The 57,671-nt window shown below is 70.7% G+C and carries 44 protein-coding genes, 3 rRNA genes and 1 pseudogene (2 of these 48 only partly in view); 12 read left to right on the top strand and 36 right to left on the bottom strand.

Annotated features, from left to right (window positions below; genetic code table 11):
• The 8 genes from murJ to ACQEV1_RS24650 form a co-directional block, all read right to left on the bottom strand.
• Positions 1-911 carry the 5' portion of a murein biosynthesis integral membrane protein MurJ gene (gene murJ, locus ACQEV1_RS24685; RefSeq protein ID WP_433396395.1) on the bottom strand. It extends 694 nt beyond the left edge of the window, so the window shows 911 of its 1,605 coding nt (coding positions 1-911); its start codon is at positions 909-911; its stop codon lies beyond the left edge, outside the window.
• Between the two features lie 11 nt (positions 912-922).
• Positions 923-1,765, bottom strand: a complete 843-nt coding sequence (locus ACQEV1_RS24680; RefSeq protein ID WP_285636570.1) for a hypothetical protein — start codon at positions 1,763-1,765, stop codon at positions 923-925.
• Positions 1,766-1,772: 7 nt separating this feature from the next.
• On the bottom strand, positions 1,773-2,732 hold the full coding sequence (locus tag ACQEV1_RS24675) for a copper transporter (RefSeq protein ID WP_285636568.1): 960 nt from the start codon (positions 2,730-2,732) through the stop codon (positions 1,773-1,775).
• Positions 2,729-3,958 (bottom strand): putative cytokinetic ring protein SteA, encoded by a 1,230-nt coding sequence (gene steA, locus ACQEV1_RS24670; RefSeq protein ID WP_285584055.1) that lies wholly within the window; start codon positions 3,956-3,958, stop codon positions 2,729-2,731. The genes ACQEV1_RS24675 and steA overlap by 4 nt, the downstream gene beginning before the upstream one ends.
• A 142-nt stretch (positions 3,959-4,100) precedes the next feature.
• Entirely contained in the window at positions 4,101-5,798 is a 1,698-nt protein-coding gene (gene recN, locus ACQEV1_RS24665; RefSeq protein WP_285584054.1) for a DNA repair protein RecN, read from the bottom strand.
• 401 nt (positions 5,799-6,199) lie between these two features.
• Positions 6,200-7,096: an NAD kinase gene (locus tag ACQEV1_RS24660; protein WP_285636565.1), complete on the bottom strand. Its 897-nt coding sequence runs from the start codon at positions 7,094-7,096 to the stop codon at positions 6,200-6,202.
• Positions 7,097-7,321: 225 nt separating this feature from the next.
• On the bottom strand, positions 7,322-8,122 hold the full coding sequence (locus ACQEV1_RS24655; protein ID WP_433396391.1) for a TlyA family RNA methyltransferase: 801 nt from the start codon (positions 8,120-8,122) through the stop codon (positions 7,322-7,324).
• A gap of 421 nt (positions 8,123-8,543) precedes the next feature.
• Positions 8,544-8,711 carry a hypothetical protein gene (locus ACQEV1_RS24650; RefSeq protein WP_285584048.1) on the bottom strand — a complete coding sequence of 56 codons (168 nt, stop codon included), beginning with the start codon at positions 8,709-8,711 and terminating at the stop codon, positions 8,544-8,546.
• Between the two features lie 122 nt (positions 8,712-8,833).
• Between ACQEV1_RS24650 and ACQEV1_RS24645 the strand changes: the two genes are divergently transcribed.
• Positions 8,834-9,175, top strand: coding sequence for an SCP2 sterol-binding domain-containing protein (locus ACQEV1_RS24645; protein ID WP_285636559.1), 342 nt, complete (start codon positions 8,834-8,836; stop codon positions 9,173-9,175).
• On the opposite strand, the gene ACQEV1_RS24640 is transcribed toward ACQEV1_RS24645, so the two are convergent.
• Both ACQEV1_RS24640 and ACQEV1_RS24635 read right to left on the bottom strand, forming a co-directional pair.
• Positions 9,172-10,152 carry an HAD-IIA family hydrolase gene (locus ACQEV1_RS24640; RefSeq protein WP_285584046.1) on the bottom strand — a complete coding sequence of 327 codons (981 nt, stop codon included), beginning with the start codon at positions 10,150-10,152 and terminating at the stop codon, positions 9,172-9,174. The two genes, ACQEV1_RS24645 and ACQEV1_RS24640, sit on opposite strands and share 4 nt — an antisense overlap.
• Positions 10,153-11,189: 1,037 nt before the next feature.
• Positions 11,190-11,597 carry a tetratricopeptide repeat protein gene (locus tag ACQEV1_RS24635; RefSeq protein ID WP_285584044.1) on the bottom strand — a complete coding sequence of 136 codons (408 nt, stop codon included), beginning with the start codon at positions 11,595-11,597 and terminating at the stop codon, positions 11,190-11,192.
• Positions 11,598-11,653: 56 nt separating this feature from the next.
• On the opposite strand from ACQEV1_RS24635, the gene ACQEV1_RS24630 reads away from it, so the two are divergent.
• Both ACQEV1_RS24630 and ACQEV1_RS24625 read left to right on the top strand, forming a co-directional pair.
• Positions 11,654-12,913, top strand: coding sequence for a DUF1015 family protein (locus ACQEV1_RS24630; protein ID WP_433396387.1), 1,260 nt, complete (start codon positions 11,654-11,656; stop codon positions 12,911-12,913).
• Between the two features lie 1,042 nt (positions 12,914-13,955).
• The gene (locus tag ACQEV1_RS24625; RefSeq protein WP_433396385.1) at positions 13,956-15,197 is read left to right on the top strand and encodes an IS256 family transposase; all 1,242 of its coding nucleotides are present in this window, start codon (positions 13,956-13,958) and stop codon (positions 15,195-15,197) included.
• Positions 15,198-15,902: 705 nt separating this feature from the next.
• On the opposite strand, the gene ACQEV1_RS24620 is transcribed toward ACQEV1_RS24625, so the two are convergent.
• On the bottom strand, positions 15,903-16,247 hold the full coding sequence (locus tag ACQEV1_RS24620; protein WP_285636550.1) for a single-stranded DNA-binding protein: 345 nt from the start codon (positions 16,245-16,247) through the stop codon (positions 15,903-15,905).
• A 121-nt stretch (positions 16,248-16,368) separates the two neighbouring features.
• Between ACQEV1_RS24620 and ACQEV1_RS24615 the strand changes: the two genes are divergently transcribed.
• Positions 16,369-17,307: an MBL fold metallo-hydrolase gene (locus tag ACQEV1_RS24615; RefSeq protein WP_433396383.1), complete on the top strand. Its 939-nt coding sequence runs from the start codon at positions 16,369-16,371 to the stop codon at positions 17,305-17,307.
• A 34-nt stretch (positions 17,308-17,341) separates the two neighbouring features.
• Here the strand turns inward: ACQEV1_RS24615 and ACQEV1_RS24610 are convergent, their stop codons facing one another.
• The 18 genes and pseudogenes from ACQEV1_RS24610 to ACQEV1_RS24525 all read right to left on the bottom strand — a co-directional run bounded on the left by ACQEV1_RS24610 (position 17,342) and on the right by ACQEV1_RS24525 (position 43,109).
• On the bottom strand, positions 17,342-18,013 hold the full coding sequence (locus tag ACQEV1_RS24610) for a hypothetical protein (protein WP_433396381.1): 672 nt from the start codon (positions 18,011-18,013) through the stop codon (positions 17,342-17,344).
• A gap of 834 nt (positions 18,014-18,847) precedes the next feature.
• A 5S ribosomal RNA gene (gene rrf, locus ACQEV1_RS24605) occupies positions 18,848-18,964 on the bottom strand.
• 87 nt (positions 18,965-19,051) lie between these two features.
• Positions 19,052-22,189 (bottom strand): 23S ribosomal RNA (locus ACQEV1_RS24600).
• A 448-nt stretch (positions 22,190-22,637) separates the two neighbouring features.
• A 16S ribosomal RNA gene (locus ACQEV1_RS24595) occupies positions 22,638-24,152 on the bottom strand.
• The 16S, 23S and 5S rRNA genes sit together here, the layout of an rRNA operon.
• 1,738 nt (positions 24,153-25,890) lie before the next feature.
• Positions 25,891-27,153, bottom strand: a complete 1,263-nt coding sequence (tyrS, locus tag ACQEV1_RS24590) for a tyrosine--tRNA ligase (protein WP_433396379.1) — start codon at positions 27,151-27,153, stop codon at positions 25,891-25,893.
• 69 nt (positions 27,154-27,222) lie between these two features.
• Positions 27,223-27,846 carry a DNA-3-methyladenine glycosylase gene (locus ACQEV1_RS24585; RefSeq protein WP_285618922.1) on the bottom strand — a complete coding sequence of 208 codons (624 nt, stop codon included), beginning with the start codon at positions 27,844-27,846 and terminating at the stop codon, positions 27,223-27,225.
• Positions 27,846-29,276 carry an argininosuccinate lyase gene (gene argH, locus ACQEV1_RS24580; protein ID WP_285618923.1) on the bottom strand — a complete coding sequence of 477 codons (1,431 nt, stop codon included), beginning with the start codon at positions 29,274-29,276 and terminating at the stop codon, positions 27,846-27,848. Before argH ends, ACQEV1_RS24585 begins: the two co-directional genes overlap by 1 nt.
• Positions 29,277-29,547: 271 nt before the next feature.
• Positions 29,548-30,048, bottom strand: a pseudogene (locus ACQEV1_RS24575) (arginine repressor); the annotation flags it as partial.
• 109 nt (positions 30,049-30,157) lie between these two features.
• Positions 30,158-31,330 (bottom strand): acetylornithine transaminase, encoded by a 1,173-nt coding sequence (locus tag ACQEV1_RS24570; protein WP_433396376.1) that lies wholly within the window; start codon positions 31,328-31,330, stop codon positions 30,158-30,160.
• Positions 31,327-32,232 carry an acetylglutamate kinase gene (gene argB / locus ACQEV1_RS24565; protein ID WP_285618927.1) on the bottom strand — a complete coding sequence of 302 codons (906 nt, stop codon included), beginning with the start codon at positions 32,230-32,232 and terminating at the stop codon, positions 31,327-31,329. The genes ACQEV1_RS24570 and argB overlap by 4 nt, the downstream gene beginning before the upstream one ends.
• Positions 32,229-33,383, bottom strand: a complete 1,155-nt coding sequence (gene argJ / locus ACQEV1_RS24560; protein WP_285581465.1) for a bifunctional glutamate N-acetyltransferase/amino-acid acetyltransferase ArgJ — start codon at positions 33,381-33,383, stop codon at positions 32,229-32,231. Before argJ ends, argB begins: the two co-directional genes overlap by 4 nt.
• Positions 33,380-34,408, bottom strand: coding sequence for an N-acetyl-gamma-glutamyl-phosphate reductase (gene argC, locus ACQEV1_RS24555; RefSeq protein WP_285618930.1), 1,029 nt, complete (start codon positions 34,406-34,408; stop codon positions 33,380-33,382). The genes argJ and argC overlap by 4 nt, the downstream gene beginning before the upstream one ends.
• A 182-nt stretch (positions 34,409-34,590) precedes the next feature.
• Positions 34,591-36,069 carry a serine/threonine-protein kinase gene (locus tag ACQEV1_RS24550; RefSeq protein ID WP_433396373.1) on the bottom strand — a complete coding sequence of 493 codons (1,479 nt, stop codon included), beginning with the start codon at positions 36,067-36,069 and terminating at the stop codon, positions 34,591-34,593.
• Positions 36,066-37,613, bottom strand: a complete 1,548-nt coding sequence (locus ACQEV1_RS24545) for a serine/threonine-protein kinase (protein WP_433396371.1) — start codon at positions 37,611-37,613, stop codon at positions 36,066-36,068. Before ACQEV1_RS24545 ends, ACQEV1_RS24550 begins: the two co-directional genes overlap by 4 nt.
• Before the next feature lie 100 nt (positions 37,614-37,713).
• On the bottom strand, positions 37,714-40,218 hold the full coding sequence (gene pheT, locus ACQEV1_RS24540; RefSeq protein WP_433396370.1) for a phenylalanine--tRNA ligase subunit beta: 2,505 nt from the start codon (positions 40,216-40,218) through the stop codon (positions 37,714-37,716).
• On the bottom strand, positions 40,218-41,327 hold the full coding sequence (gene pheS, locus ACQEV1_RS24535; RefSeq protein WP_285581458.1) for a phenylalanine--tRNA ligase subunit alpha: 1,110 nt from the start codon (positions 41,325-41,327) through the stop codon (positions 40,218-40,220). Before pheS ends, pheT begins: the two co-directional genes overlap by 1 nt.
• 110 nt (positions 41,328-41,437) lie before the next feature.
• Complete coding sequence (locus ACQEV1_RS24530; protein ID WP_285618938.1) at positions 41,438-42,514, bottom strand: sensor histidine kinase; 1,077 nt, start codon at positions 42,512-42,514, stop codon at positions 41,438-41,440.
• Between the two features lie 262 nt (positions 42,515-42,776).
• Positions 42,777-43,109, bottom strand: a complete 333-nt coding sequence (locus ACQEV1_RS24525) for an STAS domain-containing protein (RefSeq protein WP_433396367.1) — start codon at positions 43,107-43,109, stop codon at positions 42,777-42,779.
• Between the two features lie 425 nt (positions 43,110-43,534).
• On the opposite strand from ACQEV1_RS24525, the gene ACQEV1_RS24520 reads away from it, so the two are divergent.
• From ACQEV1_RS24520 to ACQEV1_RS24485, 8 genes are all read left to right on the top strand, one after another.
• On the top strand, positions 43,535-44,194 hold the full coding sequence (locus tag ACQEV1_RS24520; protein WP_433396365.1) for a GntR family transcriptional regulator: 660 nt from the start codon (positions 43,535-43,537) through the stop codon (positions 44,192-44,194).
• Between the two features lie 315 nt (positions 44,195-44,509).
• The gene (locus ACQEV1_RS24515; protein ID WP_433396363.1) at positions 44,510-46,120 is read left to right on the top strand and encodes an ABC transporter substrate-binding protein; all 1,611 of its coding nucleotides are present in this window, start codon (positions 44,510-44,512) and stop codon (positions 46,118-46,120) included.
• Between the two features lie 2 nt (positions 46,121-46,122).
• Positions 46,123-47,082 (top strand): ABC transporter permease, encoded by a 960-nt coding sequence (locus ACQEV1_RS24510; RefSeq protein ID WP_285581451.1) that lies wholly within the window; start codon positions 46,123-46,125, stop codon positions 47,080-47,082.
• Positions 47,075-47,962 (top strand): ABC transporter permease, encoded by an 888-nt coding sequence (locus tag ACQEV1_RS24505; RefSeq protein WP_433396360.1) that lies wholly within the window; start codon positions 47,075-47,077, stop codon positions 47,960-47,962. The genes ACQEV1_RS24510 and ACQEV1_RS24505 overlap by 8 nt, the downstream gene beginning before the upstream one ends.
• Entirely contained in the window at positions 47,959-48,978 is a 1,020-nt protein-coding gene (locus ACQEV1_RS24500; protein WP_433396358.1) for an ABC transporter ATP-binding protein, read from the top strand. The genes ACQEV1_RS24505 and ACQEV1_RS24500 overlap by 4 nt, the downstream gene beginning before the upstream one ends.
• Positions 48,975-49,970 (top strand): ABC transporter ATP-binding protein, encoded by a 996-nt coding sequence (locus tag ACQEV1_RS24495; RefSeq protein WP_433396356.1) that lies wholly within the window; start codon positions 48,975-48,977, stop codon positions 49,968-49,970. The genes ACQEV1_RS24500 and ACQEV1_RS24495 overlap by 4 nt, the downstream gene beginning before the upstream one ends.
• Positions 49,971-50,010: 40 nt before the next feature.
• Entirely contained in the window at positions 50,011-51,756 is a 1,746-nt protein-coding gene (locus ACQEV1_RS24490; protein WP_433405962.1) for a gamma-glutamyltransferase family protein, read from the top strand.
• 3 nt (positions 51,757-51,759) lie between these two features.
• Positions 51,760-52,515, top strand: coding sequence for a sulfite exporter TauE/SafE family protein (locus ACQEV1_RS24485; protein ID WP_433396354.1), 756 nt, complete (start codon positions 51,760-51,762; stop codon positions 52,513-52,515).
• Positions 52,516-52,550: 35 nt separating this feature from the next.
• Here ACQEV1_RS24485 and ACQEV1_RS24480 read toward each other — a convergent pair whose 3' ends face one another.
• The 7 genes from ACQEV1_RS24480 to mltG form a co-directional block, all read right to left on the bottom strand.
• Positions 52,551-53,375 carry a TrmH family RNA methyltransferase gene (locus ACQEV1_RS24480; RefSeq protein ID WP_433396352.1) on the bottom strand — a complete coding sequence of 275 codons (825 nt, stop codon included), beginning with the start codon at positions 53,373-53,375 and terminating at the stop codon, positions 52,551-52,553.
• A 23-nt stretch (positions 53,376-53,398) separates the two neighbouring features.
• Positions 53,399-53,773, bottom strand: coding sequence for a 50S ribosomal protein L20 (gene rplT, locus ACQEV1_RS24475; protein WP_285618952.1), 375 nt, complete (start codon positions 53,771-53,773; stop codon positions 53,399-53,401).
• Between the two features lie 116 nt (positions 53,774-53,889).
• Positions 53,890-54,084, bottom strand: coding sequence for a 50S ribosomal protein L35 (rpmI, locus tag ACQEV1_RS24470; RefSeq protein ID WP_285581439.1), 195 nt, complete (start codon positions 54,082-54,084; stop codon positions 53,890-53,892).
• A gap of 151 nt (positions 54,085-54,235) precedes the next feature.
• Positions 54,236-54,811, bottom strand: coding sequence for a translation initiation factor IF-3 (gene infC, locus ACQEV1_RS24465; protein WP_285581477.1), 576 nt, complete (start codon positions 54,809-54,811; stop codon positions 54,236-54,238).
• A gap of 277 nt (positions 54,812-55,088) precedes the next feature.
• Complete coding sequence (locus tag ACQEV1_RS24460) at positions 55,089-55,934, bottom strand: putative RNA methyltransferase (RefSeq protein WP_433396350.1); 846 nt, start codon at positions 55,932-55,934, stop codon at positions 55,089-55,091.
• A gap of 3 nt (positions 55,935-55,937) precedes the next feature.
• Positions 55,938-56,744, bottom strand: coding sequence for a shikimate dehydrogenase (locus ACQEV1_RS24455; protein WP_433396349.1), 807 nt, complete (start codon positions 56,742-56,744; stop codon positions 55,938-55,940).
• Positions 56,741-57,671 carry the 3' portion of an endolytic transglycosylase MltG gene (mltG, locus tag ACQEV1_RS24450; protein WP_433396347.1) on the bottom strand. Its footprint extends 245 nt past the window's final position, so only the last 931 of its 1,176 coding nucleotides appear in the window; its start codon lies beyond the right edge, outside the window; its stop codon occupies positions 56,741-56,743. The genes ACQEV1_RS24455 and mltG overlap by 4 nt, the downstream gene beginning before the upstream one ends.

The following is a 57,671-nucleotide window of genomic DNA, read 5'->3' as shown; positions in this document are numbered from 1 at the left end:
AGCACCGCCCAGGGCAGCAGGAACAGCGCCCAGGCGTACTGGTAGTCGGCCAGCGCGCCGACGGTGCCGTGCCCGCTCAGCACCACGACGGCGACCGCGGACAGCTGCTGGGCCGCGACCGTGGCCAGACCGGCGATGGCCAGCCGGCGTACCCGCACGGCCGTGCCCTCCGGGAACCGCAGCGTGGGCCGGAATCGCAGCCGGAGGCGCACGGCGGCGACGCCCGCGGTGACGACCAGGACGACCACCCCGGCGGTCGTGCCGAGCGAGAGCATCAGCTCGGCCGAGCGCGGCAGGGTCGACAGGTCCTGCTGGTGGCCCCGGCCGAGCGGCACGTACGCGAGGTAGGCGCCCATGACGACGAGGCTCGACACGAGCGGCGCCAGGGCGGGCGCGGCGAACCGGCGGTGCGCCTGGAGCACGCCGTACAGCACGACGGTGAAGCCGTACAGCATGATCTGCGGCGCGAAGACGGCGAGCATGTGGGTGCCGACGGTCACGACTCCCGCGCGGGAGCACTGGTCGAGGTTCCCCCGTACGAGGGCGCCCATGATCGGGTGCGCGAGCAGCACGCCGATGGCGGACAGCGGGACCAGCGCGACCGCCGTCCACGTGAGCAGCGCCGAGGTGGTGCGGCTGACGTGCTCCCGGTCGCCGCGTTCGGCCGCTCCGGCCAGGACGGGGACGACCATGCCGGCCAGCGCGCCGCCCGCGACGATCTCGAAGGCGATGTTCGGGACCTGGTTGGCGGTGTAGTACGCCTGGCCGAGGCACGACGTCTTCACCGTCTGGGAGAACACGACGATGCGTCCGAACCCGGCGATGCGGGCGAGGATGGTGATGACGCCGATGAGAACGGCGGCCCCGGCGAGCCCCTGACCGGCGCGGCCGGCCGTGGACTCCTCCGTCACGTCCGAAGCCGTCACTCCGTACCCGTCGGACGTGCCTCCGCCACGACGGGACGGCGGCCGAGCTGGTCGAGACGGCGCAGCGCCGGCGTCGCCTGGATCACCTTGGTGAAGCTGACGAACTCGCTGGCGGCGTTCAGCGCCACCACTCCGGTGAGGATGCCGAGGCGTACGGGACGAGGCAGGTGGGCGGCGGACAGCCCCAGCAGGGCGCCGAGCGCGTTGGCTCCGGCGTCGCCGAGCATGGCGCGTTCGCCGAGGTCTTCGGGCAGCAGCGCGAGGGCGGCGCCGAACGGGGCGGCGGTGACGGCCGAACCGCTCAGCGTGCCGGGCAGCGCGGCGAGCGCGCCGACCTTGATCGCGCGGCCGGGCCGCAGGTCGAACAGGTTGAGCAGGTTGGCGCCGCCCGCGACGAGCGCGCCGTTGATCAGCAGGTCGGCGGGGGTGCTCCGGCGCCCGGTGCCCGCGAGGGCGGCGGCGGCCAGCCCCGCGACGCCGATGCCGAGGATCTTCACCGCGCCGGTCGTCACCTCACCGCGCGCCAGCGCCGTGAGGTGACCCTTGAAGCCGCGAGAGTCGCCGGATCCGGCCAGGTCGTCGTACGCGCCGAGAGCGCCCGCGGTGGTACCCGCGAACACCGCGGCCACCCGCATGCGGGCCGGCACCCCGGGGGCGACGGCCACCGCCGTCACCGCTCCGGCGACGAACGCCGGGCCCTCCAGCAACGTCACGGGCTCACCGCGGTGGTTGGTGCGCAGCCAGAGTTTCTCCTCGCGCGGAGGGCGCCGGGTCAGCAGGGTGTACGCCACCCGCGCGGCCGCCGCACCGAGTACGGTCCCGGCCACTGCCTTACGCATCCTGGTCTCACTTCTTCTCGGGCACCGTGGGTACGGGGGTGGGCATCGGGCCGTCCACGCCCGAACCGATGCCGTAGTCGCCGAACTTGCCCTGCCGGGCGGAGTTGAGCGCGAACACCGTCGTCAGGCGGCCGGCCGAGGCGTCGCCGGTGTCGACGGTGGAGACGTGGTCCTGCGCCTTGCTCTCGTCGCGGATCGCCTTGATCATGCCGCCGTCGGACGCGGCGTCGGCGTTGCCGGTCGCCACGGTGCCGTTGGCGTACTTGGACAGGGCCAGTGGGAGGGCGACGAGGGCCTTGTTCTCGGCGTCGGCGTTCTTGTCCTTGCTGGCCGCGGCGGGCGCGATCACGATGGCGAGTGTGGCACGGGTCGCGGGCTGCCCGCTGTAATTCAGGAAACCCGCCGTCTTGAATCCGGAAAGGACCTGCCCGGCGGCGGGGTCCTCCTGACCGGTGCTGGAGGCCTGCCGGGTGGCGAGCACCGCGGCCAGCTCCAGGGCCACCCGGTCGTACGGCGAGGCGTCCTGGGGGAAGTCGACGGTGGCCGGTTTCAGCTGGTCGGTCAGCTCGGTGAGCGTGGTCAGCTGGTTGGCGTCGAGGTACTTCTCCTGGAGGGTGACGTATCCGCTGATCCGCGCGCCCGCCTTGCCGATGAGGTCGGCGGTCTTGGCCCGCACCTGGTCGTCGGCGCCCGGCGCCTCGATGAAGACGACGCTCTCGCCCTTGAGGCGTCCGTCGACGATCTGCGGCGCGACGTTGTCCATGACCTGGTCGTCGTAGCCGTTCAGCTGGTCGGTGTTGCGGTTGAGCGTCCGCAGGTTCTGGTTGTCCTTCTCGAGTTGGCCCGACCGGTCCTTCAGCTGGTCGACGAGCGGTCCGCGCAGCGTCGAGGCGCCGACCACGAGGCCGAGCGCCAGCGCCAGGAAGATCGCGATGATGGAGACGAGGTGGTATCGGAAATCGATCACGTGAACAATCCGGTCAGCCAGTAGACGAACTGATGCCATTTGTCGGCGACGACGGGCGCGAACGCATCACCGGCGGGCGAGGAGACGATCGCCACGATCATGGCGACGAGCGTCGCCGCCACCAGCAACAGGAGCGAGGATCCCTTGATGCGGCTGCGGTAGAGCCGGCTCACTCCCTTGGCGTCGACGAGCTTGCTCCCCACCCGAAGGCGGGTCAGGAACGTGCTGGACATGCCCGCACGTCCTTTGTCGAGGAACTCCACGAGCGTCGCGTGAGTTCCCACGGCCACGATGAGCGTGGCGCCCCGGTCGTCGGCGAGCAGCATCGCGATGTCCTCGCTGGTGCCCGCCGCGGGGAAGACGACGGCCTGCCGGTCGAGATCGTGCACCCGTTTGAGACCGGGTGCGCGACCGTCGCGGTAGGCGTGCACGATCAGCTCCGCGCCGCAGGTCAGCGCCTCGTCGGACACGGAGTCCATGTCACCGACGATCATGTCGGGACGGTAACCGGCCTCGATCAGCGCGTCGGCCCCGCCGTCGACGCCGATCAGCACCGGCCGGTATTCACGGATGTACGGCCGCAGCGTCGCGATGTCCTCGCGGTAGTGGTAACCGCGCACGACGATCAGCACGTGCCGGCCATCGAGGTCGGTCGTGACGTCCGGCACGCCGACGCCGTCGAGCAGCAGGTCACGCTCGCGCTTGAGGAACTCCATCGTGTTGGCGGCGAACGCCTCGAGCTGGGCGGGAAGCTCCGCCTTCGCCTCGGTCATCGCCGCCTCGACCGTCTCCTCGGTCTGCCGGATGCCCTTGGCCACGACCTGGTCGTCGGCGATCAGCGCCCCGCCGTCGACGCGTACGCGGTCGCCCTCGCGGACCTTGCTGAACACGTCGGGACCGACGTCGTCGATCAGCGGGATGCCGGCCTCGACGAGGATCTGCGGCCCGAGGTTCGGGTAGCGGCCCGAGATGCTGCGCGCCACATTGATCACTGCCGCCACATCGCAGGCCGCGAGCGCCTCGGCGCTGACGCGGTCGAGATCGACGTGGTCGATGATGGCGATGTCACCGGGCTCGAGCCGCTTGGTCAGCTTCTTGGTCTTGCCGTCGAGGCGCGCCACGCCGGTCGTACCCGACTCGGCGTCTCCGCGCTCACGGCGCAGCCCGCGAAACCGCGGCACGTGCAGGCGCGCGGTCGGTTTGATCCTCGGGGAGACGTCATTCATCGTGATGCCATCCTGCCAGAGCGCGGACGGTGACACTTGTAACGACGATCGTAAAGGCGTGTTCGTTCTTTACCGTGCGCGTCGCTCGGCGGCCGGACGTGGGAGCCGTCAGGCTCCATGAGCATATGTGATCCCGGACGGCTCAGCGCTCGGCCGCGGCGATGGTCAGCAGCTCCTCCGCGTGCGCGCGGCCCAGCTCGGAGTCCTCCAGGCCCGCCAGCATGCGGGACAGCTCGCGCACCCGGCCGTCGTCGTCGAGGGCGGTCACGCCGCTGCGGACGACCCTGCCGTCGTTGGACTTCTCCACCACCAGATGCTGGTCGGCGAAGGCCGCCACCTGCGGAAGGTGGGTGACCACGATCACCTGCGCCGACTTGGCCAGCCGCGCGAGCCGCCGACCGATCTCCACGGCCGCCTTGCCGCCGACACCGGCGTCCACCTCGTCGAAGACGAACGTCGGCACCGGGTCGGCGCCGGCGAACACCACCTCGATGGCCAGCATGACCCGCGAGAGCTCACCGCCGGAGGCGCCCTTGTGCAGCGGCAGCGGCGGCGCGCCCGGGTGCGCGGCGAGCCGCAGCTCGACCTCGTCGACGCCGTGCGGCCCGAACTCCTCCTGCGGGGTCACCGACACGACCACCCGCGCGTGCGGCATGGCCAGCGCGGTCAGCTCCGCGGTCACCGCCTCCGAAAGGCGCTCGGCCGCCTCCGTACGGGCCTCGGTCAGCTCCGCGGACAGCTCGGTCAGCTGGCGGGTCAGATCCTCGTGCTCGGCGCGCAGCTCCTCGATGCGGTCGTCGTCGGAGTCGAGCTCGGCCAGCCGCGCCGCGGAGCTCTCGGACCACGCGAGCACGGCGGCGATGTCCTCGCCGTACTTGCGGGTGAGGCCCGCCAGGGCGGCCCGGCGCTCCTGGACGCTCGCCAGCAGCGCCGGATCGGCCTCGATCGACTCGGCATAACCGGCGAGCTCGGCCGCGACGTCGGAGACGAGGTAGACGGCCTCGGATAGCCGGTCGGCCTGACCGGCCAGTGCCTCGTCGTGGGACCGTACCGCCTCCAGCGCCTGCCGGGCCCCGCTGAGCAGGCTGATCGCGTCGGCGGCGCCGGTGGCCGCCGTCGGATCGCCCTGCAGAGCCTCGTGCGCGGTGGTCGCGGCCGTGCGCAGCGCGTCGGCGTGCGCGAGACGCTCGTCCTCGGACGCGAGCTGCTCGTCCTCGCCCGGCTTGGGGTCGATCTTCTCGATCTCCTCCAGGCCGAACCGGAGCATGTCGGCCTCCTGGGCCCGCTCGCGGGCCTGCGTGGTCAGCTCCTCGAGCCGCTGCGTGACGTCGCGGTGCCTGCGGTAGGCGGCGATGTAGCCGCGCAGCGGCTTGGCGACCTTGTCACCGGCGAACCGGTCGAGGGCGGCCCGCTGTCGGCCCGCCTGCAGCAGCCGCTGCTGGTCGGACTGCCCGTGCACGGCGACCAGGTCGTCGGCCACGTTGATCAGCATCGCGACGGGAACCTGACGGCCCCCCAGGTGAGCACGTGAGCGCCCCTCCGACGAGATCGACCGGGTGACGATCAGCGCGCCGTCGTCGAGCTCGCCGCCGGCCTCGTCGACGCGCGCGGCGACCCTGCCACCCTCCTCGACGATGATGCGCCCCTCGACGCTGGCCCGGTCGGCGCCGGGCCGTACGCGCTGCGGGTCGGCGCGCCCGCCGAACAGCAGCCCGAGGCTGGTCACCACCATCGTCTTTCCGGCACCGGTCTCACCGGTCACCACGTTGAAGCCGGGGGACAGCTCGAGAACGGCCTCCTCGATCACCCCGAGGTTCTGGATCCGTACTTCCTCGACCATGGGCCGCACGTGTCGAACCCCTCCCGTCGCACTGCACAACCGGCGTCCCGAGGCTACCCCGTCATAGCGACGTATTGCCGTCGGATCGCCGGTTGAGGCGAACATTTGTTCGGCTCAGATTACGGGCGGATGTGGCATGCCGCGGTCCTGTCACGGCTCAATATCACGCCAAGAATGGCTGTGGGAGAGGTTATATCCGCTGGTCAGTCCCTCTTCCGGTGTGCGGCGATCCGGCATTTCGCCGTCCGGCGCCGGCGCGGTTGTCCACAGGCGGCTTGCGTATCCGTCGTGCCCAGAGCTCGACGACCGACGGCTGTTCGCCGACCGCTGTTCGCGGGCTGTGCACACCGGGGCACGGCGTACGGAGCGCCGGGCGGCCCATCCGCACCGGGGCGTCCCGGTCAGTCGCGGACGCGGCCGCGCCAGCCGGCCACGGGAAGGCCGAACTTGGTGACGAGACGGTCGGTGAACGGCGTCTGGTGCAGGCGTGCGAGCCGCACCGGCCGTTCGCCCCGGCGTACCTCGATCCGCGCGCCGGGGGGCACCTCGATCTGGCGACGCCCGTCGCACCACAGCACACCCCCCGAGGTGTTCGGGAGCAGCTCCAGCGCCACCACCGAACGCGGTGATACCACCATCGGCCGGGCGAACAGGGCATGCGCGCTGATCGGGACGACGAGCAGGGCCTCCACCTCGGGCCACACGACCGGGCCGCCCGCCGAGAACGCGTACGCCGTCGACCCGGTCGGCGTGGCGCACACCACGCCGTCGCAGCCCCAGCGGGAGAGGGGCCGGCCGTCGATCTCGGCGATGACCTCGAGCATGCGCTGGCGGGAGGCCTTCTCGACGCTCGCCTCGTTCAGCGCCCAGCCGGACTGGGTGACGTCACCGTTCTCGCGGACGATGACGTCGACCGTCATGCGCTCTTCGACGTCGTACGCCCGCGAGGCCACCTTGTCGACCGTGGCCGCCAGGTCGGCGCGCTCCGCCTCGGCCAGGAAGCCCACGTGGCCGAGGTTGACGCCGAGCACCGGCGTGCCGCTGGGCCGGGCGAGCTCGGCGGCGCGCAGAAGCGTGCCGTCGCCGCCGAGCACGATCACCATCTCCGCGCCCTCGGCCGCCGCGCCGCACACGGGTGTGACGTCGACGCCGGCGCACCGCAGGTCTTCGGCCTCGCTGTCCAGCACGCGCGCGGAGATGCCGGCCTCGCTCAGCCGGTCGAGCACGAGCTGAGCGCTCCGGACCGCGCCTGGCCGCCCGGTGTGCGCCACGAGGAGGACGGATCGTTTCTCTGTCATGCGGTCCCCTCGGCCCCGTCCACCGCGACACCGCCGGGCGTTCGCTCCTCCACACGGAACGGATCGGCCCCGTGCCACGGGTCGCCTATGAATCGTTCGTCTGTCATCTGAGGCTCCCTGACCGCCGCAGCCCGGCCCGCGTCGGCCGACCGCCCCACTGATCACGTACGGATCGTTCGCCTGCCGTCGAAGGCGCCCCGGCCCGGCCCATGTACGCGCGGATCGTCATGCGGGTCCCTCCGCCACGGCCTTGTCCAGGTCGGCGTCGGTCAGCGGCGGCGCACCGGCCCGCAGCCACAGGAAGTACTCGACGTTGCCCGACGGGCCGGGCAGCGGGCTGGCCGTCACGCCCCGGGTGCCCAGGCCGAGGGTCTCCGCGTGACGTGCCACGTCGCGTACGGCCTCGGCACGCAGCGCCGGGTCACGGACGACGCCTCCGGCGCCCACGCGTTCCTTGCCCACCTCGAACTGGGGTTTGACCATCATCACGTAGTCGGCGTCGGCCGCCGTGCAACGCCGGATCGGCTCCAGCACCAGCCGCAGCGAGATGAACGACAGGTCCGCCACCACGAGAGTGGGCGGCTCGCCCACGTGCTCCGGCGTGAGTTCTCGGATGTTGAGGCGCTCGACGACCGTCACCCGCTCGTCGGTGCGCAGCGACCAGGCGATCTGGCCGTACCCGACGTCGACGGCGACGACGTGCCCGGCTCCGGCGCGCAGCAGGACGTCGGTGAAGCCGCCCGTGGACGCGCCCGCGTCGAGGCAGCGGCGCCCCCGTGGATCGATCTCGTCGAAGGCGGCGAGCGCACCGGCGAGCTTGTGTCCGCCGCGCGAGACGTACTCCGGCCCGGTGTCGGCGGTCCGGACGACGATCGGCGCGGACGTCTCGACCTGGGTGGCGGCTTTCGTGGCGGTGCGTCCGCCGACGGCGACCCGTCCGGCGGTGACGAGTTCGACCGCCTGCTCGCGCGAACGGGCCAGGCCTCGCCGGACCAGCTCACTGTCCAGACGCCGCCGTGCGCTCATGACTCCTCCTTCGCCGGAGGAGAGATCAGACCCGCCGCCGCGGCGATGCACGCTCGCTTGAGAACGGCACACCGCGTCGGCGAGAAGCTCACCGTGTGCATGAGCCCTGGAGGGACCAGGGGTGCCGTTTCGCCCATTCGCTCGCTCGTGAGCGCGCCGCCCCGTGTGCGACATGCGCCGGCCCGTCGCGATGCCGGGGCCCCGCGATGCGTCACCCGGCCGCCGAGGGCCCCGGACTCCGCCGGTGCCGTCGTGGTCCCGGCCGCGCACCACGGAGCCCCCGCCGGGACGTGCCGGGCCGTCGTCGCCCTGCCGTACGCGGATCGCCGTGCCGACGGCACCGCGTGCCGCCACTGCCGTCCGCCGATGCCCCGCAGAACGCCCCGGAGCCGTGCGTCGCCCGTACGGGCCTGGCCGAGGTTCACGCCGGCTCGCCGTCGATGCCCGTCAGGGCGTCCTGGAGGCGGCGGTGGACGTCCTGGAAGATCGCCGGGTGCTCGGCCGGAGGCGTCGCCTCCAGCTCGCCGAGGCGGGCCATCGCGGCGTCGACCCGCTCGTCCCCGGTGGTCTCGCCCTCGGTGCCGTTCACGTATCGGTCCCCCAATCAGCGCCGCGTTCGCGGCAAGCCGGTCGACCCCGGCTCAGGAAGAACGCTACCGTCCGTGGGTGACAACGGTGTCGAGGACGACTACGGGGGGAACGGACCTGACAATGGCCACGCTGGAGGAAACGCGTGCGGCACTCGAACGCATCGCCACCCGGCTCACGGATGTGGATCCCGATGAGCTCGCCAAGCACGTCGTCGAACGCACCGTCAGCTGCCATGTGCCCGATCTGAACCTCGTGTTCGTCACCCGCATCCACTCCGGCGGGATGGACGACTTCGAGGTCGCCGAGAGCCCGAACGGCGCTCAGGTCCGGCTCACGGTGAACAGCGACGACCTGGTGGCACTCGCCGACGACAAGCTCGGCGTCGGCAAGGCGTGGGCCAGCGGCCGGCTCAAGATCGAAGCCAGCCTCGGCGACCTGCTACGCCTCCGCAAGATCCTCTAGAACAGGCGGTCGAGCGCCCGTTCGCCGCGTTCGAGGTCCCCGGAGTCCCAGACCGCGGCGCACAGGGCGCGCAGCCCGTCCATCGGGTCCCCGTCGCCGGAGACCTCCAGGTCGCCGGACACGGTCCAGCCGCCGCACACGTACGCCGCACCCTCGCGCCGTACGCCGTTGTGGGGGACGAGCAGGCCGTTCAGGTCAGCGGAGACGTACGTGGGGCGGTGCCGGGGCGGAGCGGCCAGGAGTGCCCGGGGGTCGGTGACCCCGGTGAACACCAGGAGGCTGTCGGCGCCGCCATTGTGCGCGCCCTCGATGTCGGTGTCGAGCCGGTCGCCGACGATCAGCGGCCGCTCGGCGCCGGTGCGCAGGATGGTCTCGCGGTGCAACGGCCGTTCGGGCTTGCCGGTGACGATCGGGTCGACGCCGGTCGCGGTCCGGATCACCTGGACGAGAGCCCCGTTGCCGGGCCGGAGCCGCCCGCCCTTCCCGGGGATCGTCGTGTCGCCGTTGGACGCCACGAAGATCGCTCCGGCCGCGACCGCCTGAGCGCCCTCGGCCAGCAGGTCATAGCTCAGGCCGGGCGAGTACCCCTGGGCGACCGCCGCCGGTTCCTCGGCCGCCGTGGACACCGGCCGCAGGCCGGCCTCCCGCAGCGCCTGGCGCAGCCCCATGCCGCCGACGACCAGGACCTTCGACCCGGCGGGCAGCCGTTCGGAGAGGAGGCGCGCGGCGGCCTGCGCCGAGGTCACGACGTCCTCCGCCGCCGCGGGCACGCCGACGTCGCCGAGCAGCGCGGCCGTGGCACTGGGCGTACGAGAGGCGTTGTTCGTCGCGAACGCGAGCCGCATGCCGCTGGCGCGCGCCTTCTCGAGCGCCCCGGCCGCCCCCGGCACGGGGTCGTGGCCGATGTAGACGACACCGTCGAGGTCGAGCACACCGACGTCGTACGCCTCGGCCGGCGGCCGATCGATCCCCCGCATGGTCATCCTTCCTGTACGTTCCATCCGCGACGTGCCCCGGCGAGTGCCGTTCCACCCACCCGGCAGGCCCTGAAGGCCCCGGCCCGATCGCGCATACCGGTCATCTTTCCGGATCGACGGCCGTCACCGCGCGCGGGCCGCCCTTGGATACGCCGACGGCGTGCCTGGACGGGCTGATCGCCGCCGTGAAGACGATCGGATCGCGACCGGGCCCGGCGAAGCGGCCACGCGACGATCAGCGGCGGGCAACGCCCGTACTCGGCGCGGGTCACCAAGCCGGGCCAACCGACACGCCACCTGCCGACCGACCTGCGGGGACGGCCGCGAAGGGGCAGGGCGGCCGAGGAGATCGTGGACGGTGAGGGGCGCCGGAGCAGTGATGAGTTCAGCGATGCCGCTGCGCGATGGGAGTGAGTATGGCGGAACGGAATGAGATGAGCGGCGGACGAGGCCGATCGAGCCGCTCCCCGAGCGGCCAGTACCCGTGCGATCCAGAGGACACCGTTTCACCTGGGCACGCCTACCGCCATCCATCGTGCCCTCATGCCGTCCTCGGCGAAGGGCGGAGCTCGACCGGACCGGCGTAGGGACGCCGACCAGCGCTTCTTCTCGGACAGATCCGGCAGGCGACCAGCGCCGCGCTCACTCATCCCTTGCGAACTCGGGCGTAGTCCAAGAACGCCGGCCAAGGCCCCAACCCCTGACGGATCCAGCAGAGTCCCGCCCTCAGCCTCAGCCCTTGCACACTCGGGCACGGCGCAGGGACAACGACCGGGCCGGAGAGCACGGCGGTGTTCGGCGCGAACGTCACGCCCTCACGAGCGGGTCCGCTTGTCACCGACACTCAGGCTGGAGGGTCCACGTGCCGACCTGCCGTGCCCGGCCGGTTTCACCTCGGGGCGGATCCGGCAGGCGACGGCCGCCATCCCACCCTCTCGCTCCTCCTTCCCGGACGCTCGGGCATGGCGCACGAATGCCGGCCGGGGCTCCCCACCTTTCGAGGAGTTCAGCGGACGGTCCGGTGCCGTCCTGCTCTCTCAGCCCTTGCGGGCTCGGGCGTGGCGTAGGGCGGTGGCGTAGTGTTTGTTGTCCGGGCACATGGCGCAGGCCAGGGCGAGGTGTTCGACGGCCTCGGTGAGGTTGCCGGTGCGGGTGAGCGCCAGGCCGAGGCCGAACAGCGCGTAGTCCTCTGCGGGGTCCGCTTCGACGATCATCCGGAAGTTCTCCGCGGCTTCGGCGTATCGCTTCGCGCCGTACTGGGCGCGGGCGAGCGCCTCGCGGACGCTTCGTGACGACGGCTCGGCCGCCGCCGCGTGCTCGAGCACTTGGATCGCCGCCGCTGGGCTGCCGCTTTCCAGAAGGTTCAGTCCCCGCTGATACCAGTCATAGACCTCGCCGCCCGGCGTACCGGGGGAATCCTGGCCGTGGTCCGAACCTTGAACCATTTGTGGCCTCCGTTCGCCGACTCCATTCGAGCCCTAACAAGACCGTGGTATCTAACATGCCCGACGTGACCACTCAGCCCGGCCTCAGCCTCGAACCGTTCCGCGCCGTACGCTACGCCTCCTCCAAGGTGAGCTCACTGGCCGCGGTGACGTCGCCGCCGTACGACCTCATCGACGAAGAGGCGTTGAAACGGTTCATGGCGGACGAGCCGCACAACATCGTGCGATTGATCCTGCCCCAGCAGGACTACGGCGACGCCGCCGAGACGCTGCGGTCATGGCTCGCCGAAGGGGTGCTGACGGTCGACGCGGAACCGGCGCTGTACGCCTACGAGGAGGCCGGAGAGGGCGTCCTGCAGCGTGGGCTGATCGGGGCGCTGGGCGTCCACGGGCCGGGGTCGCAGGTGATCCTGCCGCACGAGGACGTTTACCCGGGTCCGATCCGGGACCGGTTGGCCCTGATGACCGCCACACGGGCGAACCTCGAACCGATCTTCCTGCTGTACGACGGGGAGGGCGCCTCGGCCACCAGCCGCCTGGTCGACGAGGTGGCCTCGTCTCCCCCGCTGCTGGAGACCAGCACGGGCGACGACGTACGGCATCGACTGTGGGCGATCACCGACCCCGCCGTCCACGCGTCGATCGCCGCCGACCTTCGGAAACGCCAGGCGCTGATCGCCGATGGCCACCATCGGTACGCGACATATCAGGCGCTCAGGGAGGCGAACGAGGGGCCTGGGCCGTGGGACTACGGCCTCGCGCTGCTCGTGGACTCGAGCGCCTACCCTCCTCACCTCGGCGCGATCCACCGGGTGATCCCGAACCTCGCCGTGTCCGACGCCGTACGGCTGGCGAAGGCCGCCTTCCGCACGGAGCAGCTCGGACCCGACCTGCCGACGGCGCTCGAACGTCTCGCCGCACAGGACGGCACGGCGTTCCTGCTCGGCGGCGAAGAGGACGACCTGTTCCTGCTCACCGACCCCGACCAGGCACAGGTCACGAACTCGATGCCGGACGGGACGTCGCCCCGCTGGCGTGGCCTGGACACGGCCGTGCTCCACCGGCTGCTGATCCCCGAGCTGTGGCACATCACGGATGACGAGGCGAACGTGCGTATCGTCCACCACGACGCCGAACGCGCCCTCCGGAAGGCCCGCCGCGCGAACGGCACCGCGGTGATCCTCAACCCGTTGCAGGTGGCGGACGTACTGGCCGTCGCGGCCGGCGGCGAGAAGGTCCCGCGCAAGTCGACATCGTTCGGCCCGAAGCCCCGTACCGGCCTGGTGCTAAGAACCTTCGACACCGACCGAAGATGACGCCGTGCGGCACCGACATCGGCGCGCCGCTGCGTACGCGGCCCCGATGACTACGCCGAGGCGTGACGCAGAGGGCGGTGACGCGCCTGCGGAGTCCTGCGTGGGCGGTTCGTGCGTGCCGGTGTTGTGCGTGCCGGTGTTGTGCGTGTGGGCAGCTGTCAGGCAGCCCGCTCACGGGTGATCCACCATGCTCCGCGTACGACGCGGTCCCCCGCTCGTAGGCGTTCCTCCGTGGGTGGCTCGCGACCCACCCACGGATGAACGCCTACGCAATGCCCGCCGAGGTCCAGCCCGCGCGGAAGCGGCCGCCGAGACATGGAACGGCGGGAATTACGCACCGCCCGCACATCGGTCGTCCACTCGTCATCGGTCGGCTACGTCGAGCGCCCGCCCGTCCGCGCCGAAGACGGCGGGCGTGGCGTCACCTTCTACAGCGTCATCACCATCCGTCGCGCGCTGTGCCGTGGCAGGCGCGCTCGAAAAGGGGCGCTTCGGGCCACGCTGGGTCCTCCGGCGAGGCGGCGACCGCGACACGCCGGCCCGGCCGAACTCGACCGGGCATGTGAGGACGGGCAGGAGTGACCGGAAGTCCTACCGACAAGCCACGCCCACAACAGCAGCTCACCCACGGACCGCCAGCGCGCACACCGCCAGCACGCAGACCGCAGGCACGCAGACCGCAGGCACGGACTGTCGACGCAAGGCCGCCCACGCGGGGACCACCTGCGGCGCGAAGCCTGCGCAGACGAGGCCCGTCCAGGGGTTACTCAGGTAGAGGTCACCTAGACGAGGTCCGCCCGCCTAGGAATCACGCGCCCAGGAAGCACACACGCGCGAGCTGACCGCGGTGCGAGGTCAACGCAGCGGCGACCCACCAGAGTTACCCAGGCGGCGGTTACCCATGTGAGGGCACCCAGCCAGGTTGCGTCCACGGAGGTGGTGTACGAGTTTCCGCTGGTCATAGGCGTGGCGTCGTGAACTGAGACGGCCACCGCGTGATCCTTTCGAACAGCTCAGTTCAAGATCGAAAGGACACGACGCGATGGCCGTCAACGATAGTGTGGACCCCGCCGGCTGGTTCGCCGAGCAGATCGGGGCGTGTGAACCAGATCTGCTCCGAACCATGGTCAAGACCATGGCCGAGGCGCTGATGAGCGCCGAAGCCGACGCCGTCTGCGGGGCGGAGTACGGGCAACGGTCCGGCGAGCGCGTCAACCGCCGCAACGGCTACCGGGAGCGGGACTGGGACACCCGCGCCGGCACCGTGGAGCTGGCGATCCCGAAGCTACGTTCGGGTTCCTACTTTCCCGAGTGGCTGCTGGAACGCCGCCGTCGTGCCGAGCAGGCCCTGGTCTCGGTGGTCGCCACCTCTTACCTGCTGGGGGTCTCGACCCGGCGGGTGGACAAGCTGGTGGACCAGCTCGGCATCAAGGGCATCTCCAAGAGCCAGGTGAGTCAAATGTCGAAGGTCCTGGACGACCAGGTCGAGGCCTTCCGCAGCAGGGCCTTGGACGCCGGCCCGTACTCCTTCGTCTGGATGGACGCCCTGACCCAGAAGGTCCGCGAGGGCGGCCGCACCGTCAACGTCCACGTGCTCGTGGCCACGGCGGTGAACGCCGACGGGCACCGGGAGATCCTCGGAGTCGAGGTCACCTCCGCCGAAGACGGTGCCGGCTGGCTGGCGTTCTTGCGCGGCCTGGTCGCCCGCGGCCTGAGCGGGGTCCAACTCGTCATCTCTGATGCCCACCGCGGCCTCATCGAGGCGATCGCCGCGACCCTGCCGGGTGCTGCGTGGCAGCGGTGCCGCACCCACTACCTGCGCAATCTGCTGACCAAGGTGCCCAAGTCGGCGCAGCCGTGGGTCGCGACACTGGTGCGGACCATCTTCGACCAGCCCGCTGCCGAAGAAGTCGCCGCCCAGCATGGCCGTGTGGTGGCCAGTCTGGAGGCCAAATACCCCGACGCCGCCGCCCACCTCGACGAGGCCCGCGATGACCTGCTGGCCTTCACCGGCTTCCCGCGCGAGATCTGGCGGCAGATCTGGTCCAACAACCCCCAGGAACGGCTGAACAAGGAGATCCGCCGGCGCACCGACGTGGTCGGGATCTTCCCCGACCGGGCAGCGATCATCCGGCTGGTCGGCGCGGTGCTGATGGAACAGACCGACGAATGGACCGAAGCCCGCCGCTACATGGGCCTGGACTTCCTCGCCAAAGCCCGCCTGCGCCTGCTGCCCGGCGAAACGCCGGACGAGGAAACGGCTCCGCAAGCGATCACCGCTTAACCTGCAGAAACAGGATCACGCGGAGGCTGTCTTACACCACTCCGCTGGACGTGACCCCCAGCCAGGAACCACCCGCGTAAGGGCCACCACGAGGACCGCCACACGGCGGCTAGCCGCGGCGCGATGTCCATGAAGGCGCAACCCACCAGGATCGACCAGACGGCAGTAACCCACATGAGGTCCGCCCACCCAGGAACCACCTACGTAAGGCCACCGCAGGAACCACCACGCGGGGGCTGACCGCCGCGTGGGCTCCACGCAGGCGCGACCCGCCGGCATCAAACAGACCGCGATTACCCACCCGAGGATCGCCCACCCGGGAACCGCCCACGTAAGGCCACCGCAGGAACCACCACGCAGGGGCTGACCGCCGCGTGGACTCCACGCAGGCGCGACGCACCGGCATCAAACAGACCGCGATTACCCACCCGAGGATCGCCCACCCAGGAACCACCGCGTAAGGCCATGGGGACCACCACGCGGAAGCCGGCCGCAGCGCGAGGTCCACGCAGGCGCGACCCACCAGGGTTACCCAGACGGCAGCAACCACACGAGGGTCACCCGACCGGGAACCACCCGCGCAAGGACCGCCATGGGAACCGCCACACGCGGTAGCGGCCTGCTCGGTTGCCTCCGGCCGTCGCGGGTTCGGCGGGGTCAGCCTGTCGCCGGCCTGGCGCCTCCCACGCCATCGCCCGGCACCCTTCACGACACGGCTTTCTCCTTTCCGGGTGGGCGGAGGCGGAGGGCGGCGCTGGAGGCCTCGACCTCGTACAGGCCTCGGGGGCCCGTCGGGCTCTTCCAGAAGCGGTGCCTCAGTGCTCCCCGTACCTCGATGACGTCGCCGTGGGTCCACGCGCGGACCGTGGCCTGGATGTTCGGGTCGTAGGTAACGCAGCGGATCGTGTCGATGGCGTCCTGCGGCGACCTGGCGTCGTGGTGCTCGACGATGAGGCGCCAGACGGCCACTTGGTCATCGCCCGATAACGTCCGCCACTCCGGCTCTCCGGAAAGCCTTCCCACCAAGACGATCTCGTTGACGTGCTCCACCGTCGGCTCCTCTCATGATCGGCCGCCGTCTCCCCGACCACGGCCCTGTATCTACGATGGAGGCTCACACCCGACCGCATAAGGCCCCCCGCACATCTGTGGACAACCATCGGAGACGGATATGGAGAACCTCACCGACCTGGGCAATGACGTCTTCGAAATCGACACGCAAATGGCCGGATATTCGGGCATAACAGCCGGTTATCTCATTCGTTCGGAGCGGCCGTGTCTCGTCGAGACCGGAGCCGGGAACTCGGCCGAAGTCGTGCGTGACGCGTTGTCGGCGGCCGGGATCGGCCCCGGCGATCTGGCGACCGTCGTCGTCACCCACATCCATCTCGATCACGCGGGCGGGGTCGGGGACGTGGCCGAGATGTTCCCGAACGCGGAGATCGTCGTGCACGAGAAGGGCGCCCGGCACCTCGCCGACCCGAGCCGGCTGATGGCCAGCGCGCGCACGGTCTGGGGCAAGGCGCTCGACTCTCTCTTCGGCGATCTGAAGCCCACCGACGCCGTACGGATCCGCGCGGTCGACGACACCGGGATCGTCGACCTCGGTGGCGGCCGTCGCCTCGAGAGCCACTACTCCCCCGGACACGCCAAGCACCATGTGGGGCTGCTCGACTCCCTCACCGGCGACCTGTACGTCGGCGACGCGGCGGGCGTCTACATCCCGGAGACCGCGGACCTGCGCCCGGCCACGCCACCTCCGGACTTCGACCTCGACAGCGCTCTGGCGTCGCTCGACCGGTTCCGCGCGCTCCAGCCGACGCGTCTTCTGTTCAGCCACTATGGGCCGGTGGAGCTCGCGGACGAGACTCTCCAGCGCTCGGCCGAAGAGCTGCGTCTCTGGGTCGAGATGGTGACCGAGGCGTACGACCAGCGCCTCGACCTCGACCACGCGGTGGCCATGGTCCGTGAGCGCACCGACGAGCGCTACAAGGCCCTCGCGCCGGACGCCGACCCCGCCGTGGCCCAGAAGGTCGAGGTGATCTCCGCGACCCGCAACAACGTCGCCGGGATCATGCACGCCTTGGAGAAGGACTCCGTCCGGGGCTGACCACCGGTACGGAGCCCTCTGGCGCACGGAGGCGTCAGCCGTCCTCCGAGTCGTCGTCGATGATCTCCAGGCCCTCGATCTCCGCGTAGCGCTCCGCCGCGTCCGTCTCACCGTCGCGGTCGGCGGCGGCCGCTCGCGCGAACCAGTCGGCCGCCTCCTCCTCACGTCCGGCGTCGGCCAGGGCGTCCGCGTACGCGTAGGAGAGCCGTGCCGACCAGGGGCGGAGGCGCTCGTCCTTGAGCTCGGGGATCTGCAGCGCGAGTACCGCGGCGTCGTGCTGGCCCAGGTCGCGCCGGGCGCCGGACTCGACGATCCGCATCTCGATCGCCTCGGCGGGTGGCAGCCGCTTCGCCTCGTCCGACCTCGCGAGGTCGAGGGCGCGTTCGGGCCGGCCGAGGCCACGCTCGGCGTCGGCCATCACCGACAGGTACGCCTCCTGCCCGGTCAGCCGCCGCGCGGTGCGGAGCTCGGAGAGCGCGACGGACCACAGGCCCGCGTGGTACGCGGCGAGCCCGCACGCCTCCCGTACGACACCGACGCGCGCGGCCTTCCGCCGGGCCGCCAGAGTGTGCTGGTACGCCTGCTCGGCGTCCTCGTCCAGCAGGCGACCGGCCATCACCAGGTGCCGGGCAACGGCCTTCGCCAGGTCCTTGGGAAGCGTCCTCAGCTCGGCCTTTGCCGCGCGGTCCAGCTCGTCACCCGTCACGTCGTCGGGTACGGGCGGGCCCGGGTCCCTCCTGGGCCGGGTCTCGTCCTCCGGACGGCGTTCGAAGGGCTTCCGGCTTCCGCCTGCGGCCCCGCGGCGGTCGGCCGGGCGCCGTCCGCGGTCGCCGGGCCGGCCACCCTCACGACGGCCGCCACCCGGCCGACCGGTGGTGTCACGCCCGGGCGCGCCGGCGCCCGTACGGGCCCCCTGGCGCCGTCCGGACGACTCTCCACGCCGATCGTTGGGCGCGCCCTCGGGCCGGGGCCTGCCGCCGCTCGTCCTGTCACGGCGCTGGAAACCGCCGTCGCGGCGCTCCTGGTCCCTGCCCTCGGAACCGCGGCCGCCGCCAGGGCGTGGCGTACGGCGGGAATCGTCGCGTTTGCCGTACGAGCCGGAGCCCGCCTCGTCGCGCTGCCAGGGACGATCACGATAGGAGGTCTCGGAGTCATTGCGGAACGGCCGGGGCCGACGTGATGTGGGGCGCCCGTCGTCGCGTCCCTTGTCGCGGGGCTTGGAGAAATCGCGGCCCTTCGCGTTTCCGCCCGTGCCTCCGGACCCGGTACGGCCTGCGGAGCCGTCGCGTCGAGGCCCGCGGGCCTGACGGCCGCCGGCCGAGTCGCGTCCGCCGCTCTGCCGGCCACGGGCTCCACCCGCGCCGCCGGGTCGGCGGTCCTTGTTCTGACGTTGGCGCCGATCGTCGTCGTCGCCGTCCCGCCTGTCGCTTTCCGCGCTCATCACACCAGACCGTTCAGCTGGAACACCCGTGGGTCTCCATTGTGCCGTGACAACGCAAAAGGGGCCGCCTGATCAGGCGGCCCCTTTTGTATGGTTGATGTCCGGCGGTGTCCTACTCTCCCACACCGTCCCCGGTGCAGTACCATCGGCGCTGGAGGGCTTAACTTCCGGGTTCGGAATGGGACCGGGTGTTTCCCCACCGCTATGACCACCGAAACGCTTAACAGAACATAACCAGTGGAACAATGGTTCCCGGTCGTGTTCCGGGAACCGCACAGTGAACGCGAGCAACAAAACGTGAGTGTGTTCAAGTCACTCGGCCTATTAGTACCGGTCGACTCCACACCTTGCGGTGCTTCCATCTCCGGCCTATCAACCCAGTCGTCTAGCTGGGGGCCTTACAACCATGAAGGTTGGGAGACCTCATCTCGAGGAAGGCTTCCCGCTTAGATGCTTTCAGCGGTTATCCCGACCGAACGTAGCCAACCAGCCATGCACCTGGCGGTACAACTGGCACACCAGAGGTTCGTCCGTCCCGGTCCTCTCGTACTAGGGACAGACCCTCACAAGTCTCCTACGCGCACAGCGGATAGGGACCGAACTGTCTCGCGACGTTCTAAACCCAGCTCGCGTGCCGCTTTAATGGGCGAACAGCCCAACCCTTGGGACCTACTCCAGCCCCAGGATGCGACGAGCCGACATCGAGGTGCCAAACCTTGCCGTCGATATGGACTCTTGGGCAAGATCAGCCTGTTATCCCCGGGGTACCTTTTAGCCGTTGAGCGACACCCCATCCACACGGTGGTGCCGGATCACTAGGCCCTGCTTTCGCACCTGCTCGACATGTCTGTCTCACAGTCAAGCTCCCTTGTGCCCTTGCACTCAACACCTGATTGCCAACCAGGCTGAGGGAACCTTTGGGCGCCTCCGTTACTCTTTGGGAGGCAACCGCCCCAGTTAAACTACCCACCAGGCACTGTCCCCCACCCGGATCCACGGGTGCGGGTTAGACGCTCAAAACGACCAGAGTGGTATTTCACCAACGACTCCACGGTAACTGGCGTCACCGCTTCACAGTCTCCCACCTATCCTACACAAGACGCTCCAAACGCCAATGCCAAGCTATAGTGAAGGTCCCGGGGTCTTTCCGTCCTGCTGCGCGTAACGAGCATCTTTACTCGTAGTGCAATTTCACCGGGCCTGTGGTTGAGACAGTGGGGAAGTCGTTACGCCATTCGTGCAGGTCGGAACTTACCCGACAAGGAATTTCGCTACCTTAGGATGGTTATAGTTACCACCGCCGTTTACCGGCGCTTAGATTCTCAGCTTCACCCCGAAGGGCTGACCAGTCCTCTTAACGTTCCGGCACCGGGCAGGCGTCAGTCCGTATACAGCGTCTTACGACTTCGCACGGACCTGTGTTTTTAGTAAACAGTCGCTTCCCCCTGGTATCTGCGACCCCCACCAGCTCACAACGCTAGGTCGGTCACCAGCAGGGGCCCCCCTTCTCCCAAAGTTACGGGGGCAATTTGCCGAGTTCCTTAACCACAGTTCACCCGATCGCCTTGGTATTCTCTACCTGACCACCTGAGTCGGTTTAGGGTACGGGCCGCCGACACACATCGCTAGAGGCTTTTCTCGACAGCATGGGATCACTCACTTCACCTAAATCGGCTCGGCATCACATCTCACCCTCATGCACCACGGATTTACCTATGGTGCGGGCTACATGCTTACCCCAGGACAACCATCGCCTGGGCTGAGCTACCCTCCTGCGTCACCCCATCACTTGCCTACTACCACCTCAGGTCCCGCACTCGCCCCGGCAAGGTCCCCGAAGGAACCAAACGGAGTCCGCGTGGTTAGTATCAGTGGGTTCAGCATGGGCGCGTGTCAGCGGGTACGGGAATATCAACCCGTTGTCCATCGACTACGCCTCTCGGCCTCGCCTTAGGTCCCGACTTACCCTGGGCGGATTAGCCTGCCCCAGGAACCCTTGGTCATCCGGCGGAGGGGTTTCTCACCCCTCATTCGCTACTCATGCCTGCATTCTCACTCGTGTGGCCTCCACGACTGGCTCACGCCGCCGCTTCACCGCCCACACGACGCTCCCCTACCCACCCCAACCCCTGGATGCGACCCACAAGGAGTCTCACCTGAGTATTGCTGGGATGCCACGGCTTCGGCGGTGTGCTTGAGCCCCGCTACATTGTCGGCGCGGAATCACTTGACCAGTGAGCTATTACGCACTCTTTCAAGGGTGGCTGCTTCTAAGCCAACCTCCTGGTTGTCACGGCAACTCCACATCCTTTACCACTTAGCACACGCTTAGGGGCCTTAGCCGATGATCTGGGCTGTTTCCCTCTCGACTACGAACCTTATCGCCCGCAGTCTCACTGCCACGCTCTCACTTACCGGCATTCGGAGTTTGGCTGACTTCAGTAAGCTTGTCGGCCCCCTAGGCCATCCAGTAGCTCTACCTCCGGCAAGAAACACGTGACGCTGCACCTAAATGCATTTCGGGGAGAACCAGCTATCACGGAGTTTGATTGGCCTTTCACCCCTACCCACAGGTCATCCCCCAGGTTTTCAACCCTGGTGGGTTCGGTCCTCCACACGGTCTTACCCGCGCTTCAACCTGCCCATGGGTAGATCACTCCGCTTCGGGTCTACAGCATGCGACTCAAACGCCCTATTCAGACTCGCTTTCGCTACGGCTCCCCCACACGGGTTAACCTCGCCACACACCATAACTCGCAGGCTCATTCTTCAAAAGGCACGCCATCACCCCAACACCCACAAGGAATGCAAGGCTCTGACGGCTTGTAAGCACACGGTTTCAGGTACTCTTTCACGACCCCTCACCGGGGCACTTTTCACCTTTCCCTCACGGTACTAGTCCGCTATCGGTCACCAGGAAGTATTTAGGCTTACCAGGTGGTCCTGGCAGATTCACACGAGATTTCACGAGCCCCGTGCTACTCGGGAAACACCCAATGGAGACAACAAGGTTTCACCTACCGGACTATCACCGACTACGGTCGACCATTCCAGATCGTTCGACTACCTCATTGTTTTCTTACTCCACGCCCAGTCAGCGGACCAGACAAGAATGCTCCCACAACCCCACACACGCAACGCCCGCCGGCTATCACACGCGCATGGTTTAGCCTGATCCCCTTTCGCTCACCACTACTCAGGGAATCACATGTTGTTTTCTCTTCCTACGGGTACTGAGATGTTTCACTTCCCCGCGTTACCACCAACCACCCTATACATTCAGATGGCGGCAACACCCCATGACGGGTGCTAGGTTTCCCCATTCGGAAACCCCCGGATCAACGCTCGGTTGCCAACTCCCCGGGGCATATCGCAGGCTCCCACGTCCTTCATCGGCTCCTGATGCCAAGGCATCCACCGTGTGCTCTTAAAAACTTGAACACAACACAAGAAAAAAGATGCTCGCGTTCACTATGCAGTTCTCAAAACACGAACGGGACACCAACCAACAACCACCACCACGACCACCAGAAACCTGATGCGGTATGAGAGGCTCAGCCGGCCCGCCCGCCCAAACCCCACCCACCAACCATGGCAGACAAGATCCGAGACGGCCCGAAGAGACGAACCCGAAAAGCTCCAAGAGCTCCCGTGCCCGTTCCCTCAGGACCCAACAGTGTGCTCGCACCAGCCACCACCCCGACATCTCGCGTTCCCACTCCCAGGAAACCTGGGCGGTACTAACCAGACCGGCATGACAACCGACACGAATAGCCAGTGCTCCACCTATGAGCAAACCCACCCACGAGACATTCGCCCGTGGCATGAGTCATGGACCAACACCCCCAGACTCGATCGCCTGGTGCGTGCGGCCAGTGATGCTCCTTAGAAAGGAGGTGATCCAGCCGCACCTTCCGGTACGGCTACCTTGTTACGACTTCGTCCCAATCGCCGGCCCCACCTTCGACGGCTCCCCCCACAAGGGTTGGGCCACCGGCTTCGGGTGTTGCCGACTTTCGTGACGTGACGGGCGGTGTGTACAAGGCCCGGGAACGTATTCACCGCAGCGTTGCTGATCTGCGATTACTAGCGACTCCGACTTCATGGGGTCGAGTTGCAGACCCCAATCCGAACTGAGACCGGCTTTCCGGGATTCGCTCCACCTCACGGTTTCGCAGCCCTTTGTACCGGCCATTGTAGCATGTTTGCAGCCCAAGACATAAGGGGCATGATGACTTGACGTCATCCCCACCTTCCTCCGAGTTGACCCCGGCAGTCTCCCATGAGTCCCCACCATTACGTGCTGGCAACATGGAACGAGGGTTGCGCTCGTTGCGGGACTTAACCCAACATCTCACGACACGAGCTGACGACAGCCATGCACCACCTGTCACCGGCCCAAAAGGACCCCGCATCTCTGCGAGTTTTCCGGTGATGTCAAACCTTGGTAAGGTTCTTCGCGTTGCGTCGAATTAAGCAACATGCTCCGCCGCTTGTGCGGGCCCCCGTCAATTCCTTTGAGTTTTAGCCTTGCGGCCGTACTCCCCAGGCGGGGCGCTTAATGCGTTAGCTACGGCACGGAGTCCGTGGAAAGACCCCACACCTAGCGCCCAACGTTTACGGCGTGGACTACCAGGGTATCTAATCCTGTTCGCTCCCCACGCTTTCGCTCCTCAGCGTCAGGTAAGGCCCAGAGAACCGCCTTCGCCACCGGTGTTCCTCCCGATATCTGCGCATTTCACCGCTACACCGGGAATTCCATTCTCCCCTACCTACCTCTAGTCTGCCCGTATCCACCGCAGGCCCGAGGTTAAGCCTCGGGTTTTCACGGCAGACGCGACAAACCACCTACGAGCTCTTTACGCCCAATAATTCCGGACAACGCTTGCGCCCTACGTATTACCGCGGCTGCTGGCACGTAGTTAGCCGGCGCTTCTTCCCCACCTACCGTCACGTTAGCTTCGTCGGTGGTGAAAGAGGTTTACAACCCGAAGGCCTTCATCCCCCACGCGGCGTCGCTGCGTCAGGCTTCCGCCCATTGCGCAATATTCCCCACTGCTGCCTCCCGTAGGAGTCTGGGCCGTGTCTCAGTCCCAGTGTGGCCGGTCACCCTCTCAGGCCGGCTATCCGTCGTCGCCTTGGTAGGCCATCACCCCACCAACAAGCTGATAGACCGCGAGTCCATCCTCAGCCGAAAAACTTTCCACCCTCACACCATGCGGTGGAGGGTCATATCCGGTATTAGACCCAGTTTCCCGGGCTTATCCCAGAGCCAAGGGCAGGTTACTCACGTGTTACTCACCCGTTCGCCGCTCGAGTACCCCGAAGGGCCTTTCCGCTCGACTTGCATGTGTTAAGCACGCCGCCAGCGTTCGTCCTGAGCCAGGATCAAACTCTCCGTTAAGGTCAAAACGACAACCACCCGAAGGGTGACTGCCAAACCTGAAGAGAAAAACAATCCCGGCAAGAATCATTCTTGCCAAAGGAATCCAAAACCAAACCGACCAACCCACCGAATGACGGGCCAACCAGCCTGGTCGAGGACCAAAAGGCACTGGCTTTTAGCACACTGTTGAGTTCTCAAGAAACGGACACCACCTTCGTGAACCCTTCCGGGCTCTCTCCGGGGCAACCCTTCTAACTTACCACCCTCAGCTAGTTTGTCAACCCCGAGATCCGAAGATCTTAAAGATCAACCCACCACCAGAAGACGGACCCCGCGACACGACCACCCAGCAGACAAACAACATCCACCAGGATGATCACTCATCGAAGGGACCCCACCCGGGCCGGCCACCTAGCAGGCGTCCTGCATCCCGTTCGTCGGGGCAACTCCCCCAGTCTACCTCGTCCAAACCGTGGTCCGGACCAAGAAGCTCTGTAAGAGTCTGCTTGCCCTGAGGCCGGGCCGCCTTGCGGCGTTCCGTTCCCTCGCGGGCAAGAAGAACGTTACGTGCCCGGCTCCAACCCGTCAAATTGCGGTAACTTGCGCCAACGCCCCCGCTCAGAGACGGGTTTCGCGCTAATCCCCAGCTCAGGGACGCCGGTCGTGACCAGACCGTGATCACCCCTTTCGACCCCCTGAGCGCATCGGTAGACGCAGTCACACCAGTCCGCTGAGCAGCCCTCATGGAGAGATCAATGAGCGGCTTCAAGCCGAGCGAGCGGCTGCCATCGAATCGTTCGAATGGGCACCACGGCCGGCCTGGCACGGAGGAGGCTGGTGCATAAGCGTGAGTCTCCTTGGAAACACCGACCAGTCTGGTCACCCCAGCCGGCAGCTTCACCGGAGCCGAACCGACCACAACTCCTGCCGCCGTCCCGGCCCGCTCACACAGAGTCAGGTTGAGGCGGCCACGCAACCCCAATAGGGCGGCGCCGTGCCGGACAGCGGTCGTGAGCTCGCCGCGGAGGCCAACTGGAGCAGGAACGAGGCATCGGACTCCAGCCGACCGACTGGTCACCATATGCACCGCACCGCGACATGGTCGCCGTAATGAGCAACACGACGCCGACCCTGCGCTGCAACGACGAACGCCGCGAGGAGCGGACCGAGCTGATCTGCCATGGAGACGAAGGCCGCTGCCTTTACGTTGTAGATCATCGAAACAGGTGGCGAGACCGTCAGCGGTGTGAGGTGCAGGGCCTCGGCGGGCGCGGTGACCGCGTCCTCCTCACGCAGGCCGCACAGGGGTCGGTCTCGGTGAGGAGGACACGAGTATCGGCCGGATGCCCGCCGACCGACCCGGCCAACACGGCGGAACCCGCGTCTCAGGGCCGACCACCGAAGGGACCGAGCCGACCGCCGCCCACGTCGCCACACCGCTCGCCCTCACGGCCAGGTATCCACCGACCAACCCGACCGACATGACGAACCCATGTCTCAGGGCCGACCACCGAAAGGATCGAGCCGACCGCCGCCGCCCACGTCGCCACGCCGCTCGCCCCCACGGTCCCGGCCGACACGGCGAACCCCCGTCTCAGGGCCGACCCATCGCCACCCACGTCGTCGCGCCGTTCGCCCTCACGGTCCTGCTGTCCTTGCCGTGCGCGGCCGGCGCACCGGTTCCCCGCCACGGTCCGAGATGGGCCGGCCCGCTCCCCCGGTTCTCCAGGCCGCCGGGCACGGCCTGGAGACACGGTTAGGAGACCGTCACACCGCCGACGTTGCGCTTCCCGCGGCGCAGGACCAGGAAGCGGCCGTGGAGCAGGTCCGACGGCGACGGCATGGCCGCCTCGTCGGTCACCTTGACGTTGTTGACGTACGCGCCGCCCTGGGCGATCGTGCGGCGAGCCTCCGACTTGCTGCCCACCAGCTTCGTCTCCGTCAGCAGGTCCACCACCGACGGCAGCGGAGCCGACACCTCGGCCGACGGGACCGACGCCAGGGCGCTCTCCAGCGTCCGTTCGTCCAGCTCCCCCAGGTCCCCCTGGCCGAACAGCGCCCGGGACGCGGCGATCACCTTGCCCGTCTCGTCCTCGCCGTGGACGAGGGTCGTCAGCTCCTCCGCGAGGGCACGCTGGGCCAGCCGGGCGGCGGGACGGTCGCTGGTCGCCTTCTCCAGCTCCTCGATCTCCTCCCGGCCGCGGAAGCTGAAGAACTTCAGGAACCGTACGACGTCGCGGTCATCGGCGTTGAGCCAGAACTGGTAGAAGGCGTACGGCGTCGTCAGCGACGGATCCAGCCAGTACGTCTCCCCGCCCGCCGTCTTGCCGAACTTCGTGCCGTCCGCCCGGGTCACCAGCGGCGTCGTCAGCGCGTGGGCCGTGCCGCCCTCCGCCCGGCGGATGAGGTCGACGCCGGAGGCGAGGTTCCCCCACTGGTCGCTGCCGCCGGTCTGGAGCCGGCAGCCGTAGCGGCGGTAGAGCTCCAGGTAGTCCAGCGACTGCAGCAGCATGTAGCTGAACTCGGTGTAGCTCAGCCCGGTGGTCTCCAGGCGGTTGCGGACCATGTCGCGGGCCAGCATGCGGTTCACCGGGAAGTGCTTGCCGACGTCGCGCAGGAACTCGATGGCCGACATCGGGCCGGTCCAGTCGAGGTTGCTGACGATCAGGCCCTCGTCGTCGCTGAGCGACAGGAACCGCGAGACCTGTTCCCGGATCCGCTCGAGCCAGCCCGCCACGACGTCTTCGGAGTTCAGCGTCCGCTCGGCGCTCTTGCCCGACGGATCGCCGATCAGGCCCGTCGCGCCGCCGACCAGGCCGATCGTGCGGTGCCCGGCGAGCTGGAAACGCCGCAGCGTCAGGAGCTGGACCAGGTTGCCGAGGTGCAGCGACGGCGCGGTCGGGTCGAACCCGCAGTAGAGCGTGACCGGCCCCGCGGCGAGCATGGCTCGCAGTTCGTCCAGGTCAGTGGACTGCGCGATCAAGCCGCGCCACGCGAGGTCATCCAGAATGTCGGTCACGTTCTCCCTCGTCTCGTCGAGCGTCCGGCAACGAGCATGCCGGTGGGCCGAGGATAAAAATAGTGGTTTTCAGCCCTGGTCTATCACCGTACGGCGTCGTGGCGTGTGCAGCCGGTACGGGGACACGCTCGGGTCGCCGTCGATCCAGAACCGCCACGGCACGTCCTTGGCGCTGCTGACTCCCGTGCGCGGGCCCGTGCGGAAGGACGGCGCGGGTGATCCGGACGAGACGCGCAGCGGGCTGTCCGGGTCGCAGACGTCGGTGCCGGACAGTTCGCGGTCGATGGCCAGGGCCTCGCACAGCCGCGCCGGTCCGCGCGCGAGATCGCGGGTGGCCGAGCGGGGCCGGCGGGCCGCGGCCAGCTCACGACCTTCGACGATCTCGCCGGCCCGCAGCAGCACCGCCGCCGCCGTGCCCTCACCCAGGCAGACCAGGTTGACGCAGAAGTGCATGCCGTAGGTGAAGTAGACGTACGCGTGGCCGGGCGGGCCGAACATCACCGCGTTGCGTTTCGTCGGGCCCCGGTAGGCGTGCGAGGCCGGGTCGCGCGGGCCGGCGTACGCCTCGACCTCGGTCAGCCGCACCGAGACGACGCCCTCGGCCGTGGTGCGGGTGAGCACGCAGCCGAGGAGGTCCGGCGCGACCTCCTCGGCCAGGCGATCGAAGAACGAACGCGGCAGCACGTCGGCCATCAGGAGCCGCCGGCCGCCCAGGACGCGTGGGAGTCGGCGAGCGACCGCAATGCGGTCAGCTGCTGGGCGACCCGATCGGGTGAGGTGCCGCCGTACGCCTTGCGGGCGGCGAGGGCCCCCTGCACCGAGAACACGTCGCGTACGTCGGGGGTCAGGTGCGGCGACACCTTGGCCAGCTCCTCGTCGGTGAGGTCGCCGAAGTCCTTGTCGTTGACCTGGCACCAGACCACGAGGTGACCGACGACCTCGTGCGCGTCGCGGAACGGCACGCCCTTGCGGACCAGCAGCTCGGCCAGGTCGGTGGCGAGGGCGAAGCCCTGGGGCGCCAGCGACTCCAGCCGGGCGGTGTTGACGCGCATCGTGGCGATGAGCCCGGACACGGCCGGCAGGACCAGGAGCAGGGTCTCGACGGCGTCGAAGACGCCCTCTTTGTCCTCCTGCAGGTCACGGTTGTAGGTCAGCGGCAGGCCCTTGAGCGTCGTGAGCAGGGCGGTGAGGTGGCCGATGAGACGGCCGCTCTTGCCGCGCGCGAGCTCCGCGACGTCCGGGTTCTTCTTCTGCGGCATGATCGAGGAGCCGGTGGCGTAGGTGTCGTCCATCTCGATCCACCGGAACTCCTGCGACGCCCACAGCACCACCTCCTCGCCGAGCCGCGACAGGTGCACGCCGATCAGCGCGGCGGCGGCCAGGAACTCCACGGCGAAGTCACGGTCGCTGACCGCGTCCATGGAGTTGGGCGCGGCCGCGTCGAACCCGAGCTCGTCGGCGACCGTCTCGGGGTCGAGCGGCAGTGAGGACCCGGCGAGCGCGCCGGATCCGAGCGGGCTGACGGCGGCGCGCTTGTCCCAGTCGCGCAGCCGGTCGACGTCGCGGGCGAACCCCTGGACGTGGGCCAGCAGCTGGTGGGAGAACAGCACCGGCTGCGCGTGCTGCAGGTGCGTCATGCCGGGCGCGGCCACGCCCATGTTCTGCTCGGCCTGCGCGATGAGCGCGGTCTCCAGCTCGACGAGCCGCGACACGATCTGGCGTACGTGGTCGCGTAGGTAGAGCCGCATGTCGGTGGCGACCTGGTCGTTGCGGCTACGGCCGGCGCGCAGCTTTCCGCCGAGAGTGCCCAGGCGCTCCAGGAGGCCGCGCTCGAGGGCGGTGTGCACGTCCTCGTCGGCCACGGCGGGCCGGAACTCACCGGAGCGGCAGGCCGCCTCCAGGTCGTCGAGCGCGTCCAGCATGCGGGACAGCTCGTCGTCGGTGAGCAGGCCCGCACGGTGCAGCACCCGCGCGTGGGCTCGCGACCCGAGCAGATCGTACGGCGCGAGGCGCCAGTCGAACTGCACGCTCACCGACAGCCGGGCGAGGGCCTCCGACGGCCCGCCCTCGAACCGTCCGCCCCACAGCCTGGTCGGCGTCCTGCGGTGTTGCTCATCCGTCACGCTGGTTCTTCTCTCACGAATCGACGACGACATGGAGTGTTCTCCGTTACCCACTGCAATATCACGGCTGGACGCGTGCGGCGGACCTGGCGGTCACGCCTCGCGGTCACGGCGCTCACGAACGAACGGGGTCCTGGACGTACCCCTAGGCTCCTCGTTCCGCACTCTCCGGAGCCGGGCGCGCGCCGGCGGGCACATGCCGCAGGTCGTCCGCCGGATGCCACGACGGCGGAGCCGGGTGGCCGGAGTCGGTGTCGCGCGGCGGCTCGGCGCGGCGCTCGGTCAGCGCCAGCAGCGACGACGCGAGGTCGGCGCCGCCGGACGGATCGCGCGAGATGACCAGGACCGTGTCGTCGCCGGCGACCGTGCCGAGCACGGACGACCAGTCGGCGTGGTCGATGGCCGAGGCGAGCAGCTGCGCGGCGCCCGGAGGCGTACGCACGATCACGAGGTTGGCGGAGGACTCCGCGGACACGAGGAGCTCCTGCGCGAGCCGGGCCAGCCGGCCGGTGAAGGTCTCGGCGCCGCGCGGCCGGGCCCGGCGGATGCGTTCGCCGCCCTCCCCGGGCACGGTGTAGATCAGCGAGCCGTCCGCGGCCCGCAGCTTGACCACGCCGATGTCCACGAGGTCGCGGGAGAGCGTCGCCTGGGTCACGTCGACTCCCTCGTCGGCGAGCAGCTTGGCCAGCTCGCTCTGGGAGTGCACGGCGTTGCGGCCCAGCAGCTCGACGATGCGCGACTGCCGCGCGGTCTTGGTCAGGGGCGTGGTCATGAGTCCCGCGTCCCACCCCGTGAGAACGCTCCACGGGCTCCGTGTGCGCGGCGGAGCCCGGGAGCCGCGGCGGAGGCGCCGGGCCCGCCGCTTCGCTCGCTTCGCTCGATCATGTCTTCCTCAAGATATCCGGCAACGCCCCGGTGAAGGAGGCGACTTCGCCGGATGTGATGATCAAAGGCGGTGCGACGCGGATGACGTCGGGCTTGACCGCGTTGACGAGGAAGCCGGCGTCGCGGGCGGCCGCCTCGACGTCGGCCGACTTCGGCTCGGACAGCACGAGGGCGCGCCACAGACCGGCGCCGCGGACGCGGGCCAGCAGCGGGTGGCCGGCCGCCGCGATGCCGTCGGCGAGCTGCTCGCCGACGGCGGTGACGTGGTCGAGCAGGCCTTCCTTGTCGATCGTGTCGAGGACGGCGAGGGCCGCGGCGCAGGCGATCGGGTTGCCGCCGAACGTCGAGCCGTGGTCGCCCTTGCCGAACGCGGTGCCGTAGTCGCCGAAACCGACGCACGCGCCGATCGGCAGGCCGCCGCCCAGACCCTTCGCGAGGGTGATCACGTCGGGGCGGATGCCCTCGCGCTGGTGCTGGAACCACACGCCGGTACGGCCGATGCCGCTCTGGATCTCGTCGATGACCAGGGCCGCGCCGGTCTCGTCGCAGATCTGCCGCGCGGCGGCGAGGTAGCCCTGCGGGGCCGGTACGACGCCGCCCTCGCCCTGGGTCGGCTCGAGGAACACCGCGGCGCACTCGCCGGTCACGGCCTCGCGCAGCTCGTCGACGGAGCCGTAGGTCACGAAGCGAACATCCGCCCCGAACGGCCCGAACGGCTCTCGGATCGACGCCTTGCCGGTCAGCGCGAGCGCGCCCATCGTACGGCCGTGGAACCCGCCGTCGGCGGCGACGACGTACGTCCGGTCGGGGCCGGCGTGCCGGCGGACCAGCTTGTAGGCGGCCTCGTTGGCCTCGGCGCCGGAGTTGGTGAAGAAGACCCGTCCGTCGCCGCCGAGCAGCCCGAGGAGGCGTTCGGCGAGGCGGACGCCGGGCTCGTGGACGAAGAGGTTCGAGGTGTGCGCGAGCGTGCCGGCCTGCGCCGAGACGGCCTCGACCAGGGCCGGATGCGCGTGCCCGAGCGCGGAGACGGCGATGCCGGCGATGAGGTCGAGGTAGGGGTTGCCGTCGGCGTCCCAGACGCGGCAGCCCTCGCCGCGGGCCAGTGCGAGCGGCGGCACTCCGTAGTTGGGCATCATCGCCGTCTCGAAACGGCTCCGTAGATCACTCATTCCGGCACCACCATCGTCCCGATCCCTTCGTCGGTGAAGATCTCCAGTAGCAGCGAGTGCTCGATGCGGCCGTCGAGGACGTGGGCCTGGGGCACGCCGCCGCGTACGGCGCGCAGGCACGCCTCCATCTTGGGCACCATGCCGGCCGACAGTTCGGGCAGCATCGTCTCCAGCTCCGCGGCGGTCAGCCGGGCGATCACGTCGCCCGGGTCGCCGGAGGGCGGCCAGTCGGCGTACAGGCCGTCGACGTCGGTGAGCACGATGAGCTTGGTCGCCTGCAGCGCCACGGCCAGCGCGCCGGCCGCGGTGTCGGCGTTGACGTTGTAGACCTCGCCGTCGTCACCGCGCGCGATGCTGGAGATGACGGGGATGCGGCCGTCGTCGAGCAGGCTGCGCACGGCGCCGGCGTCGACCTGGACGATCTCACCGACCTGGCCGATGTCGACCGACTCGCCGTCGACGATCGCGGGCTTGCGCTCGGCGGTGAACAGGCGCGCGTCCTCGCCCGACATGCCGACGCCGAAGGCGCCGTGCCGGTTGAGCATGCCGACGACGTCGCGGCTGACCTGGCCGACCAGCACCATGCGGACGACGTCCATGGTCTCGGGGGTGGTGACGCGCAGGCCCGCCTTGAAGCTGGACTCGATGCCGAGGCGGTCGAGCTGGGCGTTGATCTGCGGGCCGCCGCCGTGCACGACGACCGGGCGCAGCCCGGCGTAACGGAGGAACGCGACGTCCTGGGCGAAGGCCGGCCGGAGCTCCTCGTCGGTCATGGCGTGGCCGCCGTACTTGATCACGACGGTCTTGCCGTGGAACTCCTGCAGCCACGGCAGCGCCTCGATGAGCGTCGTCGCCTTGCGCAGTGCCTCGACGGCGTCGCGGGTCGGGGGGAGGGCGGTCATGAGGAGTACGCGGAGTTCTCGTGGACGTAGTCGGCGGTCAGGTCCGTGGTGTGGATCGTCGCGCTGTGAGTGCCGGCGCTGAGGTCGACGGTGATCGTGACGTCGCGGGGTCGCATGTCCACCTTGGAGCGGTCGTCGCCGAACGAACCGTTGCGGCACACCCAGACCCCGTTGATCGCGACGTTGAGCCGGTCGGGCTCGAAGACCGCCTCGGTCGTGCCGACCGCGGACAGCACGCGACCCCAGTTGGGGTCCTCGCCGTGGATGGCGCACTTGAGCAGGTTGCTGCGGGCGACCGCGCGGCCGGCCACCACCGCGTCGTGGTCGTTCGCCGCCCCGACGACCTCGATGGCGATCGCCTTCGTGGCGCCCTCGGCGTCGATCAGGAGCTGACGGGCGAGGTCGGCGCACACGTCGGTGACCGCCGCGGTCAGCTCGGCCTCGTCGGCGCGGACACCGGTGGCGCCACTGGCGAGCAGGAGCACCGTGTCGTTGGTGGACATGCAGCCGTCGGTGTCGAGCCGGTCGAAGGTCAGCCCGGTGGCGTGCCGCAGGACCCGGTCGAGGGTCTCGGGCTCGGCCTCGGCGTCGGTGGTGATGACGCAGAGCATCGTGGCGAGCGCCGGGGCGAGCATGCCCGCGCCCTTGGCCATGCCGCCGACCGTGTAGCCGCCGGCGGCCCGCCGGAAGGCGATCTTGGCGACGGTGTCGGTGGTGCGGATCGCGTCGGCCGCGGCGAGCCCGCCGTCGCGGGACAGCTCCCCGGCCGCGGCGGCCACGCCCGGCAGCAGCCGGTCCATCGGAAGCCGCTCGCCGATCAGGCCGGTGGAGCAGACCGCGATCTCGGCGGCGGAGTCGCCGAGGACGTCGGCGGCCTTCTCGGCGGTCTGGTGGGTGTCCTGGAAGCCGTCGGAGCCGGTACAGGCGTTGGCGCCGCCGGAGTTGAGCACGACCGCGTGCACGCGTCCGGCGCGCAGGACCTGCTCGGACCACAGCACCGGCGCGGCCTTGACGCGGTTGCGGGTGAACACTCCGGCCGCCGCGCGGGACGGCCCGTCGTTGACGATCAGCGCGAGGTCGCGCTGGCCGCCGTCCTTGAGGCCGGCGGCGACGCCGGCGGCGCGGAAGCCGAGTGGAGCGGTAACGCTCATGGGGCGACTCCGATCGTGGTGAGGCCGAGATCCTCGGGCAGGCCGAGGGCGAGGTTCGCGCTCTGGACGGCACCGCCGGCGGTGCCCTTGGTCAGGTTGTCGATGGCGGCCACCGCGACGATGCGTCCTGCCCGCTCGTCGAGGGTGACCTGCACCGCGGCGACGTTGGCGCCGAGCGTCATGGCGGTGGAGGGCCACTGGCCCTCGGGCAGCAGCCGGACGAAGGGCTCGTCGGCGTAGGCACGGTCGTACGCCTCGCGCAGCCCGGCCGCGGTCAGGCCCGGCGCGGCCTTGGCCGTGCAGGTGGCGAGGATGCCGCGGCTCATCGGCGCGAGGGTCGGGGTGAAGGACACCGTCACCGGGGCTCCGGCCACGGCGGACAGCTGCTGGGCGATCTCGGGGGTGTGCCGGTGGACGCCGCCCACGGCGTACGCGCTCATCGCGCCCATGACCTCGCTGCCGAGCAGGTGCGGCTTGGCCGCGCGGCCCGCGCCGGAGGTGCCGGAGGCGGCGACGACGACGGCGTCGGGCTCGGCGGCGCCCGCGGCGTACGCCGGGAAGAGCGCGAGCAGCGACACGGTCGGGTAGCAGCCGGGCACCGCGATGCGTCGCGTGGAGCGGAGCCGCTCACGGGCGCCGGGCAGCTCGGGCAGGCCGTAGGGCCAGGTGCCGGCGTGCGGCGTGCCGTAGAAGTGCTCCCACTCGCCCGCGTCATCGAGGCGGAAGTCGGCGCCGCAGTCGACCACGAGCACGTCGTCGCCGAGCGTGGCGGCGATCGCTCCGGACTGGCCGTGCGGCAGGGCGAGGAAGACGACGTCGTGCCCGGCGAGGGTCTCGGCGGTCGTCTCCTCGAGCACCCGGTCGGCGAGCGGATGCAGGTGCGGGTGGTGCGCCCCGAGGCGCGTGCCCGCGCTGGACCCGGCGGTCAGTGTGCCGATCGCGAAGCCGGGATGGCCGGCCAGGACGCGCAGCAGCTCGCCGCCCGCGTATCCGCTCGCTCCGGCGACCGCCGCACGCGCACCCATACGTCACGTCTCCACTCTCGAGGCAATGGTGAAAGTATGCATTGAGATGCATCATCATGCAAGACTGATCTTCGCGGACGGTGACCACCCGGAACGGCTCGCAAGCCGATGACCTGCGGGCACGCGGAGGGTACGGCCGAACACGGCCACCCCGGCCGGGGCCCGGACCACGCGCGGTGACATCAGAGGCGGGCGAGGTGCGCGGCGACCGCACGCGCGGCGGCGACCGCGACCCGGTGGAGCCGAGCGGCGTCGGCGGAGCCGGCGAGGTTGCTCGACCGCAGCCAGACCGTGGACGAGCGTCCGGAGTCGATGCCGTCGGTCGCGTCGAAGGCGAACGCGGCGTCGGCGACGCCCGGGAGGTCGGTGACGCCCGACCGGCTGCTGTTGATCTTGTCGGTGGTGTGCGCGGAGACCTGGGATTGCCGTCTCTTGTCCGCGAAGTACGCCTCGGCCAGGCCCGGCGCCGTCAGCGCGTCCCGTGGGGTGAAGTGCTGGACCCACAGCTCGAGCGAGCCCTCACCGAGGCCGTCGCCCCAGTGACAGCCCTGCGTCTCGGCGGTGGCCGTCCGGCCGGCACCGAGACCTGACGCCTCCGTGGACGTGAGCAGCGAGCAGGGCTGGGGCATGGTCGCGAACCGCCCTCGCCGCGGGTCGGCGGCCGCCGGCGGGGCGTCCGACGCGTCGTCCTTGCCGGCGAGCGCGATCCCGGCCGGTACGGCGACCGCGCAGGTCAGCGCCGCCGCGAGGATGGCCAGGAGCGGGCCGCGCCGCCGATGCCACGGGGCCGGGCGCACCGGGGCCGTCGGTACGACCGCCATCACCCGGCCGGCCGTGTCGGCGCCCGGCCAGAGAGCGGGCGCCTCTCCCCCGGCCACGCGACGCAGGAACGCGCGTATCTCCTCCGGCGGCGGCCGGCGTGCCGGGTCCCTGGCGAGCAGGGCCATGAGGAGGGGGCCCAGCGGCCCGGCCCGGTGCGGCGGGACGGGCTCCTCGGTCAGCACGGCGCTCAGCGTGCCGGCCACGGTCCGCCGGGTGAACGGCGACCGGCCCTCCGCCGCGGTGTACAGCGTGGCCCCGAGCGACCACAGGTCCGAGGACGGCCCGGCGGTGTCACCGCGAAGCCGTTCGGGCGCCATGTAGCCCGGCGACCCGACCAGGCCCCCGGAGGCGGTCAGCGACACGTCGCCGGCGAGCGTGGCGATGCCGAAGTCGGTGAGGACCACCCGGCCGTCGTCGCACAGGAAGACGTTGCCCGGCTTGACGTCGCGATGGAGCACGCCCTCCGCGTGGGCCACGCCGAGGGCGTCCAGCACGGCCAGCCCGATCTCGGCCACCCGACGCGGGGGCAGCGGCCCGGCATCGTCGAGGGCACGGCCGGCCAGCAGCTCCATCACGATCCAGGGCCGGTCGTCCTCGGCGATCACGTCGTGCACCCGGATGATCGAACCGTGTCTCAGCCGGGACGACACCCGCGCCTCGCGGATCGCGCGTTCGCACAGGACGGCGCGGCGTTCGGCGGTGATCCCCCGGGGCAGTGAGAGCTCCTTGACCGCGACCGTGCGCCCCAGCACGCCGTCGTCGGCGCGCCAGACGGCGCCCATGCCGCCACGGCCCAGCTGCTCCGACAGCCGGTAGCGCCCGGCCAGTACGCGCGTCACGGCATCCGCCGCAGAGCCTGGGAGACCCATCGGGCGGCGTCCAGGGCGTCTCCGCGGATCCGGGTGGCGTCGCCGGAACCGTCCGCGGCGACGAACCAGACCGAGACGAACAGGTTGCTGTCCCGGAACGTCACGTCGGCCCGCTCCACCGTCCCGTTCTTCGAGGTCTCGGTCAGGTAGGCGGCCTCTCCGACTCCCGTGACGCGACGCGCCGCGCTCCGCCGCGCGCCGGTGCGCCGTACGCCGATCTCGTCCCAGCTCCAGGCGATGCCGGACCGCGCCTCGCGGTCGGCGGCGTACTGCCGGTCGTAGGAGGCACGGGCCGCGTCGGGCGTGGTGGTCCACGGGTCCTCGGCCGCCGTCGCGGTTCTGGGGTCGTAGACGGACTCCGCCGACACGGAGACGGCCTGGTGCCGTGCCGCCGCGGTCCAGGCGCACGAGTGGGCGTCGGGCGTCTTCGACGCGTGCGGGACCAGCCGGGCGACCTGGGCCGGGGTGAACAGGGCGCAGAAGTCGAACGGCCGGACGTAGCGGCCGGCGGTGGCCGGGCTCGCCGGGGCGGCGCCGGGCGCCGTGGACCGCGTGGTGGAGGGACGGACGTGCGGACGGTCCGTTCCCCGTCCCCGGAAGGCGACGGTCGCGAGCACCGCGACGAGCAGGACGGCGGCCGCCGCGGCCAGCGGCACCGCGGCCCGCCGCGGACGAGCCGGCGCCGCGTGCGGCGGTTCGGCCAGTCCGGACGGGAGGCCCGAGGCCACCGGCCCCAGCGCGCGGGCCGCCTCGCCGGCGGAGATCCGGGTGTCCGGGTCCTTGTCCAGCAGACGCGCGATGACCGGCGCGAGCGGGCCCGCGCGTACGGGCGGGGGCGGGTCGTCGGTGAGGACCGCGCCGAGGGCCGCCACCGGCGTGGGCCGCTCGAACGGCGCGCGGCCCTCCACGGCCGCGTACAGCGTCGCACCCAGGGACCACAGGTCCGACGCGGGGCCGACCGGCCGCTCGCGCAGGCGTTCGGGCGCGACGAACCCGGGTGAGCCGACGAAGTCGCCGGTGCGCGTGAGCGCCGGGTCGCCCTCCAGGCTCGCGATGCCGAAATCGGTGAGGATCACCCGGCCGTCGTCGGCGAGCAGGATGTTGGTCGGCTTCACGTCGCGGTGCAGGATGCCGCGCGCGTGCGCGGCGCGGAGCGCCTCCAGCACCCGCAGCCCGATCGCGGCGACCGCCGGCGGCGGCAGCGGGGCCGCGTGGGCGAGCGAGCGACCGGCGACCGGCTCCATGACGATCCACGGGCGGTCGTCCTCGATGATCACGTCGTGCACGGTCACGACGCCGGGGTGGTCGAGCAGCGCCGCCGCGCGCGCCTCCCGGACCGCCCGGCGGTGCAGGCCGGCGCGCTCGGCCTCGGGCAGGTCGCCGGGAAGCAGGACCTCCTTGACCGCGACGTCGCGGTGCAGTGTCTCGTCCCGCGCCCGCCACACGACGCCCATGCCGCCACGGCCGAGAACGCCCATCAGGCGATAGCGGCCGGCCACCACGCGTTCGGTCATCCGCTCCCTCGCTCCCCGGACGTCGGACCGCCGGAAGGACGTCCGGGTGCCACCCGCCGTGGCCTCGCGCCGATCCGCGAGGCCACGGCGGAAACGCCCGTCAGCCGCCGCGCAGGACCGCGCCGACCCGGTCGGCGGCCTCGGCCACCGCCGCGTCGCGGGCGCCGGTCGTCTCCTCCACGGTCAGCGTGCGGTCGGCGGCGCGGAAGCGCAGCGTGTACGCGAGCGACTTGTTGCCCTCCCCCGCCTGCTCACCGGTGTACAGGTCGAACAGCCGGATGGACTCCAGCAGGTCGGCGGCGCCGTGCCGGTCGACCCCGGCGCGGAGCGCGGCCTCGACCTCGGCCGCGGGCACGCTCTCCGGCACGATGAGCGCGACGTCCTGCGTGGCCACCGGGTACGTCGTGATCGCCGGCGCGGGCACCACCCTGGCCGCCCACGGCTCGAGACGGGTCAGCTCGAGCTCGACCGCGCACGTACGGGGCGGCAGGTCGAAGGCCTTGATGACCCGCGGGTGCAGCTCGCCGGCGTGACCGATCAGGACGTCGCCGACCCGCAGAGCGGCGCAACGGCCGGGATGCCACGGCGCGTGCTGGTCCGCGGCGACCTCCAGCTCGACGCCGGCCTCCCCCGCGACGATCCGGGCGGCCTCGATGGCGTCCGCCCAGTTCGCCGGGCGGCCGGCGCCCCACCAGCCGGGCAGGTCGTGCTCGCCGGCCAGGACCGCGCCGACGCGTACGGGCTGGTCGGGCAGGGCGGCCTCGATCGCGGCGAGCTCCTCCGCCGTCGGCCCGCGGTCGACCGGGAGCCGGGGCGGCGGTGGCACGGCCTCGCCCGAGGACGTGAACTTCGGCCGGTACACCAGGCCGATCTCGAACAGGGCCACGTCGCCGAAGCCGCGCCCGACGTTGCGGGCCAGCGCGCGGAACAGCCCCGGCAGCAGGGTCGTGCGCAGCAGCGGCTCGTCGCCGGTGAGCGGGTTGGCCAGCCGCAGCGCACGCCGCCGTGGGTCGTCGGCGGGCAGCTGCAGCGCGTCACCGTCGCTCTCGGAGACGAACGGATAGGCGAGCACCTCGGCGTAGCCGGCCGCGGCCAGGGCGCGCCCCGCGCGCCGCCGCAGCCGCTGGCCGGGGGTGAGACCGCGTCCGGCCACCGAGCGCGGCGCGCGGGCCGGGATGTTCTCATACCCCTCGAGGCGGATGACCTCTTCCGCGAGGTCGTTCGGGTCGCGCAGGTCGGGCCGCCACGACGGCGGCGTGACCGTCAGCACGTCGTCGCCGGAGACCTCGCAGCCCACCTCGCGCAGACGGCGGACCACGGTGTCCCGTCCGTAGGCCATGCCGGCGACCTTGTCGGGGTGGTCGGCGCGGATCGTGATCGTCACCGGCTCGACCGGCGCCCGAAGGTTCGTCTCCCCCGGCAGGATCCGCGCGCCGCCGAGCTCGGCGAGCAGCCGCACGGCCGCGTCCGCCGCCTTGCGCTGGAGCTCGGGGTCGACGCCCCGCTCGAAGCGGTAGGAGGAGTCGCTGTGCAGCTTGTGCCGGCGCGCCGTACGGGCGATCGACTCCGCGGAGAAGTGCGCCGCCTCGATGACGATGTCGGTGGACTTCTCGTCCACCTCGGTGGTCAGGCCGCCCATGACGCCGGCGATGTTGACCGGACCGGACTCGTCGGTGATGAGGATGTCCTCGGGGTCCAGGGAACGCTCGACGTGGTCGAGGGTCTCCATCCGCTCGCCGCTCTCCGCGCGGCGCACGACGATCGGGCCCTGGAGCTTGCCGCGGTCCCAGGCGTGCAGCGGCTGGCCCAGCTCCAGCATCAGGTAGTTGGTGACGTCGACGGCCAGCGAGATCGAGCGCACGCCGCACTTCTGCAGGCGCCGCGTCATCCAGATCGGGCTCGCCGCCGCCGGGTCCAGGCCCTGGACCTCGCGCAGGACGTAGCGCGCGCACGCCGCCGGGTCCGCGACGGACGCCGGGTAGGAGTCCTCGGCCTGCTCCGGCGGCGGCTCGGCCGCCGGGTCGCGGAACGGCACGGAGAACGCCGTCGCCGTCTCGCGGGCGACCCCGCGGATCGAGGCGGTGTAGCCGCGGTCCGGGGTGATGGCGATGTCGAGCACGTCGTCGCGCATCTGGAGCAGCTCGACGGCGTCCTGGCCGGGCTCGGCGCCGTACGCCGGCGGCAGCACGAGGATTCCCTCGTGCCCGTCGCCCAGGCCGAGCTCGCGCTCGGAGCAGATCATGCCCTCCGACATCCGCCCGTACGTCTTGCGCGCGCCGATCTTGAAGCCGCCGGGCAGCTCGCCGCCCGGCAGGATGACGACGACCAGGTCGCCCTCGGCGAAGTTGGTCGCGCCGCAGACGATGCTCTGCGGCTCGGGGTTGCCGACGTCGACCTGGCAGTGGCGGATCGGCTTCTTGAATCCGGTCAGCTCCTCGATCGCCAGTACGCGGCCGACGACGATCGGGCCGGTGAGGTCGGCGCCGAGCTCGTCGATGGTCTCCACCTCGAGGCCGGCCGCGATCAGCTCGCGTGCGACGTCGCGGGCGGTGACCTCCGGAGGCAGCGCGACGTACTCCCGCAGCCACGAAATCGGGACGCGCATCAGATCTCCATTCCGAAGGCGCGGGTGAAGCGGACGTCACCCTCGACCATGTCGTGCATGTCCTCCACGCCGTGGCGGAACATCAGCGTGCGCTCCACGCCGAGCCCGAACGCCCAGCCGCTGTAGCGCTCCGGGTCGACACCGCAGGCGACCAGCACGCGCGGGTTGACCATGCCGCAGCCGCCGAGCTCGATCCAGCCCTCGGACCGGCAGGTGCGGCAGGGCTCACCGCCCGGCTCGGCCGACGCGCCGCGGCAGACGAAGCACTCCATGTCCACCTCGGCCGACGGCTCGGTGAAGGGGAAGTAGTAGGGGCGGAACCGGGTCCGCAGGCCCTCGCCGAACATGCCGGTGACGAACGCGCCGATGGCGCCGCGCAGGTCGGCCATCGTGATGCCCTCGTCGACGACGAGGCCCTCCATCTGGTGGAAGACCGGGCTGTGCGTCGCGTCGAGCTCGTCGGTGCGGAACGTCTTGCCGGCGCAGACGACGTACACCGGCAGCTCGCGGCCGAGCAGCGCGCGGATCTGCACCGGCGAGGTGTGCGTCCGCAGGACCAGGCCGGACTCCTCCGACTCGACGAAGAAGGTGTCCTGCATCTCCCGCGCCGGGTGCGCGGGCGGGAAGTTCAGCGCGTCGAAGTTGAACCACTCCGCCTCGACCTCGGGCCCCTCGACGATCTCGAAGCCCATGGAGACGAAGACGTCGGTCATGCGCTCGGCGATCGTGGTCAGCGGGTGCCGGGCGCCGCGCGTGGCGCGGTCCCACGGCAGGGTGACGTCGACGGCCTCCTCGACGAGGACCCGCTGGTCGCGTTCGTCCTCCAGCTCGGCCTGGCGGCGCTTGAGCGCCTCGGAGACGTCACGGCGCGCACCGCCGACGCGCTTGCCGGCGTCGGCCTTGGCGTGCGGCGGCAGGGCGCCGATCTCCCGGTTGGCGAGGGCGAGAGGCGAGCGGTCGCCGGCGTGGGCCAGGCGTACCTGCTTCAGCTCCTCCAGGCTCGAGGCGGCGTCGATCGCGGCGAGCGCGTCCGCGCGCACGCGGGCCACCTCGTCCGGATGCAGCGCGGTGACCTCGACCGGGTCGTAGGACTTGTTGGGTGCGGACATCGGTTCGAGCAACTCCAGCCAACGGCGATTCGAGTCATCTGGCAAAACGAGCGCGCCCCGGCCGCTCGTGGCGACTCGGGGGGAGCGTCAGGAAGCCCGCGCGGGCGCTCTCAGGCGAAGTCTGGAGCCCCGGCGGGCAGGCTAAATCGGAACTCGGCGCCTCCGCCGGGCGCGCGTCGTACGGTGATGCCGCCACCGTGCGCCTCGACGAGGCCCTTCACGATGTAGAGGCCGAGGCCGGTGCCACCGCGTGGCTGGCCGTGACCGCGCCAGAACTGCCGGAAGACGCGGGGCACGGCTTCGGGCGGGATACCCTCGCCCTCGTCGCGCACGGACACGACGGCTCCCTGCTTGCGTGAGTCCGGCTCCACCACAATGGTGACAGTACCAGCACCGTGCCTGAGGGCGTTCTCCACGAGGTTGCCGAGGATCTGGTCGATCTTGTCGGGGTCGAGCCACATCTCGGGCAGCTCGCCGAGCACCTCGACCTTGAAGCGCGAGGCCGGCTCCCCCGCCACCACGCGCCCCTTGACCACCTTGTGCACCTCTTCGATCACGTCGACGACCTGGCGGCGCATCTCCAGCCGGCCGGCCTCGATGCGGGACACGTCGAGCAGCTCGGTGATCAGCCGGGTCACCCGGTCGGCGTCGGCGTTGACCGTCTCGAGCATGACGCGCTTCTGGTCGTCGTTGAACCGGTGCCACTTGGCCAGCAGCGTCGCGGTGAAGCCCTTGACGCTGGTCAGCGGCGAGCGCAGCTCGTGGGCGACCGTCGAGACGAGGTCGGCGCGGTTGCGCTCCTGGCGGGCGCGCTGGACGGCGTCGCGGAAGGCCACGGTGAACGCGGTGACGCTGCCGTCCCCGGCGCGGGTGTAGGACGCGGTGACGAGCAGCTCGGGGCCGTCGGCCAGGTGCAGCGGGCGCTCGGGGTGCCGGGTGCGCGTGGACAGGCCGGCGTACGGGTCGAGGCAGCGCCACCAGTCGCGGCCGTCGGCGTCGAACAGCGGCAGCACCTCGGCGAAGTCACGGCCGAGCGCGTCAGCCCGCCCGATGCCGGTCAGGCGTTCGGCCGCGCGGTTGAACACGACCACGCGGCGCTCGGCGTCGGCCACGAGCAGCCCGTCGGGCAGCGTGTCCGGGCAGAGTCCGGCGGCGGAATCGCTCGGGTGGGGGCCCGATCCGCCCACGACCGCCTCCACCTCCCAGTGTCCATGATGGCGCGAACGGCATGACTCTAATGCGCACGAGGAAACACCGCCACGCAAGCGCGTTAATGACAGGTCCCCAGCGTGTGTCGATCCCGTCCGCGGTGTCCGGTCTCGACGGCGGACGGTATCGCGCCCGGCGCGCTAACGCACACCGCACCCGGCCGCGCGTTCGTACGGAAGCGGACGTGAAATGCACGTCGAAGGCCGGAAAACGGCAGCACGACCCGATTTCAGCGGTCGATCAGGTGGTGAGGGCGTCGTCGACGTCGTCGTACGGGCGGAAGAGCTGGTCGAGCCGGGTGATCCGCAGGATGCGGCGCTGCGCCGGGCGCACGCCGGTCAGACGGAGGGAGCCGCCGTCGCGCGCGAGGCGGTTGTTGACGCCCACGAGGGCGCCGAGGCCCGCGGCGTCGCAGAAGCGCACGCCGGTGAAGTCGGCCACGATGTGGGTGCGGCCCTCGTCGGCCAGGGCGAGCAGGATGACGCGCAGCTCGCCCGAGGTGTGCACGTCGATCTCGCCGACGATCTCCACCACGGCCAACGCGTCGTCGCGGCGCACGACCCGGGCGGTCATGTCCCGCCGCGTGCCTCCGGGGCACCGCCGCACGGCCCCGCGTGCGCCACGCGCCCCTGCGGTGGCCACCTCGCAGCCCGCCGACCTGCGGCGGCGCGGCGTCGGAATGCCACTCACGTTCGTGTTCACGGTTTCGCCCCGTTCATCGAATGACCCATAGACACCATAGGCAACTCATAGGACGCACGGATCCCACCATAGGTTGGTTCAGTCTCCTCCCTGCGATGGAGCTCACCATCGATCATGTCTTGTTTTACCGAAATGCGCGAATCATGAGCATTACTGCCAGTTTAGGGAGTAGATGATATTCGGGCGGCCCACTCCAGGGGCATGATCAGCGGATTCGCCGGGGATGTGCCCTGGGGACCCACGGACCCGATGCGGCCGGGGCACGGCGCCCCCGCGTGACTTAGGGTTGGTCGCCGATGGCCGACAACACCCTGGGCTCCACCCACCGCCCACTCCGCGACGTGGTGACGGCGGAGCTGCGCCGTCTGATCCTCCAGGGCGAGCTCATGCCCGGCGAACGGCTGGTCGAGGACCGGCTGGCCGCGCGGCTCGGCGTCTCACGCAACCCGGTGCGGGAGGCGATCCGGGTGCTCGCCGCGGAAGGGTTCGTCGAGGTGACGCCGCGCCGAGGCGCCGCCGTGGCACGGCTGTCTCCGGACGAGGCCGAGGAGCTCTTCGACGTGCGCGTGGCCCTGGAGGGTCTCAGCGCGCGCCTGTCGGCCCGCAAGGTGACGCCCGAGACCGCCGACCGGCTCCGCGCCGTCCTGGACTCCGCGCGCCTGGCCGTGGACGAGGGCCGGCTCGGAGACGTCGCCGACCTCAACACCGCCTTCCACGCCGCCGTGGCCGATCTGGCCGGCAACGCGTACCTGAGCCTGGTGGTGGGCCCGTTGCTCCGGCGCGCCCAGTGGCTCTTCCAGCAGACCGCCAAGCACCGCGCACCGCACTCCTGGACCGAGCACCTCAGCCTCTACGAGGCCATCGCCGCGGGCGACGAGCGCGCCGCCGAGGCCCGGGCCATCGCCCACGTCGAGGCGGCCCGGCGCTCCTATCTGGCAGCCCTGTCCGAGGACTGACGCCCCGGCGCATGCCGTGCGGCGGCCGCGACGCACGGCCCACGGAGACCGCCGGACCGCACTCGCCGACGTCCGCCACCGGCCCAACGGTGACGTTCGGGCGACCCACGAGCCACCTCAGGCGGTTTGCCCCAGCTTGGTAACGAACCGCGGTTTTTTGGCGGACGAAACCCACCGGAAACAGGATTTTGTATACGGTCATGCGATCGACCAGGCCTCAATGCGGGCGTGGTCCCGTCCGAAACCGGTCTCGAGTCCCCCACCCGACGTCTCCTGTCCCGTCCCGACCCCCCATCGGAGAAGGAGCGACCGTCCATGCATCTCCCTCGTCGGCTCGTCGTCACGCTCGCGACGCTGCCACTCGCCCTCGCCGCCGCGTGTTCCGGCGGCGGCGGCACCGCCAAACCGTCCGTCTCCGCCGCCACCGCGGACAACCGAGCAGTGAAGAACGGCGGCACCCTCACGATGGCGCTGTCGGCGGACCCGGACGCGCTGGACCCCAGCACCTCGGTCACCCTGCTGGGCCGCGAGGTGTTCACCTCGATCTGCGAGAAGCTGTACGACATCGACGCGAACGCCCAGATCGTCCCGCAGCTCGCGTCCGCCCTTCCCGACGTCTCCGGGAACGGCAGGACGGTGACCGTCAAGCTCCGCAGCGGAGTGAAGTTCAACGACGGCACCGCCTTCGACGCGGCGGCCGTGAAGAAGTCGCTCGACCGCCACCGCACCTGGAAGAAGTCGGCCCGCACCGCCGACCTCGCCGCGGTGAAGAAGGTGGACGTGGTGGACCCCGGCACCGTACGGCTCACGCTGTCACGCCCGTACTCACCGCTGGCCGCCCAGCTCGCCGACCGGGCCGGAATGATCATGTCGCCCAAGGCCCTCGACACCGAGGGCGACGACTTCGGCGCGCACCCGGTCTGCGTCGGCCCGTTCAAGTTCGCGAGCCGGACCTCGGGCAACCAGATCGTCGTCGACCGGTCCCCGGACTACTACGACGCGGCGAAGGTCAAGCTCGACCGCGTCGTCTACAAGATCATCGTTGATCCGAACGTCCGGGCCGCCAACCTCAAGTCCGGCGACGTGCAGGCCGCCGAGGAGCTCGCCAACACCACCGTCGCGGGCGTGCAGGCCGACCCGAACCTGCGGGTCGTGTCCGGAGGCGGCCTGGGCTACTACGGCGTCCAGATCAACGTCGGCAACGCCCACGGCTCCACCGAGAAGCCCGGCCCGATCAACACGCCGCTGGGCAAGAGCCCGGAGCTGCGCCAGGCCTTCGAGCTGTCTCTGGACCGCGCCGCGATCAACAAGACGGTCTACAACGGGCTCAACCAGCCCGACTGCAGCCCGCTGCCGCTGAACAGCTCCTTCCGTGACAAGAGCCTGACCTGTTCCAACCGGGACATCGCGCAGGCCAAACAGCTCGTCGCCAAGTCGGGGTTCAAGCCGCCGATCCCGGTCAAGCTCCAGGTTCCCAACGACGCCACCAACGAGCGGCTCGGCCAGGTCATCCAGCAGATGACCAAGGAGGCCGGCTTCAACGTCTCCGTGCAGCCGATCGACTTCGCGACCGGGCTGGAGCAGGGCGCGGCCGGCAAGTTCGACGCCATGCAGGTCGGGTGGTCCGGGCGCATCGATCCCGACGGCGACCTGACCGGCCAGATCACCACCGGCGGGCAGAACAACTACGCGGGCATGTCGGACCACGGCATCGACGACCCGATCCAGCAGGCCGCGGCCACACAGGACGCCGCCCAGCGCACCCGGCTGTACTCCCAGGCGATCCAGCGGCAGGCCCAGGTGCGCGGAATGATCTACCTGTACCACCAGCTCTACTACCTGGGCATGCGCAAGGACGTCGCCGGCATCCGGTACTACGCCGACGGCCTGCCGCGCCTCGGCACCGCCGGGTTCGCCGCGCGGTAGCCATGGCCCTGTTCATTCTGCGACGGCTCGGCGCCGCCGTGATCGTGCTGTTCCTGGGCAGCGTCCTGGTCTTCCTGGGCGTGCGGGCGCTGCCCGGGGACCCGGCACGCGTGCTCGCCGGGCAGGAGGCCTCGCCGGAGGCCATCGCCGCGATCCGGCACGACTACGGGCTCGACCGGCCGCTGCCCGTGCAGTACGCGCAGTGGGTCGGGAAGGCTCTCACCGGCGACTTCGGCCGGTCCACCCAGGACCGGCTGCCGGTCGCCCACATCCTCACCCAGCGGCTGCCCGTCACCATCGAGCTGTCCGTGCTCGCGATGATCGTCGCCATCGGGATCGGCGTCACCGCCGGCGTCGTGGCGGCGACCCGCCGCGGCCGGTTCGCCGACCACGTCGCGACCGGCTTCGGTCTGGTCGGGCTGTCGGTCCCGCACTTCTGGCTGGGCATCCTCGGCATCCTGCTGTTCTCCGTACGGCTGCACTGGCTGCCCGCCTCCGGCTACGTGCCCTTCACCGGCGATCCGGGCGGCAACCTGGAGCGCATGCTGCTGCCCGCGCTGGTGCTCGGCACCGGCTTCGCGGCGGTCCTGATGCGACAGACGCGGTCGGCGATGCTCGAGTCGCTGTCGGCCGACTACGTCCGCACCGCGCGCGCCAAGGGCCTGCCGGAGCGCTCGGTGGTGGGCGTGCACGCGCTGCGCAACAGCCTGACGACGGTGGTGACCGTCCTCGGTCTCCAGCTCGGTGCTCTGATCAGCGGCGCGGTGGTGACCGAGCAGATCTTCGTCATCCCCGGCTTCGGCAAGCTGACCGTCGACGCCGTGGTGACCCGGAACTACCCGGTCATCCAGGCGGTGGTGCTCGTCACGGTGGCGGGCTACATCGCCGTCAACCTGCTGGTCGACCTCGCGTACGGCGTGCTGAACCCGCGGGTGCGGCTGACGGGGGTGGCCGATGGCTGACCAGACGCTCTCCACCCCCCTGCCGGCCCTCGCCGGCGCGACGCCCGGACGCGCACGGCAGGTCTGGCGGCGGTTCCGGCGCCGGCCCGCCGCGGTGGCCGGGCTGGTGCTCGTCGCCGGGTTCCTGGCTCTGGCGGTCATCGGGCCGCTCGTCACCGCCGACCCGGCGGCGCAGGACTACAGCGCGCCGCTGGCCCCGCCCTCGGGCGGGCATCTGCTGGGCACCGACGACCTCGGCCGTGACCTGCTCGCCCGCATCGCGTACGGCGCGCGGGTCTCGCTGGAGGCCGGCGTGCTGTCCGTGCTGCTGGCGATGGTGGTCGGCGTCCCGATCGGACTCGTGGCCGGCTACTACCGCCGGTTCCTCGACCCGGTCGTGATGCGCCTGGTCGACGTCGTGCTCGCCTTCCCGTTCCTGATCTTCGCGGTGGGCATGGCGGCGATCCTCGGGCCGTCGTTGCGCAACGTCATCATCGCGCTCGGCGTCTCCCAGCTCCCGGGGATCATCCGCGTGACGCGCGGCGAGGTGCTCACGCTGCGCGAGCTGGACTACGTGGCGGCGGCGGTCGCCGACGGCGCCGGCGACGGGCGGATCATGTTCCGGTACGTCCTGCCCGGCGCGACCAGCACGCTGATCGTGCAGGCCACGGTCGGCATCCCGACGGCGATCATCGGCGAGGCGACGCTGTCCTTCCTCGGTCTCGGCGTGCAGCCGCCGACGCCGTCGTGGGGCGTGGTGCTCACCGACGCCCAGCAGTTCCTCGACCAGGCGCCCTGGCTGGCGATCTGGCCCGGCGTGATGATCGCGCTGTCCACGCTCGGGTTCAACCTGCTCGGCGACGGTCTGCGCGACGCCCTGGACCCACGGAGCGTCCGATGAGTGAACGTCTGATGAGCGAACACAGCCTGCTGGAGATCACCGGCCTTCGGGTCGGCTTCGACACCGAGGAGGGCCGGGTCCAGGCCGTACGCGACGTCTCGCTGCGGCTCGAACGCGGCGAGATCCTCGCGCTGTGCGGGGAGTCCGGGTGCGGCAAGTCGGTGACCGCGATGTCGATCCCGCGCCTGCTGCCCCCGGAGACCACCCGGCTGTCCGGCTCGATCCGGCTCGACGGCCGGGAGCTGACCGACCTGCCCGAGAGCGCGCTGCGCGCGATCCGCGGCAAGGACGTCTCCATGGTGTTCCAGGAGCCGATGACCTCGCTGAACCCCTCGTTCACGGTCGGGTTCCAGATCGCCGAGGTGCTGCGCAGGCACGAGGGGATGTCCCGTACGGCGGCGCGCTCCCGCGCGGTGGAGCTGCTCGAACTGGTGGGGATCCCGGCGCCCGCACGCCGGGTCAGGGAGTACCCCCACCAGCTCTCCGGCGGCATGCGGCAGCGGGTGATGATCGCCATCGCGGTGGCGTGCTCACCCCGGGTGCTGATCGCCGACGAGCCGACGACCGCCCTCGACGTGACCATCCAGGCGGGCGTGCTCGACGTCTTCCGCGACCTGCGCGACCGGCTCGGCACCGCGATCATCCTGATCACCCACGACCTGGGCGTCGTGGCCGACGTCGCCGACCGGGCCGTCGTCATGTACGCGGGACGGGCCGTGGAGGAGGCATCGGTGACCGACTTGTACGCCCGGCCGCGCCATCCGTACACGGCGGGGCTCATGAGGGCACTGCCCTCGGCGGCGGTCACCGGCGAGGACGGCCGGCGGCGGCTCACCGAGATCCCCGGCCTGGTGCCCCCGCCGTTCGAGGACCCGGACGAGTGCGCGTTCCATCCGCGCTGTCCCCGCGCCCGGGAGGACTGCACGGCGACGCGGCCCGCGCTGGAGGCCTTCGGCACGGAGCACCGGGCGGCGTGCTTCCATCCTTTGTCCACGGCCGCGGGAGGTGACGCGTGAACGCGCCCGTACTCGAAGTGAAGGACCTCGTGAAGCACTACCCCGTCCGGCGGGGCGGCCGGTCCGTGCGCGCGGTCGACGGGGTGTCGCTGTCGGTCGGGCCGGGCGAGGTGCTGGGCCTCGTCGGCGAGTCCGGCAGCGGCAAGTCCACGATCGGCCGGTGCGTGCTGCGGCTGACCGAACCCACCGCCGGTTCGGTGTCTCTCGGCGGCCGCGACGTCACTCACCTGTCGCGGCGGGCGCTGCGGCCGCTCCGGCGCGACGTGCACATGGTGTTCCAGGACCCCTACTCCTCGCTCAACCCGCGGTTCACCGTCGGGCAGATCGTGGCGGAGCCACTGCGGAGGCACGGTGTGGCCCGCGGCGCCGAGGCCGAGACGCGCGTCCGCGAGATGCTCGAACGCGTCGGGCTGAGCGCGGACATGCGCACCCGTCGCCCGCACGAGCTGTCCGGCGGACAGCGCCAGCGGGTCGGTCTCGCCCGCGCGCTGGTCCTGGAGCCCAAACTCGTCGTCGCCGACGAGCCGGTGTCGGCGCTGGACGTGTCGGTGCAGGCCTCGGTGCTCAACCTGGTCGCCGACCTGCAGCGCGACATGGGCTTCTCGTGCCTGTTCATCACGCACGACCTGTCGGTGGTGGAGTTCCTCGCCGACCGGATCGCGGTCATGTACCTCGGGCGGATCGTGGAGACCGGGCCGACGGAGAAGATCTTCGCCGAGCCGCAGCACCCCTACACGCAGGCGCTGCTGTCCGCCGCGCCCGAGCCCGACCCGGTGCGGCAACGCGAACGCAGACGGGTGGTGCTCGGCGGCGAGGTGCCCAGCCCGCTCGACCCGCCGACGGGATGCCGTTTCCACACCCGATGCCCCATCGCCGTCGACACTTGCCGTACGGACGAACCGCGGCTGACCGGTGTCCGGGAGGCGGACCGGCCCGTCGCCTGCCACCTCGTGACGCCCTCCGCGGTGCCCGACCTCACTGAAGGGAACTAGCGTGTTCACAACCCGCCCCGAGCTGACCGGCGACTTCGGCATGGTGGCGAGCACCCACTGGCTCGCCTCCGCCGCCGGGATGAGCGTGCTCGAACGCGGCGGCAACGCCTTCGACGCGGCCGTCACCGCCGGTTTCGTGCTCCAGGTCGTCGAGCCGCATCTCAACGGGCCGGGCGGCGACCTGCCGCTCCTGGTGTGGAGCGCGGCCGACGAGCGGGCGACCGCGATCTGCGGCCAGGGCACCGCCCCGGCCGCGGCCACCATCGAGCACTACACCGGTCTCGGCCTGGGCCTGGTGCCCGGCACCGGGCTGCTGGCCGCGACCGTGCCCGGGGCGTTCGGCGCCTGGCTGCTGATGCTGGAGCGCTGGGGCACCTGGGCGGTGGAGGACGTGCTGGAGCCGGCCATCTCCTACGCCGAGAACGGCTTCCCGGCGCTGGAGCGGATCTCGACCACGATCGGCGCCGTCGAGCGGATGTTCGCCGAGGACTGGCCGACCTCCGCCGAGGTCTGGATGCCGGACGGGCGGGTGCCGGCGCCCGGGTCGCGGCTGCGCAATCCCGCGCTGGCGGCGACCTACCGCCGGATCGCGGCGGCCTCGCGCGCCGCCTCGGGCACCCGCGAGACGCGGATCGCCGCCGCGCGCGACGCCTGGTACCGCGGCTTCGTCGCCGAGGCGATCGCGCGGTTCTGCGCCGAGACGGCCTGGCGCGACACCTCCGGGCGCCGGCACGCCGGCCTGCTGACCGGCGACGACCTGGACGGCTGGCAGGCCACCGCCGAAGAGCCGCTCGGGTACGACTACCACGGGTACCGCGTCCTGAAGACCGGCCCGTGGGGACAGGGTCCGGTCTTCCTCCAGCAGCTCGCGCTGCTGGAGGGCTTCGACCTGGACGCGGCGGGCCACCTGTCGGCGGACTACGTCCACACCGTGACCGAGGTCGCCAAGCTCGCCTTCGCCGACCGGGAGGCCTGGTACGGCGATCCCGCGCACACCAAGGTGCCGATGGAGGCGCTCCTGCTCCCCGGCTACAACGACGAGCGGCGCGGCCTGGTCGGCGCGGAGGCGAGCTTCGAGCTGCGGCCCGGCGCTCCGCAGGGACGCGAGCCCGTGCTTCCCGCGACCGCCCCCGGCCCGGACGCCCCGATCGGCGACGGCGTGGGCGAGCCGACCGTACGCGGCGACGGGCGGGTGGACGGCGACACCTGTCATCTCGACGTCGCCGACCGGTACGGCAACCTGGTGTCGGCGACCCCGAGCGGCGGCTGGCTGCAGAGCTCGCCGGTCATCCCCGAGCTGGGATTCTGCCTGGGCACACGCGCGCAGATGTTCTGGCTGGAGCCGGGTCTGCCCGCCTCGCTGCGGCCCCGCAGCAGGCCCCGTACGACTCTGTCGCCGTCGCTGGCGCTGCGCGACGGCCGGCCGTGGATGGCGTTCGGAACGCCGGGCGGTGACCAGCAGGACCAGTGGAGCCTGAACTTCTTCCTGTCCGTCGTGCACGGCGGCCTGAACCTCCAGGAGGCGATCGACGCGCCGATGTTCCACTCGGTGCACTTCCCCAGCTCGTTCTATCCGCGCGGCGCACGGCCGGGCGGCCTGGTGATCGAGGAGCGGCTCGACCCGGAGGTCGTGGCGGAGCTGCGGCGCCGCGGCCACGACGTCGACGTTCAGGGGCCGTGGACGCTCGGCCGGCTGAGCGCGGTGACCCGCGACTCCGGCGAGCCCGGTTTCCTGCGCGCGGCGGCCAACCCGCGGGGCGCCCAGGGCTACGCGGTCGGACGGTGACGGATGAATCTGGCGGAGACCGGACTGCTGGCCGCGGCCGGCGTGGCGGCGGGAGTCGTCAACGCCGTCGCCGGCGGCGGATCCCTGATCTCCTTTCCCGCCCTCCTCGCGGTGGGCTACCCGGCGGTGTCGGCGAACGTGACCAACACGGTGGCGCTGTGGCCGGGGTACATCGGGGGCGCGCTGGGCTACCGGGCGGAGCTGTCCGGGCAGCGGCGGCGGGCGATCGCGTTCAGCTTGACGAGCGTCATCGGGGCGGTGGTCGGCTGTCTGCTGCTCCTGGTCACCCCGGAGGGCGTCTTCCACTCACTGACGCCGGTCCTGATCGCGATGGCGAGCCTGCTGCTGGCGGTCCAGCCGTGGCTGAAGAGGCGGCTGAGCGCCTCGGAGCGGCTGAGCCGGCGGCACCATCGCACGCTCCTGCACGCCGGCCTGCTGCTCGGGGGGATCTACGGCGCCTACTTCGGCGCCGGCCTGGGCGTCATGCTGCTGGGCATCCTCGGCGTGTTCGTCCACGATCACCTGCAACGGGTCAACGCCGTGCGCTCGGTCCTGTCCCTGGTGATCAACACGGTGGCGTTCGCGGCGTTCGCGCTCTTCGGCCCGGTGCGGTGGTACGCCGTGGCGGTGATGGCCGTGGCGAGCCTCACCGGCGGGTTCGCGGGCGCGCGCGTGGCGCGGCGGCTGTCGCCGGAGATCCTGCGCGGGGTGATCGTGACGTTCGGCCTGGGCGTGGCCCTGGCCCTCGGGCTGCGCTGAGCCGTCCTGAGCTTGGAACGGTCCCTGCGCCGCCGTCAGGGGGTCCGGGAGGCCCGCTGGGCGCGCGCCGAGGTGTAGAGACAGACCGCGGCGGCGGTCGCCAGGTTGAGGCTCTCCGCGCCGCCGTAGATGGGCACCCGGACCACCTCGTCGACGGCGTTCAGGATCTCCTCCGGCAGTCCCCAGGCCTCATTGCCGAACACCCACGCGGTGGGCCCGTCGAGCGTGCCCGCGTCCAGGGCGGTGTCGAGCGAGGCATCCCCCGCGCCGTCGGCGGCGACCACGGTCAGGCCCGCGCCCTTCAGCGCCGGGATCAGGGCGTCGAACCGCGGGCCGGTGACGACCGGCAGGTGGAACAGGCTGCCGGCGGAGGCGCGGACGCACTTGCCGTTGTAGGGGTCCACCGAGGCGTCGGTGAAGATCACCGAGTCGGACCCCGCCGCGTCCGCGGTCCGCAGGACCGTGCCGGCGTTGCCCGGGTCGCGGACGTGTGCCAGCACCGTCACCAGGCGCGGCGCGGGTGACAGTGCCTTGTCCAGCGCGACGTCGACGAACTCGCAGACCGCCAGCAGGCCCTGCGGGGTGACGGTCTGGGCCAGCTCGGCCATGACCTCGCCGCTCACCCGGAAGATCGGCACGCCGGCCTTCTCCGCCTGGGCGATCAGGTCCTGGTGGCGGTTCTCGGCCTCGGCGGTGGCGAACAGCTCGGCCAGCACGCCGTTCAACGCCAGCGCCTCACGGACGGCCTGCGGGCCCTCGGCGAGGAACCGGTGCTCACGGCGCCGGAACGCGCGTTTGGCGAGCCGGCGAGCCGCCTTCACCCTCGGTGATCGGGTGGAACTCAGCTCCCGGCCCGCCATCTGCGCGGATGTCCTGATGCGGATCAGGCCGCGGCGGTGCCGGCGGGCAGCGCCTTCTTGGCGGTCTCGACGAGCACCGCGAACGCGGGGGCGTCGTTGACCGCGAGCTCGGCGAGCATCCGGCGGTCGACCTCGACGCCGGCCTCACGCAGGCCCTGGATGAATCGGTTGTAGGTCATCCCGTTGGCGCGGGCCGCCGCGTTGATCCGCTGGATCCACAGCCGACGGAACTGACCCTTGCGGTCCTTCCGGTCACGGAAGGCGTACGTCATCGAGTGGAGCTGCTGCTCCTTGGCCTTGCGGTACAGCCTGGACCGCTGGCCGCGATAGCCACTCGCCCGCTCCAGGACGACCCGGCGCTTCTTGGCGGCGTTGACCGCCCGCTTCACGCGTGCCACGTTTCGAACTCCCTCGTGGGGGCCGGTGCCTCGTGGGCGCCGGCCGGTCGTAGGACTTACGGGACCACCGGTGCCGTACGGGCACCGGGAGCCCGGCGATCATTTCGGTGCCGGGCTTACTTGCCGAGCAGCTTCTTGATCTTCGTCTCGTCGTTCTTGGACAGGACCACGGGCCCGTCGAGCCGGCGCGTGCGCTTGGTCGGCTTGTGCTCGAGCAGGTGGTTACGGTTGGCGCGGCGGCGCATGATCTTGCCGGAGCCGGTGACCTTGAATCGCTTCTTGGCCCCACTGTGCGTCTTCATCTTCGGCATGGTCGCCGACGTCTCCCTAGTCCGAGCGCCTCGGCACGGACGCGCGGCGTCCCCGAGGGGGACACCGGGCGCCGGACAAGGCGCGATGTGCATGCTTCATCGCGAGACGACCCCGCTACGTGAGCAGGGTCGTGGGCGGGACTGCCCCGGATCAGGCCGGGGCCTCGTCCTCCACCTGCCGACGCGCGCGACTGCCGGTCGCGGCGCGCTGTGTTTCGGCCTTGGCCTCGCTCTTCTTTCGGTGCGGCCCGAGCACCATGATCATGTTGCGGCCGTCCTGCTTGGGCCTGGACTCGACGAAGCCGAGTTCTTCGACGTCCTCCGCCAGCCGCTGCAGCAGCCGGAACCCGAGCTCCGGGCGGGACTGCTCGCGGCCACGGAACATGATCGTGACCTTGACCTTGTCACCTGCCTTGAGGAACCGCTCGACATGGCCCTTCTTGGTGCCGTAGTCGTGCGGGTCGATCTTCGGCCGGAGTTTGATCTCCTTGATGACGGTGTGCGCCTGGTTACGTCGCGCATCGCGGGCCTTCATCGCGGACTCGTACTTGAACTTTCCGTAGTCCATGAGCTTGGCCACGGGCGGTCGCGCGGTCGGGGCGACCTCCACCAGGTCGAGATCGGACTCCCGGGCAAGGTCAAGAGCCTTGGCGATGGGAACGATGCCGACCTGTTCGCCGTTCGGACCGACGAGCCGGACCTCAGGCACGCGAATGCGCTCGTTGATACGCGGTTCGGCGCTGATGGGACCTCCTTGGGGTACTTCGCTGTCTCTGACCGGCCATACCCCGGGCCCTTCATGCGAAAAGCCCCGCATGACTCGCACTGCGGGGCCACTACCGGACACCTCGGCGGCCGAAGCCGACGAGGAGGGCACACGTCAAGTGTGCCTGACCGGGACCCATCGGCCTTCCGCTCCGCGAGGAGCGCGGCCGATCAGGTGGGAGTGACCTCCGCTTGCGCGCCCGACGCCTGCGCGCCGGGCCAGTCAACGCTTAAAGATATCAGCTTTTGGGCGCCACGTCGAAAACGCGCACCTCGAACGCCGCGGTCACCGCGATCGGCTCGTCGAGCGCCTCGACGCGCTTCCGTACGGCCTCCGGGTCGGCGTGCCAGGCGCTGGGGCCCATCGCCACGAGCGCGGCGACCTCGGAACGCGTCAGCCGCATCGAAAGCTCCAGCGGCCACGTGCCGGCCGGGCGGAACCGCCCGCCGAGCGTGTCCGCGACCCGTTCGGCCTTGCGCGGGTCGACGGTGAGCAGGTCGAGCGGGCCGATCAGCTCCTCCAGGTGACGCGCGGCCGGGGTGACGACGATGAGCACCCCGTCCGGCCGGAGCACCCGGTGGAACTCCGCGGCGTTGCGCGGAGCGAAGACGTCCAGCAACACCCCCACCGTACCGGTGCGCACGGGGAGCGGGCGCCAGACGTCCCAGGTCAGGGCGCCGATGCGCGGATGAGCGCGCGCGGCGCGCCGCAGCGCGTGCTTGGACAGGTCCAGCGCGAGGCCCGGCCGTTCCGGCAGCCGGTCGAGCACGGCCCGCAGGTAGTGGCCGGTGCCCGCCCCGGCGTCCAGGACGCAGCCGTCGGCCGGGGCGCGCTCCGCGGCCCGCTCGGCGATCAGCCCGGCGAGCGGCGCGTAGTGGCCGCCGTCGAGGAACTCCGCGCGGGCGGCGACCATGGCCGCCGTGTCGGCGGTTCCGGTGCGGACGTTGCCGGTCAGCAGCCCCGCGTACCCTTGCCGGGCGATGTCGAAGGCGTGCCCGGCCGCGCAGCGCAGTGCCCGCGGGTCGAGCGTCAGACCGGCGCCGCATACGGGGCAGCGCAGGAAGGGGACGACGTCGGTGAGCATCCGCTACGCGCTGGAGCGGCGGGCGATCTCGGCCAGGCCCGCGGCGCGCATCGCCTCGACCGGCACGTCCGTGACCCCGGTCATCAGCGCGACCTGGCGTACCGCCTGGTGCAGGAGCATGGTGAAGCCATCGGCGGTCACGCCTCCCGCCTCGCGCACGGCCTGGGCCGCCCGGGTCGGCCACGGCGCGTAGACCACGTCGAACAGCGCACCGGCGGACCGGGCGATCGTCTCGGCGTACGGGTCGGCGGCTCCCGCGGGCAGCGTGGAGATCACCAGGTCGGCGTCGGGCAGCGGCTCGGCGAACGTCCGTACGCTCACGCCGACGCCGAGCCGGGACGCGGCGGCCACCGCCTCGCCCGCCCGGGTGGGGTCGCGGGCGACCAGCACGGCCTTGTGCACGCCCAGTTCGCGCAGGGCGGCGAGGGCCGAGCCGGCGGTCGCACCGGCGCCGAGCACCACCGCCGAGCCCGGACCGGGCACCCCGGCCTCGGCCAGCGCCGTCACGATGCCGTACACGTCGGTGTTGAAACCCCGCCGCCGGCCCGCCTCGAACACCACGGTGTTCGCGCCGCCGACCGCGCGGGCGAGGTCGGACACCTCGTCCAGGAGCGGCAGGACGGCGCGCTTCAGCGGCATGGTCAGCGACAGGCCGGCCCACGGCCCGCCGAGCACCTCGGGCAGGCCGTCCTCACGACACTCGATCGCCTCATAGGTCCAGCCGAGGCCGAGCGCGGCGTACGCGGTACGGTGCAGCGCCGGTGACAGCGAGTGCGCGATCGGCGAACCGAGGACGGCGGCGCGGGTCATCCGTGACTCAGATTCTGCTGGAGCTCCTGGCGGAACCGGCCGAACTCCGCATAGTTGTCGGTGAACTTGGTGATGTGATGTGCCGGGTCGGTCGTCACGAAGTACATCCACGGGCCCTTCGCGGGTTTGAGCACGGCCCGCATGGCCTCCTCGCCGGGGTTGCAGATCGCACCGGGCGGCAGGCCGGCACGCGCGTAGGTGTTGTACGGGCTGGTCGACTTCAGGTCGTTGCCGCTGGCGACGATGCCGTACTTGCCCAGGCCGTACATGACCGTGCTGTCGAGCTGGAGCTTGTGCATCCACGGCTGCGAGCTGGTGAGGCGGTTCTCGATCACCCGGGCGACCTTCGGCATGTCCTCGGCCGTGCCGCTCTCGGCCTGCACCAGGCTCGCGGCCACCACGACGTCGTGCGGCGACATGTGGACGCGCTTGGCCTCGCTCTCCAGGTCGAGGTCGTCGGCGGCCTTCTTGAACTGGTCCACCATCGCGCGCAGCACCTGAGTGGCGGTGGCCTTCGGCGGCGGATCGTATGTAAAGGGGTAGAGGTAGCCCTCGATCTGCCCGTGGGCGTACGACGGGAGGCCGAGCGCCTTGGTGTTCTGGGCGGCGCGCTGGAAGTTCTTGAGCGGGATGTTGGTGCGCTTGGCCAGAGTGGCCAGCACCTCAGCGGCGCGCTTGCCCTCGGGGAAGGTCACCCGTCCGGTCCGCGACGCGGGGCTGAGCAGCAGCGCGAGGGCCGATTGGGCGGACATGTGGAGTTTCAGCCGGTAGTAGCCCGGCTGGATGCTCGTGGCCTTGGGGTCGTCCTTGGCGATCTTGTAGAAGGCGCTGCTGGACTTGACGACCGCGGCCTGCTCCAGGCGGTCGCCCATCTGCTTCACGGAGTCGCCGTCCTGGATCTGGACGGTGACCGAGCCGGTGCCCCCG

This window comes from Actinoallomurus sp. CA-142502 (assembly GCF_050936355.1).
GTDB lineage: Bacteria > Actinomycetota > Actinomycetes > Streptosporangiales > Streptosporangiaceae > Actinoallomurus > Actinoallomurus iriomotensis.
Note: the sequence above shows the minus strand (reverse complement) of the source record. Positions and strands in the feature narration are given on the sequence as shown.

Bases quoted from the DNA above. Each gene is read 5' to 3' on its own strand.
- steA (WP_285584055.1), bottom strand. From the start codon at position 3,958: ATGAATGACGTCTCCCCGAGGATCAAACCGACCGCGCGCCTGCACGTG.
- recN (WP_285584054.1), bottom strand. From the start codon at position 5,798: ATGGTCGAGGAAGTACGGATCCAGAACCTCGGGGTGATCGAGGAGGCC.
- ACQEV1_RS24585 (WP_285618922.1), bottom strand. From the start codon at position 27,846: ATGGCCGACGTGCTGCCGCGTTCGTTCTTCGATCGCCTGGCCGAGGAG.
- ACQEV1_RS24455 (WP_433396349.1), bottom strand. From the start codon at position 56,744: ATGACCCGCGCCGCCGTCCTCGGTTCGCCGATCGCGCACTCGCTGTCA.
- ACQEV1_RS24635 (WP_285584044.1), bottom strand. From the start codon at position 11,597: ATGGTTCAAGGTTCGGACCACGGCCAGGATTCCCCCGGTACGCCGGGC.
- ACQEV1_RS24505 (WP_433396360.1), top strand. From the start codon at position 47,075: ATGGCTGACCAGACGCTCTCCACCCCCCTGCCGGCCCTCGCCGGCGCG.
- ACQEV1_RS24630 (WP_433396387.1), top strand. From the start codon at position 11,654: ATGCCCGACGTGACCACTCAGCCCGGCCTCAGCCTCGAACCGTTCCGC.
- rpmI (WP_285581439.1), bottom strand. From the start codon at position 54,084: ATGCCGAAGATGAAGACGCACAGTGGGGCCAAGAAGCGATTCAAGGTC.
- ACQEV1_RS24515 (WP_433396363.1), top strand. From the start codon at position 44,510: ATGCATCTCCCTCGTCGGCTCGTCGTCACGCTCGCGACGCTGCCACTC.
- ACQEV1_RS24485 (WP_433396354.1), top strand. From the start codon at position 51,760: ATGAATCTGGCGGAGACCGGACTGCTGGCCGCGGCCGGCGTGGCGGCG.
- ACQEV1_RS24525 (WP_433396367.1), bottom strand. From the start codon at position 43,109: ATGACCGCCCGGGTCGTGCGCCGCGACGACGCGTTGGCCGTGGTGGAG.
- ACQEV1_RS24660 (WP_285636565.1), bottom strand. From the start codon at position 7,096: ATGACAGAGAAACGATCCGTCCTCCTCGTGGCGCACACCGGGCGGCCA.
- argB (WP_285618927.1), bottom strand. From the start codon at position 32,232: ATGACCGCCCTCCCCCCGACCCGCGACGCCGTCGAGGCACTGCGCAAG.
- argJ (WP_285581465.1), bottom strand. From the start codon at position 33,383: ATGAGCGTTACCGCTCCACTCGGCTTCCGCGCCGCCGGCGTCGCCGCC.
- ACQEV1_RS24490 (WP_433405962.1), top strand. From the start codon at position 50,011: ATGGTGGCGAGCACCCACTGGCTCGCCTCCGCCGCCGGGATGAGCGTG.
- ACQEV1_RS24655 (WP_433396391.1), bottom strand. From the start codon at position 8,122: ATGAGCGCACGGCGGCGTCTGGACAGTGAGCTGGTCCGGCGAGGCCTG.
- argC (WP_285618930.1), bottom strand. From the start codon at position 34,408: ATGGGTGCGCGTGCGGCGGTCGCCGGAGCGAGCGGATACGCGGGCGGC.
- ACQEV1_RS24625 (WP_433396385.1), top strand. From the start codon at position 13,956: ATGGCCGTCAACGATAGTGTGGACCCCGCCGGCTGGTTCGCCGAGCAG.
- pheT (WP_433396370.1), bottom strand. From the start codon at position 40,218: ATGCGCGTCCCGATTTCGTGGCTGCGGGAGTACGTCGCGCTGCCTCCG.
- ACQEV1_RS24645 (WP_285636559.1), top strand. From the start codon at position 8,834: ATGGCCACGCTGGAGGAAACGCGTGCGGCACTCGAACGCATCGCCACC.
- ACQEV1_RS24615 (WP_433396383.1), top strand. From the start codon at position 16,369: ATGGAGAACCTCACCGACCTGGGCAATGACGTCTTCGAAATCGACACG.
- pheS (WP_285581458.1), bottom strand. From the start codon at position 41,327: ATGTCCGCACCCAACAAGTCCTACGACCCGGTCGAGGTCACCGCGCTG.
- ACQEV1_RS24480 (WP_433396352.1), bottom strand. From the start codon at position 53,375: ATGGCGGGCCGGGAGCTGAGTTCCACCCGATCACCGAGGGTGAAGGCG.
- ACQEV1_RS24460 (WP_433396350.1), bottom strand. From the start codon at position 55,934: ATGCTCACCGACGTCGTCCCCTTCCTGCGCTGCCCCGTATGCGGCGCC.
- ACQEV1_RS24545 (WP_433396371.1), bottom strand. From the start codon at position 37,613: ATGACCGAACGCGTGGTGGCCGGCCGCTATCGCCTGATGGGCGTTCTC.
- ACQEV1_RS24510 (WP_285581451.1), top strand. From the start codon at position 46,123: ATGGCCCTGTTCATTCTGCGACGGCTCGGCGCCGCCGTGATCGTGCTG.
- ACQEV1_RS24570 (WP_433396376.1), bottom strand. From the start codon at position 31,330: ATGAGTGATCTACGGAGCCGTTTCGAGACGGCGATGATGCCCAACTAC.
- ACQEV1_RS24500 (WP_433396358.1), top strand. From the start codon at position 47,959: ATGAGTGAACGTCTGATGAGCGAACACAGCCTGCTGGAGATCACCGGC.
- ACQEV1_RS24520 (WP_433396365.1), top strand. From the start codon at position 43,535: ATGGCCGACAACACCCTGGGCTCCACCCACCGCCCACTCCGCGACGTG.
- ACQEV1_RS24680 (WP_285636570.1), bottom strand. From the start codon at position 1,765: ATGCGTAAGGCAGTGGCCGGGACCGTACTCGGTGCGGCGGCCGCGCGG.
- ACQEV1_RS24640 (WP_285584046.1), bottom strand. From the start codon at position 10,152: ATGCGGGGGATCGATCGGCCGCCGGCCGAGGCGTACGACGTCGGTGTG.